Here is a 56,435-nt window from a genome sequence, read left to right as displayed (position 1 = left end):
GTACTACATCCCGAAACTGCAGGCCGGCGACCTGCTGATGGCCTGCAGCGACGGCCTGTGGCACTACTTCAGCCCGGAAGAGATGGCCAGCGTGCTGTATTCGCAGCCGCCGCGCGACGCGGCCGAAATCCTGGTGGGTGAAGCGCGGCGCCGGGCCCGCGGCACCGGCGACAACCTCTCGATTGCCATCCTGAAACTGGACGCGATCCCCGCCCCCGCCTGAACGGCGAAAGCCCACCGCCCTCACCCGTTCGGCGTCACCCGGTCAGCGCGATCAGCGGGCGGGTGCGGATGCCGCCGATGCCGGCGGGGGTGGCGGCAGGGGCGCCCCACGCGGCTTGTCGCGGTTCGCGTTCTGGCGCTCGCGGCTGGCCCTGTGCTCCTCGGCGCGCCGCTGTTTTTCCTCGAAGCGATTGGCGACCGCCGGCGCATCGGCCTGGCGTTGCGCCGCCTTGGCCTGCTCGGTGGCATGGGTCTGCTGCTTGGATTGGAACTGGCGCTCGCGCTCGGCCCCTTCGGCCGCGGTGGCTGCACGGCTGGTGGCATGGTCGGCGGCGCGCTGTTCGCGTTCCTTCTGGTTCTGCGCCGATTGCTCCTGCTTTTCGGGCACGTCGACCGAGCGTTGCGTGCCGGCCTTCTGGTCGAGCTTCTGCAGTTCCGCCGCGCCGCTGCGCTGGCGCTGGATGTCGTTGATCGCGGTTTCCTGCCGCTTGATGTTGTCGGTTTCCTTGCGGCGGCGGCTGCGGCTTTCGCGCAGGCAGTCTTCCACCGCGAACTTCTTGTAGCAGGCGGCCCGCTCTTCGACGAAACGCTTCTCGATGGTCTCGCGCTCGGTGGAGAGCCTGCGCTTCTCCCCCTCGAGATCGGCATTGCCCGTCGCGGCGTTGGACTGCGCCCACAACGGCAGGCTGGCCAGCGTCATGAGCAGGGCAAGAGCGAATTTTTTCATGTGAGTCGGGTGTCGACGATGCGGCGTTCCAGGGCAAGAAACTCGCTCGACTGCATTTCAGTGAGCCGGGAGACCGTGCGCGGAAACTCGTGCGACAGCGGCCCCTCGGTGTACAACGCCTCGGGCGGAACCTCGGCCGACATGATGAGCTTGCAGCGCCGGTCGTACAAGACGTCCACCAGCCAGGTGAAACGGCGTGCTTCGGAGGCCATGCGCACCGGCATGTGCGGCACGTCGGACAGCAGCACCGTGTGGTACTGGCTGGCGATCTCCAGGTAGTCGTTCTGCGAGCGAGGGCCGCCGCACAGCGTCTTGAAGTCGAACCAGACCACGCCGCCGGCCTTGCGCAGCGCGCGGATCTCGCGCTGCTCGATGTGAAGAATGGGGCTTTCGTCGGCCGTCTCGGCCAGCTTGTCGAAGGCCTTGCGCATTTCCTTCTCGGCCGACGCGTCGTTCGGCGTGAGGTACATGCGCAGTTGCTCGAGCGTGCGGCGCCGGTAGTCGGTGCCGTTGTCCACGCTCAGTACCTCGAGCTTCTCGTTCAGAAGCGCGATGGCGGGCAGGATGCGGTCGCGGTGCAGCCCACCCGGGTAAAGATCGTCGGGCTTGAAGTTCGAGGTGGTGACGAAACCCACGCCGTTCTCGAACAGCGACACCAGCAGCCGATGAAGAATCATCGCGTCGGTGATGTCCGCCACGTGGAACTCGTCGAAGCAGATCAGCTTGTAGCGCTTGGAAATGCGCAGGCCGAGCTCGTCGAGCGGATTGACCGTGCCCTGCAGTTCGCGCAGTTCGCGGTGCACCTCGCGCATGAACTCGTGGAAGTGCAGGCGCGTCTTGCGCCGCAGCGGCACGGCGTTGAAGAAGAGGTCCATCAGGAAGCTCTTGCCCCGCCCGACGCCACCGTACATGTAGACGCCGCGCGGAAGCTCCGGCCGGTTGATGAACTTCTTCAGCGCATTCGAACGCTGGGCCTTGTACGCGGCCCATTCGTTGGCGCAGCGATCCAGCGCCTCCACGGCGTGCAGCTGCGCGGGATCGGCATGGAACCCGCGCGCAGCGAGTTCCGCCTCATAGGCCTGTTTGACGCTGGTCAAGAGAAACGGGAGCTCAGAAGTTCAGCGTGCGCTTGTCCACGGCAAGTGCCGCTTCCTTCGTGGCTTCCGACAGCGACGGGTGCGCGTGGCAGATCCGGGCGATGTCCTCGGCGCTGGCCTTGAACTCCATCGCCACCACGGCTTCGGAGATCAGCTCGCTGACCTGCGGGCCCACCATGTGCACGCCCAGGATCTCGTCGGTCGTGGCGTCGGCCAGGAACTTGACCATGCCGGTCGTGTCGCCCAGCGCGCGCGCGCGGCCGTTCGCCAGGAACGGGAAGGTGCCGGCCTTGTAGGCGCGGCCTTCGGCCTTGAGCTGCTGTTCGGTCTGGCCGACCCACGCGATTTCGGGGTGCGTGTAGATCACCCACGGAACCGTGTTGAAGTTGACGTGACCGTGCTGGCCGGCAATGCGCTCGGCCACGGCAACGCCCTCTTCCTCGGCCTTGTGCGCCAGCATCGGGCCGCGCACCACGTCACCGATCGCCCACACGTTGGGCAGGTTGGTCTTGCACTCGCCGTCGACGTTGATCGCACCGCGCTCGTCCAGCGCGAGGCCCACGGCTTCGGGGTTCAGGCCGATGGTGTTGGGCACGCGGCCGATCGACACGATCAGCTTGTCCACGTCCAGCGTCTGCGCTTCGCCCTTGGCGTTGGTCCAGGCGATCGACACGCCCTTCTTGCCCGACTTGATCTCGCCGACCTTCACGCCGAGTTCGATCTTCAGGCCTTGCTTGTCGAAAGCCTTCTTGGCTTCCTTGGCGATCTGCTCGTCCACCGCGCCCAGGAAGGTCGGCAGTGCTTCCAGCACCGTGACTTCCGAGCCGAGGCGGCGCCACACCGAACCCATTTCGAGGCCGATGACGCCCGAGCCGATCAGCGCCAGCTTCTTCGGCACGGCGCCCATGCGCAGCGCGCCGTCGTTGGAGAGGATGTTTTCCTCGTCGAAGGCCGCACCGGGCAGCGCGCGGGCGTTGGAGCCCGTGGCCACGATGATGTGCTTGCCGACGATGGTTTCCTCGGCGGCGCCAGCCACCTTGATCTCGTAGCCGCCTTCAGCGGCCTTCACGAACGAGCCACGGCCGTGGAACGACGAAATCTTGTTCTTCTTGAACAGGTAGGTGATGCCGTCGTTGTTCTGCTTCACGACCTGGTCCTTGCGGGCCAGCATCTTGCCGATGTCGAGCGACAGGCCCGACACGTTGATGCCGTGGTCCGCAAAGCCGTGGCCGGCGTGGTCGAAGTGCTCCGACGATTGCAGCAGTGCCTTCGAGGGGATGCAGCCGACGTTGGTGCAGGTGCCGCCGAGTGCGGGACCGCCCTTGGCGTTCTTCCACTCGTCGATGCAGGCCACGTTGAAGCCGAGTTGAGCGGCGCGGATGGCGGCAATGTAGCCGCCGGGGCCGCCGCCGATGACGATCACGTCGAATTGTTTGGACATGGATTCTTTCTAAGGTTTCGTACAGCCGGACCCTGTCGGTCGAGGGCGTTCGAGGCAAGGCCCGTCGGCGAGCACCCGGGCAACCGGCTTTGCCGGGCCGCCGGGTGCGCCCCCTCAAGACGGCTCAAGTGGTCTCAAAGGGGCAGGCGGCTGTACGAAGTGAGCAAGCAACGGGGGTGGGTCAGATGTCGAACAGCAGGCGCGACGGATCTTCCAGCGCTTCCTTCATGGCGACCAGGCCCAGCACGGCTTCGCGGCCGTCGATGATGCGGTGGTCGTAGCTCATGGCGAGGTAGTTCATCGGGCGGATCACGATCTGGCCGTTTTCCACCACCGCGCGGTCCTTCGTGGCGTGCACGCCAAGAATGGCCGACTGGGGCGGGTTGATGATCGGGGTCGAGAGCATCGAGCCGAAGGTGCCGCCGTTCGAGATGGAGAACGTGCCGCCGGTCATGTCTTCGATGCCCAGCTTGCCGTCTTGCGCCTTCTTGCCGAACTCGGCGATCTTCTTCTCGATGTCGGCAAAGCTCATCTGGTCGGCGTTGCGCAGGATCGGCACCACCAGGCCACGCGGCGAACCGACAGCGATACCGATGTCGAAGTAGCCGTGGTACAGGATGTCGTTGCCGTCGACCGAGGCGTTGATCACCGGGTACTTCTTCAGCGCGTGCACGGCGGCCTTCACGAAGAAGGACATGAAGCCGAGCTTCACGCCGTGTTCCTTGGTGAAGCTGTCCTGGAAGCGCTTGCGCAGGTCCATGACCGGCGCCATGTTGACTTCGTTGAACGTCGTCAGGATGGCGTTGGTCGACTGCGATTGCAGCAGGCGCTCGGCGATGCGCGCGCGCAGGCGGCTCATCGGCACGCGCTGTTCCGGACGCTCGCCCAGGTCGGGCGCGCCGGCCGGTGCGCTCACCTGCGGCAGCGCGGGCTTGGCAGCCGGTGCGGCCACGGTGGCAGCGGCAGCGGGCTTGGCACCCGAGGCCACGGCGCCGAGCACGTCGCCCTTGGTGACGCGGCCGTCCTTGCCGGTACCGGCCACGTCGCCGGTCTTCAGGTTGTTGTCGGCCAGCAGCTTGGCGGCGGCGGGCATGGCCACGTCGGCCTTCGAACCGCCGGTGGCGGCGGCAGCGGCGGCCGGAGCAGGCGCGGCAGCTGCCGGGGCAGCAGCGGCGGTGGCGGGCGCGGCGGCCGAAGCCTTGCCTTCGGTGTCGATCCTGGCGATCAGCTGTTCGGCGATCACGGTGGCGCCGTCGGGCTGCACGATTTCGACCAGCACGCCAGCCGAAGGCGCGGGCACTTCCATCACGACCTTGTCGGTCTCGATCTCGATCAGGATTTCATCGACGGCGACGGCTTCGCCGGCCTTCTTCTTCCACGTGAGCATGGTGGCTTCGGCCACGGATTCGGAAAGCTGGGGGACTTTGACTTCTACGATAGACATTTGGAGTGAGCTCCGATTTGTTCTTGAGGTATTCGTGTGAAAGGGACAGGTTTTACTTGGTCAGCACGAAGCCCTTGAGCTTGCCAAACGCGCCATCGACGAGCGCCTTCTGCTGTTCCTGGTGCAGGTGCGAGTAGCCCACCGCCGGCGATGCCGAAGCGGCGCGGCCGGAGTAGCCGAGCTTCTGGCCGTCCTGCATGTTTTCGTGGATGTAGTGCTGCACGAAGAACCAGGCGCCCTGGTTCTGCGGCTCGTCCTGGCACCACACCACGTCCACGAGGTTCGGGTACTTCTTGATTTCCGCGGCAAACGCCTTGTGCGGGAACGGATAGAGCTGCTCGACGCGGATGATCGCCACGTCGTCGTTACCCTGCTCCTCGCGCTTCTTGGCCAGGTCGTAGTAGACCTTGCCCGAGCAGGCGATCAGGCGCTTGACCTTCTCGGCCTTCAGGCCCTTGCTGTCCGGAATCACCGTCTGGAAGCTGCCCTTGGTGAACTCGGCCAGCGGGGACGTCGCGTCCTTGTTGCGCAGCAGCGACTTGGGCGTGAGGATGATCAGCGGCTTGCGCAGGTTGCGCACCATCTGGCGGCGCAGCACGTGGAAGATCTGGCTGGCCGTGGTGGGCTGGACCACCTGCATGTTGGTGTCCGCGCTCAGCTGCATGAAACGCTCCAGGCGCGCCGAGCTGTGCTCGGGGCCCTGGCCTTCGTAGCCGTGCGGCAGCATCATGGTCAGGCCGTTGACGCGGCCCCACTTCACTTCGCCCGAGGCGATGAACTGGTCGATCACCACTTGCGCGCCGTTCACGAAGTCGCCGAACTGGGCTTCCCAGATCACGAGCGTGTTCGGGTCGTTCGAGGCGTAGCCGTATTCGAACGCGAGCACGGCTTCTTCCGACAGGATCGAGTCGATCACGACGAACGGAGCCTGGTTCTCGGCGACGTTCTGCAGCGGCGTGTAGGTGCCGGTGTCGAACTTCTCGCGGTTCTGGTCGTGCAGCACGGCGTGGCGGTGCGTGAACGTGCCGCGGCCCGAGTCTTCGCCCGACAGGCGGATCGGATAGCCGCTGGCCACCAGCGAGGCGAAGGCCATGTGCTCGCCCATGCCCCAGTCGACGTTGACGTCGCCGCGGCCCATGTTGGCGCGGTCGTCCAGCACCTTCTTCACGAGCGGGTGCACCGTGAAGCCTTGCGGCACGGTGGTTATCTTCTCGGCCAGACGCTTCCACTCGGTGGACGGAATGGCGGTGTCGCCGGCGTCGGTCCACTTCTTGTTGAGGTACGGGCTCCAGTCGACGGCGTACTTGCTCTTGAAGTTGGTGAGCACGGGGTCGACGGTGTTCTTGCCTTCGTCGAAGGCGGCGCGCTGCGCCTTGACCATGTCGTCGCCGAGCGTGTCGCCCAGGCCTTGCGTGGCCAGCTTGTCGGCGTACAGCTTGCGCGTACCGGGGTGCTGGGCAATCTTCTTGTACATCAGCGGCTGGGTGAGCGACGGCGTGTCCTGCTCGTTGTGGCCCAGCTTGCGGAAGCAGATGATGTCCACGACCACGTCCTTCTGGAATTCCATGCGGAAGTCCAGCGCGAGCTGGGTGGCGAGCACCACGGCTTCGGGGTCGTCGCCGTTCACGTGCAGCACCGGTGCCTCGATCATCTTGACGATGTCCGAGCAGTACAGCGTCGAGCGGCTGTCGCGCGGGTCGCTGGTGGTGAAGCCGATCTGGTTGTTGATGACGATGTGCACCGTGCCGCCGGTGGAATAGCCACGGGTCTCGGCCAGTGCCAGCGTTTCCATCACGACGCCCTGGCCTGCGAAGGCGGCGTCGCCGTGAACGATCACGGGCAGCACCTGCTTGCCCAGCGGGTCGCCGCGGCGGTCCATGCGCGCGCGCACCGAGCCTTCGACCACGGGGTTCACGATTTCAAGGTGCGAGGGGTTGAACGCGAGGCTCAGGTGCACCGGGCCGCCGGGGGTGGTCACGTCCGAGCTGAAGCCCTGGTGGTACTTGACGTCGCCGCTGGGCAGGTCTTCGGGTGCGGTGTGGTCGAACTCGGCGAACAGGTCGGCGGGCATCTTGCCCAGCGAGTTCACCAGCACGTTCAGGCGGCCGCGGTGGGCCATGCCGATCACGATTTCCTGCACGCCCTTGGCGCCGGCCTGGTTGATCAGCTCGTCCATCGAGACGATGAAGCTCTCGCCGCCTTCGAGCGAGAAGCGCTTCTGGCCGACGTACTTGGTGTGCAGGAAGCGCTCGAGGCCTTCGGCGGCCGTGAGGCGGTTGAGCACGTGCTTCTTCTGCTCGGCGCTCAGCTTGGGGTTGGTGCGGGCGCTTTCGAGCCGCTGCTGCCACCAGCGCTTGTGGTTCTGGTCGGTGGTGTACATGTACTCGGCACCCATCGTGCCGCAGTACGTTTCACGCAGTGCGTTGAGCAGGTCGCGCAAGGACATGGTGTCCTTGCCGAAGAATGTGTTGCTGGTGTTGAACACCGTCTCGAGGTCGGCGTCGGTGAAGCCGTAGAACGAGGGTTCGAGTTCCGGAATGGAAGGACGCTCGGCGCGCTTGAGCGGGTCGAGGTCGGCCCAGCGGGCACCGACGTTGCGGTAGGCGGCAATCAGCTGCTGGACGGCGGTGCGCTTGCGGCCGAGCTCGGAGTCGGCGCCGCTGGCCACCACGACCTTGGTCGTGCCCTGCTTCGCGCGTTCGGCGAAGGCATTGATGACGGGCAGGTGGGGAACGTCGCGGGTGTTCGTGCCGTCGCCGGCGGGAACGTTCTGCAGGGCGTCGAAATACGAACGCCAGTTGTCAGGCACGCTGCCGGGGTTGGAGAGGTAGTTTTCATACATCTCTTCGACATAGGGCGCATTGCCGCCGAAGAGGTACGTGTTGCCTTGATAGGCGGTATACGCCGAGGGCGTCGATGAATCGCTCATGATCCGCTGACCTTCGCTTCCCTGAAGGAAGCACTAGCTGGTTAAGAAACCTTCCGCGACACGGCTGAACCGGTTGGCGGATGCGACTGTGGCTGGGGAAGGGCCTGAGTACCTTGGCATTGTGCCACGTCAACCATATGACGGTTCGAAGGGCCTGTGCAACCCCCATTGGGGAGATCTCAGCCGTGACTTAGTAACTGTTTGATCTGCTCCAGCGTCGACGGGTCGTCGATGGTGGTCAGGTCGCCCGGGTCGCGCTGCTCGCACACGGCCTGGATGGCGCGGCGCAGCAGCTTGCCGCTGCGGGTCTTGGGCAGGCCACTTACAAAGCGCACGCGGGCCGGCCGCGCCAGCGCGCCGAGTTGGTCGGCCACCAGCTTCATGATCTCGCCTTCGAGCTTGAGCGCCACGTCGGCATCGCCCGCGGCCTTGCCGTCCTTGGGCACGACGAAGGCCATCGCGACCTGACCCTTCAGCGCATCGGCCACGCCGACCACTGCCACCTCGGCCACGTTGGCGTGGCCAGAGATGCTCTCCTCGATCTCGCGCGTGCCCAGCCGGTGGCCCGCCACGTTGATCACGTCGTCGGTGCGCCCGAGGATGTAGAAGTACCCGTCTTCATCGCGAATGCCCCAGTCGAAGGTCGAATAGACCATCTTGCCGGGCACGCTCTTCCAGTAGGTGTTCACGAAGCGCGCGTCGTCCTTCCACACGGTCTGCATGAAGCCCGGCGGGGTCGGCCCCTCGACCACGACCACGCCCTTCTCGTTCGCGCCGGTCAGTTCCTCACCAGTCGATTCGTGCAGGATCTTGATGCGGTAGCCGTACATCGGCACGCCCGGGCTGCCGAACTTGCTGGCCTTGGCCTCCACGCCGTTGGCGATGGTGATCATCGGCCAGCCCGATTCGGTCTGCCAGTAGTTGTCGATGATCGGCACGCCCAGCCCTTCGCTGATCCATCGGGCCGTGGGTTCGTCCAGCGGCTCGCCGGCCAGGAACAGCGCGCGCAGGGTCGACAGGTCGTATTTCTTCAGCAGCGCCGGGTCCTGCTTCTTGAGCACGCGCACCGCCGTGGGCGCGCTGAACATCACCGTCACCTTGTACTTCTCCACCAGCCGCCACCAGATGCCGCCGTCGGGCTGCCGGTCGATGCCCTGGGTGGGCAGGCCCTCGTACATGATCGTCGCCATGCCGGCGATCAACGGGCCGTAGACGATGTAGCTGTGGCCCACCACCCAGCCGATGTCGCTGGTCGAGAAGTAGGTTTCGCCGGGCCGGCCGTCGAAGATGTGCTTCATGCTGGCCGCCAGCGCCACCGCATAGCCGCCCACGTCGCGCTGCACGCCCTTGGGCTTGCCGGTGGTGCCGCTGGTGTAGATGGTGTAGCTGATGTCGGTCGAGGCCAGCCAGGTGCAGGGCACCTCGGCGCCCAGGTGTTTCTGGCGCAACTGGGCCGCCAGATGGTCGCGTCCCGCTACCATATTCATAGCAGCAAGACCTCGGTCGGTCAGCAGCACGGCCGAGGGCTTGTGCGCCGACAGCCTGATCGCCTCGTCCAGCAGCGGCTTGTACGCGATGACCTTGCCCGCGCGCGCGCCCGCGTCGGCGCTCACGATCACCTTCGGCGCGGCGTCCTCGATGCGCGTGGCCAGCGAGCCGCTGGCGAAGCCGCCGAACACCACGCAATGGATCGCGCCGATGCGCGCGCAGGCCAGCATGGCGAACGCGGCCTCGGGAATCATCGGCATGTAGATGAGCACGCAGTCGCCCTTGCCCACGCCCAGTTCCAGCAGGCTGGCCGCGGTGCGCTGCACCTCGGCATGCAGCTCGGCGAAGCTGTAGCTCTTCTCCACGCCGGTCTCGGTGGAAACGAAGATCAGCGCGGGCTGGTCGCCTCGCGCCGCCAGGTGACGGTCGACGGCGTTGTGGCACAGGTTGGTCGTGCCGCCGACGAACCAGCGCGCAAAAGGCGGGTTGCCGGCGTCGAGGATCTGCTGCGCGGGCGTCTGCCAATCGATCAGCTTCGCCTGCTCAGCCCAAAAGGCTTCGGGCGCGTCGACGGACTGGCGATGGAACTCTTCGTAGCGGCTCATCTGGGCTTGTCTCCTGTGATGTATTCGGTTCCGGCGGCATCGCCAAAACTGAATTCATAATTATGGAGATCGATCTTGCAGGAAGCTGACGACCGGGACAACCCGGGCCAGCCCATCCCAGCTTCATCCAGCTTCATCCCGGCGCCACGCAGCGCCGCTGCCGGCTCAGCGAATCAGCGTTTGCAAGTCACGGAAGGCCGGGTGCTCCGCGGTGCGCAGCCACTCGAAACCGACCATCTCGGTCGTCACGAGTTCGGCGCCGGCACCCGCCAGGCGGTCGAAGGCGGCGTCGCGGTTGCGCTCGGTGCGCGAGCTGCAGGCATCGGTGACCACCCAGACGTCGAACTCGTCTTCCAGCAGGTCGAGCGCCGTCTGCATCAGGCAGACATGCGCTTCGCAGCCGGCAATGACGATGGTGTTGCGCTCTTCGGCCGCGGCCTGGGGCTTCTGCAGGTGCTTGGGCAGGCTGCGGGCGTTGCCTTGCGGCGCGGCCTTGGCCGGTGCGCGCAGCCATTCGCCGAGCCCCTCTTCCACGCCGCTGAAATGCATCTTCGCGAGCGTCTTGCGGCACAGCGCACGAATGTCGGGCAGGTTCTCGCCGAGCTTGGACGGGTTCTGTTCGGTGCCCCAGACGGGCACGTCGACCATTGCCGCCATCTTGCCGAGGCGCACCGCGTTCGCTGCCACGGCCTCGTTCTCGAAGATGGCCGGCATCAGGCGGGCCTGGTAGTCGACCAGCACGAGTTGGGATTGCGAGGCGTCGAGCAGCATGAACAGTTTCTTTCTTCTGGAGGTTTGGATTGGGCTAAACCGTACCACCGAAAAGACCGAGTTGGCCCGCATGGGCCGCAACGCGCTGAACGAGTTGCGCCACGTAGGTCTTGAACAGCGCGTCGGCCGACTGCCTGAACATGCGGATGCGCCCGGTGTGCTGCATCAGCAGCAGGCCCACGCCGTGCGCGAACAGCGAGGTGTTCTCCTGCAGAGCGCCGTCGGCGTCGAGCCCCATGGCCTGCAGCGCGTCTTCGCAGGGGCGTAGCGCCTGGCGCAGGTGGTCGTTGAGTTCGTTGTCGAGCTCGCTGGTCAGGCCGCGCGGGCGCATCCCTTGCACCAGGTAGAAGCCCAGGTCGAGCTCGCGCGGGTTCGCGGCATAGAAGTCGAACCATGCCTGCGCCTTGGCGGCGAGCGTGCGCTCGGGGTGGCCGTCGAACACCGGTGCGTCGGTCACCGCGGCCTGCAGCCGCTGGATGGATTCGTCGAGCAAGGCCGCGTAGATCGCCTCCTTGCTCTCGAAGTACGAATAGATGGCGCCCGGCGTGTAGCCGGCCTTGCGGGCGATCTCGCGAATGCTCGCGCCCTCGATGCCGGCCTCCAGGAAGACCGCGCGCGCGGCGTCGAGCACGAGCGCGCGACGGGCGTCGGTGAGCGCCTGGCGGCGCTGGAGATTGGCTTGCATGGGCGGCACTATAGCCCTCGAATTGATCGTCGATGCATTTTTTTGATCATTGATCTAAAAATTGAACAGTGTTTAAATTCCAGCACAAAACACCCACGGAGACAGCCCGATGAATGCCCCACTGCCCGCCGCAGCCCTCATGTCTGGCGCCGATTACCGCGAATCCCTGCGCCGCTACCGCCCCACGGTGTTCGTGGACGGCCGCCGCGTCGACAGCGTGGCCGACGAGCCCGCGTTCCAGCCCGGCATCAATGCCATCGCGCTCACCTACGACCACGCGCTGAAGAAGGAATACGAGCCGCTCATGACCGCGGTGCAGCACACCAGCGGCAAGCGGGTGAACCGGCTGTCGCACCTCAACACCGGCGCGGGCGACCTGCTCAACAAGCTCGAGGCCGTGCGGCTGGTGTGCCAGGAAACCGGCTGCGCCCAGCGCTACCTGACGCACGACGCGCTCAACGCCATCGGCCAGGTGTCGGCGCGCATCGACGACGCGCGCGGCAGCACCGAGCACACCGCGCGCTTCCACGAGTACCTGCACCGCGTGCAGGACCAGGACCTGACGCTCGGCGTGGCCATGACCGACGCCAAGGGCGACCGCAGCCGGCGCCCGCACGAGCAGGCCAACATCGACAGCTACCTGCACGTGGTGGAGCGCAACGCGCGCGGCATCGTCATCTCGGGCACCAAGGCGATCGTGACCGGCGCGCCCTACGTGCACGAGCTGCTGGTCATGCCCTGCCGCAACATGGGCAAGGAAGACGCCGACTTCGCCGTGTGCTGCGCCGTGCCGCTGGACGCGCCGGGCCTCACCATCGTCGCGCGCCCGGCGGGCCGGCCCGGCGAAAAGCTCGAACACGGCGACGCGCTGTTCAGCCGCAAGTACGGCCAGAGCACCGGCGTGTGCATGTTCGACAAGGTGTTCGTGCCGTGGGAGCGCGTGTTCTACGCCGGCGACAACGGCACCTGGGAGCACTCCGGCCACCTGACCTACAGCTACGCCACGCACCACCGCCACAGCTGCATCGGCGCGCGCGCCGGCTTCGGTGATTTGCTGATCGGCGCTGGCGCATTGATGTGCGAGGCCAACGGCTTCGACCCCGGCAAGGAAAGCCACCTGCGCGAGCAGATGGTCGAGCTCATCACCATCACCGAAAGCTTCTTCGCCTGCGGCGTGGCGGCCAGCGTGTACGGCAAGGCCGATGAACACTGCGGCATCTTCATGCCCGACCCCGTGTTCAGCAACATCGGCAAGCTGCTGCTGGCCACCAAGATCTACGACATGCACCGCATCGCGCACTACGTGAGCGGCGGCCTCATCGTCACCCTGCCCGGCCCCGACGAAGACCACAACCCCGAGACCGCCGCGCGCCTGTCGGACGTGCTGCGCGCCAACCCGGCCATTCCGTACGAACAGCGCATCGAGACGGCCCGCTTCATCGAGGACCTGACGGCCGGCTACCAGGGCGGCTGGTACAGCGTGATCAGCCTGCACGGCGGCGGCTCGCCCGCGGCCATGAAGCAGGAAATCTGGCGCAACTACCCGGTCGGCTCGAAGGTGGAGCTGGTCGAGCGCATCCTCGAACGCGGCATTGGGTCTGACGGCTCGCCCGCCGCCGCGCCGCACGACCCGGGCCGCGCCATCACCCGCAACCGCCAGCCCGGCAAGTGCTGCGACACGGGCTGCACCACGCCGGGCCAGCCCGTGATGGTCGACCTGCCGGCGACGCGGCGCACCTAGACTGCGGCACATGAAGCTCTTCTTCTCGAAACGGGTGTGCCTGGCGGCGCTGGGCGTGGGCGCCGCCGCGCTCCTCGTCGCCGCGTGCGGCGGCGTGCGCAAGACCACGGCACCGCTGGCGACCTCGCTCGAGAAAAGCAGATGCACGCGCAATGCCGACACGCTGCTGGTGATGCTGCCCGGCGCGTACTCGGCGCCCGGCGAGTTCGAGCGCGAGGGCTTCGTGCGCGCGGTGCAGGACAACCGCGTCGCGGCCGACGTGATGCTGGTCGACGCGCACCTCGGCTACTACAACGACAAGACCATCCTCGAACGCCTGAGCGCCGACGTGGTCGCCCCGGCGCGCAGCCACGGCTACCGCCACATCTGGCTGGTCGGCATTTCCGTCGGCGGCTTCGGCAGCCTGCTGTATGCGCAAACGCATCCCGGCGAGCTGGCCGGCGTGGTGACGATCGCGCCGTACCTCGGCGAGCGCGTGCTCAGCACCGACATCGCCAATGCGGGCGGGCTCGCCAGATGGACCGGGCCGCTGGAAGACCCGCCCGGCAGCAACCCGCGCACGCCGAACGAAACCCAGCTCTGGCAATGGCTGCGCGGCTACGTGGGCTTCACGCAGACGGCGGCCGCGCGGCCGCCGCTGTACCTGGGCTACGGCGTGGACGACCGCTTCGCGTTCAGCCATCGCCTGCTGGCCGCGGCCTTGCCGGCCGAACGCGTCTTCACGACCGAAGGCGGCCACGACTGGCCCGAGTGGACGCGCCTGTGGCTGCGCATGCTGCCGACGCTGCCGCTGCCCACTTGCCCGGCGACCCCGGGCTGAAACGGGCTGAGACGGGTTGAAGCGGACCCAGATCAGTTCGGCTTCAGGCGCAGCAGCTTGCCATCGCCCTCGTCGGTCAGCACGTAGAGCAGCCCGTCGGGCCCCTGCTTCACGTCGCGGATGCGCGCGCGGCCGTCGGCCAGCAGCTTGTGCTCGGCCACGACCTTGCCGTCTTTCAGCTCGATGCGGTCGAGGTAGCCGAACTTGAGCGAGCCGACGAACAGGTTGCCCTTCCACGCCGCGCCGTAGCGGTCGCTGGTCAGGAAGGCCATGCCCGACGGCGCGATCGACGGCACCCAGTAGTGCAGCGGCTGCTCCATGCCGTCCTTGGTGGTGATGCCGTCGCCGATCTTCCCGCCGCCATAGTTCTCGCCGTAGGTGATGACGGGCCAGCCATGGTTGCGGCCGGCCAGCGGCATGTTGATTTCATCGCCGCCTTGCGGCCCGTGCTCGTGCATCCAGAAGCGGCCATCGGGCGCGAGCGTGGCGCCCTGCGCGTTGCGGTGGCCGTAGCTCCAGATCTCGGGCAGCGCGCCCGCCTTGCCGACGAAGGGGTTGTCCTTGGGCACCGTGCCGTCCTTGGCGATGCGGATCACCTTGCCCAGGTGGTTGTCCAGCTTCTGCGCGTCTTCCTTGCGGCTGAAGCGGTCGCCCAGCGTGAGGAACAAGGTGCCGTCGCGCGCCTCGACGATGCGGCAGCCGAAATGCGCGCTGCTCGCCACCTTGGGCTGCTGGCTGAAGATGATCTTGAGCGCCTCGAGCTTCGTGCCGTCCGCCGACAGGTTGGCCCGCGCCAGCGCCGTGCTGTTGGCCGCGCCGCTGGCGGCTGGCTCGGAAAAGCAGAAGTAGAGCGTGCGGTTTTTTTCGAACCCCGAGTCGGCCAGCACGTCGAGCAGGCCGCCCTGCCCGCTGGCCGCAACGGCCGGCAGGCCCGCGATGGGCGCGCCCACCTTGCCGCTCGCGTCGACCAGGCGCAACCGGCCCGGCTTCTCGGTGACCACGAAGCGCCCATCCGGCAAGAAGCTGACGCCCCACGGGTTCTGAAGACCCGACGCCACCGTCTGCGGCACCAGCTGGGCCAGCGCAACGTTGCCGAAACCGGTTCCCAAGAGCGTAAAAAGTGCGCCGAGACAGTTGAGAAGCGGTTGTTTTCGAAAGTTCATGGCTTTTCCGGAGAGTTGACGCGATCTTGACGAAAGATAACGACCCGGATCCGTTTCGCCACCAATCCACCCGCGCGCCAAAGGCTCACTGACGGTCAACCACTTATGGTCAATAAACGTTCGCCGTTACATTTTTTCTTCGGCCGAATCGAAAATCTCGATGTAAATCAATGACTTACAAAGACATTTGCTAATTCTTTTTAAATTGACATAACCGCGCGTCATCAATATCCTACGCGGCATGCGTTTTTTCGTCCTACCCGCGTCCCTCCTATTTGCCGTCGCTGTCCATGCAGCCCCTCAACAGGAAAAAACCGATGACGAGTTGGCACGCCTGCTGGCCGACAAGGGCCTGATCGGGCAGCTCAAGCAAGTTCGCCAGACCGTGACCGAGCGCACGTCCGACCTCGTGGTCACGGCCATCGGCTTCCTCGGCGTGCCTTACCGCCGCGGCGGCAACACCGCCGAATCGGGTTTCGACTGCAGCGGCTTCGTCCGCGCCATGTACAACCAGACGGTCGGCCACATGCTCCCCCGCCGCGCCGAAGAGCAGGCAGCCGCCACCGAGAAGATCGACGCCAGCCAGCTCAAGCCCGGCGACCTCGTGTTCTTCAACACCATGCGCCGCGCCTTCAGCCATGTCGGCATCTATGTCGGCGAAGGCAAGTTCATCCACTCCCCCCGCACCGGCGCCCAGGTTCGCGTGGAAGACATGAACGGCAGCTACTGGCAACGCCGCTTCGACGGCGCCCGCCGCGTGCTCGGCGGCCCGACGGACGAAGTCAAGGCCGCGGCCGTCGCCAACCTGCCCGTCACCGGCAACTGATCCCTCTTGGGGGCACCGCCCTCCGGAACGAAAAAAATCCCGCCTCGGCGGGATTTTTTCATGGGCGCTCGGCGAGCGCCCTCCTCTGCTTATCAGCTCTTCTTCGCAGGCGGCAGGTCGGTGCAGGTGCCGTGCGCCACTTCCGCCGCCATGCCGATGCTTTCGCCCAGCGTCGGGTGCGGGTGGATGGTCTTGCCGATGTCGATCTCGTCCGCACCCATCTCGATGGCCAGCGCGATCTCGCCGATCATGTCGCCGGCATGCGTGCCGACGATGCCGCCGCCCAGGATGCGGTGCGTCTCGGCGTCGAACAGCAGCTTGGTGAAGCCTTCGTCGCGGCCGTTGGCAATGGCGCGGCCCGAGGCCGTCCAGGGGAAGTGCCCCTTCTTGACCTTGATGCCTTCGGCCTTGGCCTGGTCTTCCGTCAGGCCGACCCACGCCACCTCGGGGTCGGTGTAGGCGACGCTGGGGATCACGCGGGCGTTGAAGGCGGCGGTGGACAGCTCCTTGTCGCCCTTCTGCTCGCCGGCAATGACTTCGGCCGCCACGTGCGCCTCGTGCACCGCCTTGTGCGCCAGCATCGGCTGGCCCACGATGTCGCCGATGGCGAAGATGTGCGGCACGTTGGTGCGCATCTGGATGTCGACGTTGATGAACCCGCGGTCGGTCACGGCAACGCCGGCCTTCTCGGCACCGATCTTCTTGCCGTTCGGGCTGCGGCCCACGGCCTGCAGCACCAGGTCGTACACCTGCGGTTCCTTCGGCGCGTTCTCGCCCTCGAAGGTGACCTTGATGCCTTCCTTGGTCGCCTCGGCGCCCACCGTCTTGGTCTTCAGCATGATGTTGTCGAAGCGCGGCGTGTTCATCTTCTGCCAGACCTTCACCAGGTCGCGGTCGGCGCCCTGCATCAGGCCGTCGAGCATCTCGACCACGTCCAGGCGCGCGCCCAGCGTGGAATACACCGTGCCCATTTCGAGGCCGATGATGCCGCCGCCCAGGATCAGCATGCGCTTGGGGTCGGTGCCCATTTCCAGCGCGCCGGTCGAGTCGACCACGCGCGGATCCTTGGGCATGAAGGGCAGGCTCACGGCCTGCGAGCCGGCCGCGATGATGGCGTTGCGGAACTTCACGGTCTGCTTCTTGCCCGTGGTGTCCCAGCTGGTGCCCGAGGTTTCTTCCACCTCGACGTGGTACGGATCCACGAAGTTGCCGACGCCGCGCAGCACCGTCACCTTGCGCATCTTGGCCATGGCCGTGAGGCCGCCGGTGAGCTTGCCCACCACCTTGTTCTTGTGGCCGAGCAGCTTGGCGCGGTCGACCGTGGGTGCGGCAAAGCTCACGCCGAGGTCGGCGAAATGCTTCACCTCGTCCATCACGGAGGCCACGTGCAGCAGCGCCTTCGACGGGATGCAGCCGACGTTCAGGCACACGCCGCCCAGGGTGGCGTAGCGCTCGATCAGCACGACCTTCAGGCCGAGGTCGGCCGCGCGGAACGCCGCCGAGTAGCCGCCGGGGCCCGCGCCGATCACGATCACGTCGCATTCGACGTCGACCTTGCCGCCGTAGCTCGACACGGCCACGGCCGCCGAAGCGGGGGCCGGTGCAGGCGCGGCCTTCGGCGTGGCCGGTGCCGGGGCTGCCGTGGCGGCAGGCGCCGGTGCAGCCGCTGCGGGCGCGGATGCCGCGGCACCGTCCACCTCGAGCGTCAGGACCACCGAGCCTTGCTTGACGTTGTCGCCCACCTTCACGGCAATGGCCTTCACCACGCCGCCGGCCGACGACGGGATTTCCATCGAGGCCTTGTCCGATTCGACCGTGATCAGCGACTGCTCGGCCTTGACCGTGTCTCCGACGTTGACCAGCACCTCGATCACTGCCACTTCGTCGAAGTCGCCGATGTCGGGCACCTTGATTTGTTGTTCGCTCATTTGGACACTTTCAGTTTGAGTGTGAGAACGTCGACCGGTAGGGCCGAATTGCGATCGAATTCGCAGGCGGCGGCAATGCCGGCCTGCGCCACATCGCGCGCGCTGCGCGACTTGATGTCATAGGCCGCGTGCATGGCGCCGAGTGCAAAGCCGCGCCCCGAGCCGATGGCCCAGAACTGCTTGAACTCGAACACCTCGCGGTAGCTGTAGATGCCGTAGATGCCGCTGCGGTTGGCCATCAGCATCGTGAACTGGCTCGACTCGTAGGGCTCGTGGTCGTCTTCCTTGGTCTGCATGAAGAACGAGTCCTTCAGCACCGGATGCAGCATCGTGAAGGTGCGGAAGATCTGGTGCTTGCTGCCGAACAACAGCTGCTCGCGCGGCTGCACGGCCAGCGCGTGCTGCAGCACCAGGAAGTGCGCGGCGGCACCGGCCATGGCGAACAGGCTGGTGCCCGCCGCGTCCTCGACGGTGAAGATCTTCTGGTTCGCTTCGGCGTTGTGCGACAGGCGCGTGTCGCCGAAGGTCACCAGAGAATCGGCTGCCATCGTGACCTGGCCGCCCTTGCGGACGGCCACCACCGTGGTCATAGCTGCTCCCGCCGGGCCGCCCCAAGGCAGCCGCCCCCCTCAGGGGGGAGCACCGAAGGTGCTCGGGGGGTCATAGAAGAATACGGCGATAGTCCGCGAGCACCTGGCCCAGGTAGGCGTTGAAACGCGCAGCCAGGGCGCCGTCGATCACGCGGTGGTCGTAGGACAGCGACATCGGCAGCGTGAGACGCGGCACGAATTGCTTGCCATCCCACACCGGCTTCATCGCGCTCTTCGACAGGCCGAGGATGGCCACTTCGGGTGCGTTGATGATGGGCGTGAAGTGCGTGCCGCCGATGCCGCCGAGCGAGCTGATCGAGAAGCAGCCGCCCTGCATGTCGGCCGAGCCGAGCTTGCCGTCGCGCGCCTTCTTGGCGAGCTCGCCCATCTCGGCGCTGATCTGCAGGATGCCCTTCTTGTCGGCGTCCTTGAGCACCGGCACCACGAGGCCGTTGGGCGTGTCCGCCGCGAAGCCGACGTTGTAGTACTGCTTGTAGACGAGCTGGTCGCCGTCCAGGCTGGTGTTGAACTCGGGGAATTTCTTCAGCGCCGCGACCACCGCCTTGATCACGAAGGCCAGCATCGTGACCTTCACGCCCGACTTCTCGTTCTCCTTGTTGGTGGAGACGCGGAAGGCCTCGAGCTCGGTGATGTCGGCGTCGTCGTTGTTGGTGACGTGCGGAATCATCACCCAGTTGCGGTGCAGGTTGGCGCCGCTGAGCTTCTTGATGCGCGACAGGTCCTTGCGCTCGACCGCGCCGAACTTCGTGAAGTCGACCTTGGGCCACGGAATGAGGCCCAATGCCGCGCCGTCGCCGCCACCGGCCGGCGCCTTGGCTGCGGACGCCTTGGTGCTGGCCTGGCCGCTCATCACGGCCTTGGTGAAGTTCTGGATGTCGTCCTGCGTGATGCGGCCCTTGGGGCCCGAGCCCTTGACCTCTTCGAGCGGCACGCCGAGTTCGCGGGCGAACTTGCGCACCGAGGGCGAGGCGTGCGGCAGGTTGCCGCTGGGGGCGGCCGTGGGCTGGTGGGCCGCGGCCGGTGCGGCGGCAGCCGCTGCGGGCGCGGGCGCCGGCGCGCTGGCCGATGCCGTCGCGGGCGCTGCGGCCGCTGCCTGTGCAGGCGCGGGGGCCGCAGCCGGTGCGGCTGCAGCAGCCACGGAGCCTTCGAGCACCGCAATCAGGTCGCCGATGTTGACGGTGTCGCCAACCTTGACCTTCAGTTCCTTCAACACGCCGGCGGCCGACGACGGGATTTCCATCGAGGCCTTGTCCGACTCGACCGTGATCAGCGACTGCTCGGCCGCGATCGTGTCGCCCACCTTCACCAGCAGTTCGATGACCGCGACGTCCTTGAAGTCGCCGATGTCCGGCACCTTGACGTCGATCGGGCCCGAGGCGGCAGGTGCTGCAGCGGGTGCAGGCGCTGCAGCGGCCGGGGCCGATGCGGCGGCCGCGGGAGCCGCAGCGGGCGCCGGGGCAGGCGCTGCCGCAGCACCGGCACCTTCGGCCTCGAGCACGAGCACCACCGAGCCCTGCTTCACCTTGGCGCCGATCTCGACCTTCAGTTCCTTGACCACACCGGCGGTCGACGACGGGATTTCCATCGACGCCTTGTCCGATTCGACCGTGATGAGCGACTGCTCGGCCTTGACCGTGTCGCCCACCTTCACGAGCACCTCGATCACCGCGACTTCATCGAAATCGCCGATGTCGGGCACTTTCACTTCCACTGCTGCCATATCGTTTGTCTCCCGCCGTGAGGCGCCGTTTCGTTCGTTGGTTATTGATTGCCTGGCGAGGCTCAGGCGTAGAGCGGGTTGACCTTGTCGACGTTGATGCCGTACTTCTTGATGGCTTCCACCACCTTGGCGACCGGCACCGTGCCATCTTCGCTCAGCGCCTTGAGCGCGGCCACCACGATGTAGTGGCGGTTGATCTCGAAGTGCTCGCGCAGCTTGTTGCGGAAGTCGCTGCGGCCGAAGCCGTCGGTGCCCAGGACCTTGTAGGTGCGGCCCTTCGGGATGAAGGGACGGATCTGCTCGGCGTAGGCCTTCATGTAGTCGGTCGAGGCGACCACCGGGCCGCTCGAGGCGCCGAGCTGCTCGGCCACGAAGGGCACGCGCGGCGTCTGGTCGGGGTGCAGCAGGTTCCAGCGGTCGGCGTCCTGGCCGTCACGGGTGAGTTCGTTGAAGCTCGGGCAGCTCCACACGGAAGCCGACACGCCCCAGTCCTTCTCGAGCAGCTCTTGCGCGGCGAAGCTCTCGCGCAGGATGGTGCCGCTGCCCAGCAGTTGCACCGTGGGGGCCTTGGCCTTGAGCGCCGGGCCCTGCCTGGACAGGTACATGCCCTTGATGATCTGCTCTTCGGTGCCGGGCTGCAGGCCGGGCATCGGGTAGTTCTCGTTGAGCAGCGTCAGGTAGTAGTAGACGTTGTCCTGCTTCTCGACCATGCGCTTCAGGCCGTGGTGCAGGATGACGCCGACTTCGTGCGCGAAGGTCGGGTCGTAGCTCACGCAGTTCGGGATGGTGTTGGCCAGGATGTGGCTGTGACCGTCTTCGTGCTGCAGGCCTTCGCCGTTCAGCGTGGTGCGCCCCGATGTGCCGCCCAGCAGGAAGCCGCGGGCCTGCATGTCGCCGGCCGCCCAGGCCAGGTCGCCGATGCGCTGGAAGCCGAACATCGAGTAGTACACGTAGAACGGCACCATGATGCGGTTGTTCGTGCTGTACGACGTGGCCGCCGCGATCCAGCTCGACATGCCGCCGGCCTCGTTGATGCCTTCCTGCAGGATCTGGCCAGCCTTGTCTTCCTTGTAGTACATGACCTGGTCCTTGTCGACCGGGGTGTACTGCTGACCGTGCGGGTTGTAGATGCCGATCTGGCGGAACAGGCCTTCCATGCCGAAAGTGCGGGCTTCGTCCACCAGGATGGGCACGACGCGCGGACCCAGCGCCTTGTCGCGCAGCAGCTGCGTGAGGAAGCGCACGTAGGCCTGCGTGGTCGAGATCTCGCGGCCTTCGGCCGTGGGCTCCATCACCGACTTGAAGGTGTCCAGCGAGGGCACCGTGAAGCTCTCGTCGGCCTTGGTGCGGCGATGCGGCAAGTAGCCGCCGAGGGCCTTGCGGCGCTCGTGCAGGTACTTCATTTCAGGCGTGTCGTCGGCCGGCTTGTAGAACGGCAGCTCGGCGATCTGGCTGTCGGGAATCGGGATGTTGAAGCGGTCGCGGAAGGTCATGATGTCCTCGTCGCTGAGCTTCTTGGTCTGGTGCACGTTGTTCTTGCCCTCGCCGATCTTGCCCATGCCGAAGCCCTTGACGGTCTTCACGAGCAGCACCGTGGGCTGGCCCTTGTGCTCTTGCGCGGAATGGAAGGCGGCGTACACCTTCTGCGAGTCGTGGCCGCCGCGCTGCAGGCCCCAGACCTCGTCGTCGGTCATGTGCTCGACCATCTTCAGCGTGCGCGGATCGCGGCCGAAGAAGTTCTTGCGCACGTAGGCGCCGTCGTTGGCCTTGAACGACTGGTAGTCGCCGTCGTTGCACTCCATCATGATCTTGCGCAGCGCGCCGTCATGGTCCTTCTCGAGCAGGGCGTCCCAGCCCTTGCCCCAGACCAGCTTGACGACGTTCCAGCCGGCGCCGCGGAACTCGCCCTCGAGCTCCTGGATGATCTTGCCGTTGCCGCGCACCGGGCCGTCCAGGCGCTGCAGGTTGCAGTTGATGACGAAGATCAGGTTGTCGAGGTTCTCGCGCGCCGCCAGGCCGATGGCGCCCAGCGATTCCACTTCGTCCATTTCGCCGTCGCCGCAGAACACCCACACCTTGCGGTTCTCGGTGTTGGCGATGCCGCGTGCGTGCAGGTACTTGAGGAAGCGCGCCTGGTAGATCGCCATCAGCGGGCCAAGGCCCATCGAGACGGTGGGGAACTGCCAGAACTCGGGCATCAGCTTCGGATGCGGGTAGCTCGACAAGCCCTTGCCGTCCACTTCCTGGCGGAAGTTCAGCAGTTGCTCTTCGGAGAGACGGCCTTCGAGGTAGGCGCGGGCATAGATGCCGGGCGAGACGTGGCCCTGGATGTAGAGCAGGTCGCCGCCGTGGCTTTCGCTCTCGGCGCGCCAGAAGTGGTTGAAGCCCGCGCCGAACATGCTGGCCAGCGAGGCGAACGAGCCGATGTGGCCGCCCAGGTCACCGCCTTCGGCGGGGTGATGGCGGTTGGCCTTGACCACCATCGCCATGGCGTTCCAGCGCATGTAGGCGCGCAGGCGCTGTTCGATCTCCAGGTTGCCGGGACTGCGGGCTTCCTGCGAGGGTTCGATGGTGTTGACATAGCCGGTGTTGGCCGAGAACGGCATGTCGACCGTGTTCTGGCGGGCATGCTCGAGCAGCTGCTCGAGAAGGAAGTGCGCCCGCTCGGGCCCTTCGCTCTGGATGACGGAGGACAGTGCATCCATCCATTCACGGGTCTCCTGGGCGTCCGCGTCATTCGCGGCCGAGCCGAACAGGTTCTCGGGATTTGCCGACATGCTTGTCTCTCCTTTTAGGGCTGTGGCGGTAATTTAGTGCGCTATGCGATCAGCGCGGCGGAGTTTCTCATAGAAACATCGCGATTTCAAATAGTGCGCATTCATTTCTTAATGTGATATTTCGATGCTTAAATGTTTCCAGACTGCAACCATGCCAGGGCCGGTGCCACTGCAGCTTTTCGCGTTGTCTGCGTAGGGGCTTCACCTAAACTCGGACCATGCCCCTCTCCTCCCCGCTGGCGGTTGCCCGCAGTGCCGTGAAAGCGTCGCCCCTGTCCTGGTGGCGCAAGTGGTGGCGCCGGCAGACGCCGGTGCTGCAGGACGCCGTCGCCATGCTCGCGCCGATGGCGGCCGTGCTTCTCTTTCTTGCCGCCATCGTCTCGGCCTTCTGGTACCTGCGCACCGAGGAAGTCGAGCGCGAGCAGGAGTCGGTGCGCCGCGACGTCGAATACGCGCAGCAGCGCATGCGCCTGCGCCTGCTGGAACGCCAGGAGCAGCTGATGCGCATCGCGCGCGATGCCTCCAACCGCGAGATCGACCCGGTCGAGTTCACCAGCCGCGCCGAATCGCTGGTCAGCCAGTTCCCCGAGCTGCAGACCATCACCTGGATCGACGACCGCCGCCGTTTCAAGGCCGGCTATGCGGCGCCCAGCGTGCACCCGGCGCAGCAGCACCTCATCGGCGACGTGCTGCGCCCCGGCGACATCGAAAGCAACTACGCACTGGCGCGCGAACTGCGCCAGCCGGTGTATTCGCAACCCGTGGCCGGCGGCGACCCGGCGGCGATGCTGCAGCTGCACATTCCTCTGTTCGACCAGGGCCTGTTCGCGGGCGTGGTGCTCGGCGAGTTCTCGGTCGACGGGCTGCTGCGCTACGGCATGCCTTCCGAGGTGCAGGCGCGCTACGCGGTGTCGCTGCTCGACGCCAAGGGCCACGTGATTGCCGGCAACACCACCAACCTGAAGGACAGCGGCACGCGCCTGCTGCCCTGGACCGAGCGGACCAACGAATACGAAGTGCCGGTGTCGCCGGTGGGCAATGCGCTGGTGCTGCGCGCCCAGGCCTACCGCACCTCGCAAGGCGTGGTCGGCAACGGCCTCTTCTGGCTGGTGTGCGCGCTCAGCGTGCTCACGAGCTGGATGCTGATCGGCACCTGGCGCCACACCCGCCGCCGCCTGCAGGCCCAGCAGCGGCTGGTGGCCGAGACCAACTTCCGCCGCGCGATGGAAAACTCCATGCTGACCGGCATGCGCGTGCTCGACCTGCAAGGGCGCATCACTTACGTAAACGCGGCCTTCTGCGCAATGACCGGCTGGAGCGAGGAAGAACTGGTCGGCCAGTCGCCGCCCTTCCCCTACTGGCTCGAGTCCGACCGCGAGGTGATGAACGAGCGGCTCGAAGAAGAACTGCACGGCCGCGCCCTGCCCGGCGGTTTCCAGGTGCGCGTGAAGCGCAAGAACGGCAGCGTGTTCAATGCACGCCTGTACGTGTCGCCGCTGATCGACGCGCGCGGCCACCAGACCGGGTGGATGACCTCGATGACCGACATCACCGAGCCCACGCGCATCCGCGAACAGCTGTCGGCCTCGTACGAACGCTTCACCACCGTGCTGGAAGCGCTCGACGCGGCCGTGTCGGTGGCGCCCATCGGCAGCGAGGAACTGCTGTTCGCCAACAAGCTGTACCGCCTGTGGTTCGGCTCGGACACCGTGGGCCACCTGGGCATGGTGGCACAGGCCGGCGTGCCGGCCTCGAACGCGCACGACGAGGGCCTGGACGACGTCGACCCCTACGCCGGCCTGCCGATCGACACGCTCACCGCCGCACAGACCGCCAACAACGAGATCTTCGTGCCGCACCTGGGCAAGTGGCTCGAAGTACGCTCGCGCTACCTGACCTGGGTCGACGGCCGCCTCGCGCAGCTGGTGATCGCCACCGACATCACGCCGCGCCGCGACGCCGAGGAACAAGCCGCCGCGCAGGCCGACAAGGCGCAGGCCGCGAGCCGCCTCATCACCATGGGCGAGATGGCCTCCAGCGTGGCGCACGAACTCAACCAGCCGCTGACCGCCATCACCAACTACTGCAACGGGATGATGTCGCGCATCAAGGGCCAGTCGATCGACAACGACGCCCTGCTCGCGGCGCTCGAGAAAACCTCGAAGCAGGCGCAGCGCGCGGGCCAGATCATCCAGCGCATCCGCTCCTTCGTGAAGCGCAGCGAGCCCAACCGCACGCCGGCCGACGTGGCCACCATGGTGAGCGAGGCGGTCGAGCTGGCGGGCATCGAGCTGCGCCGGCGCAACGTGCGCCTGAACCACTACGTGGCCGCGCGGCTGCCGGTGGTGCGGGTCGACCCGATCCTGATCGAGCAGGTGATGGTCAACCTGCTGAAGAACGCGGCCGAATCCATCGACATCGCCGACCGGCCGCTGGCGCGCCGCAGCGTCGAGCTGCGCGTGCTGCCCAAGGTCATCGAGGGGCACAACGCCATCGAGTTCTCGGTGCAGGACACGGGCAAGGGCCTGGCGCCGGAGGTGATGGACCGGCTCTACGAAGCTTTCTTCTCGACCAAGCCCGAAGGCATGGGCATCGGGCTGAATCTGTGCCGCACCATCGTCGAGTCGCACCGCGGCCGGATGCAGGCGGAGAACATCTACAATGGTCCGGATGTGATCGGATGCCGTTTTTCCTTCTGGATTCCGGTGTTGGACGCTATCAGTTCCGTAGCTAGCGACGAGGCAAAGGTACCTGCATGAGTTTGATTCCGAAGAAGGGCACGGTCTACGTCGTCGACGATGACGAAGCCGTACGCGATTCGCTGCAATGGCTGCTCGAAGGCAAGGACTACCGAGTCCGCTGTTTCGATTCCGCCGAATCCTTTCTCTCCCGATACGACCCGCGCGAAGTCGCCTGTTTGATCGTCGACATCCGCATGGCCGGCATGACCGGCCTCGAATTGCAGGATCGGCTGATCGAACGGCGCTCCCCGCTGCCGATCGTGGTCATCACCGGCCACGGCGACGTGCCGATGGCGGTGGACAGCATGAAGAAGGGCGCGATGGACTTCATCCAGAAGCCCTTCAACGACGAAGAGCTCGTCACGCTGGTCGAGCGCATGCTCGAACATGCGCGCGGCGCCTTCACGCAGCACCAGCAATCGGCCAGCCGCGACGCACTGCTGTCCAAGCTCACGGGCCGCGAGGCGCAGGTGCTCGAACGCATCGTCGCCGGCCGCCTGAACAAGCAGATTGCCGACGACCTGGGCATCAGCATCAAGACGGTCGAGGCGCACCGCGCCAACATCATGGAAAAGCTCAACGCCAACACCGTGGCCGATCTGCTGAAAATCGCCCTCGGGCAGGCGGCGCCAGCGGCCAAAGCCTAGAAGCTGTCCGACCGATAGCAACGAATGATCCCTACGCCTGCGCAAGCGGGCGTTTCTACTTGGAAAATCGAAACCGATGACCGCCCAACTGATCGACGGCAACGCCCTCGCCAAAACCATTCGCGCCGAAGTCGCCGGCCGCACCGCGGCGCTGAAGGCCCGCGGCGTGAACCCGGCCCTTTCCATCATCCTCGTGGGCGAAGACCCGGCCAGCCAGGTCTATACCAAGCACAAGGTCAACGACAGCACCGAGACCGGCCTGCAGGCCACCCTCGAGACCTACCCCGCCAGCATGAGCGAGGCCGACCTGCTGGCCCGCATCCGCACCCTCAACGACGACCCGAAGGTGCACGGCATCCTGGTGCAGCTGCCGCTGCCCAGGCACATGGACAGCCAGAAGGTCATCGAGACCATCTCGCCCGCCAAGGACGTCGACGGTTTCCACGTCGCCAGCGCCGGCGCGCTGATGACCGGCGCCCCCGGCTTCTGGCCCTGCACGCCCTACGGCTGCATGAAGATGCTCGAATCGATCGGCTACGACCTGCGCGGCAAGCACGCGGTGGTCATCGGCCGCAGCAACATCGTCGGCAAGCCGATGGCCATGATGCTGCTCGCCAAGAGCGCCACCGTGACCATCTGCCACAGCGCTACGCAGGACCTGGGCGCCATCACGCGCCAGGCCGACGTGATCGTCGCGGCCGTGGGCAAGCGCAACCTCCTGACGGCCGACATGGTGAAGCCGGGTGCCGTCGTCATCGATGTGGGCATGAACCGCAAGGAAGACGGCAAGCTGGCCGGCGACGTCGATTTCGACGGCGTGAAGGAAGTTGCCGGCTGGATCACGCCCGTGCCCGGCGGCGTGGGCCCCATGACGCGCGCCATGCTGCTCGCCAACACCCTTGAAGCCGCCGAACGCGCCGCCAAGTAACTTTCATGGCCATGACGAACAACCCCCTCCTCGACTTCACCGATCTCCCGCTGTTCGACCGCATCAAGCCCGAACACGTGTCCCCCGCGGTCGACACGCTGCTGGCCGATGCCGAGACCGCGCTGCAGGCCGTGACGGCGCCTGAATTTCCCGCCGACTGGAATGCCATCTCGAAGGTGCTCGACGTGGCCTCCGAACGCTTCAGCCGCGCCTGGGGCGCCATCGGCCACCTCAACGCCGTGGCCGACACGCCCGAGCTGCGCGCCGCCTACAACGAGGCGATGCCACGCGTCACCGCCTTCTGGACCCGCCTGGGCTCCGACGAGCGGCTGTATGCCAAGTACAAGGCCATCGACGTGGCCACGCTGAATGCCGAGCAACGCCAGGCGCATCGCAATGCCGTGCGCAACTTCGTGCTGGGCGGCGCTGAGTTGCAGGGCGACGCCAAGAAGCGCTTTGCCGACATCCAGGAACGCCAGGCCGAACTGAGCCAGAAATTCAGCGAGAACGCCCTCGACGCCACCGACGCCTTCGCGTACTACGCGCTGCTCGGTGAGCTCGACGGCGTGCCCGAGGACGTGGTGAGCGCCGCGCGCACCGCCGCCGAAGCCGATGGCAAGGAAGGCTACAAGCTCACGCTGAAGATGCCGTGCTACCTGCCGGTGATGCAGTTCGCCAAGAGCAGCGTGCTGCGCGAGAAGCTCTACCGCGCCTACGTGACGCGTGCCAGCGAGTTCGGCGACGCCGCCTTCGACAACACAGCGCTGATCACCGAGATCCTCGCGCTGCGTGAAGAAGAAGCCAAGCTGCTGGGCTACAACAATTTCGGTGAGCTCTCGGTCGTGCCGAAGATGGCCGAGTCGCCCGAGCAGGTCGTGAAGTTCCTGCGCGACCTCGCCACCAAGGCCAAGCCCTACGGTGAACGCGACCTGGCCGACCTGCGCGTCTTCGCGTCGGAGCAGCTCAGCATCACCGACCCGCAAGCCTGGGACTGGAGCTACATCGGCGAGAAGCTCAAGGAAGCGCGCTACGCCTTCAGCGAGCTGGAGGTGAAGCAGTACTTCCCGGCGCCGAAGGTCATGGCCGGCCTGTTCAAGATCGTCGAGACGCTGTTCGAAGTGTCGATCCGCCGCGACTCGGCGCCCACGTGGCATCCGAGCGTCGAGTTCTACCGCATCGAGCGCGCCGGCCAGAAGGTCGGCCAGTTCTACCTCGACCCGTCCGCCCGCGCCGCCAAGCGCGGCGGCGCCTGGATGGACGACGTGCGCGCCCGCTGGCTGCGCCCCGACAACGGCGTGCTGCAGACGCCCATCGCGCAACTGGTGTGCAACTTTGCGAGCGGCGTGGACGGCAAGCCGCCGCTGCTCACGCACGACGACGTGACCACCCTCTTCCACGAGTTCGGCCACGGCCTGCACCACATGCTCACGCAGGTGAACGAGCGCGACGTCTCGGGCATCAGCGGCGTCGAGTGGGATGCGGTCGAGCTGCCGAGCCAGTTCATGGAAAACTTCTGCTGGGAGTGGGACGTGCTCAAGCACATGACCGCCCATGTCGACACCGGCGAGCCGCTGCCGCGCGCGCTGTTCGACAAGATGACGGCCGCAAAGAACTTCCAGAGCGGCCTGCAGACGCTGCGCCAGATCGAGTTCTCGCTGTTCGACATGCTGCTGCACACCGAGTACCACGCCGCCACAGCCAAGACCGGCGACGTGATGGCGCTGCTCGGCAAGGTGCGTGCCGAAGTCGCGGTGATGCCCTCGCCGCCGTTCAGCCGCACGCCGAATACTTTCAGCCACATTTTCTCGGGCGGCTACGCCGCCGGCTACTACAGCTACAAGTGGGCCGAGGTGCTGAGCGCCGACGCCTACGCGGCATTCGAGGAAACCGTGGGCGCCGACGGCGAGCCGAACATCGAAACCGGCCGCAAGTACCGCCAGGCCATCCTGGAGGCCGGTGGCAGCCGCAGCGCCATGGATTCGTTCAAGGCCTTCCGCGGCCGCGAGCCCCAGCTTGATGCGCTGCTGCGACATCAGGGCATGGCGCAAGCGCAGCCCGCTTGATGCGGCGCTGAAGCTTGCGATACTCGGGCGATGCATCCGATTTACAAATTCTCACTGCATCGCCTGAGCTGCGTTGCCCTGTTGCTCGTTGCCTCGGGCGCCATGGCGCAGTCGGTCTACCGCCAGGTCGACAAGAATGGCAAGGTCACGTTCTCGGACCGGGCGCCTACGACCGGCAGCGATTCGGCACCGCAGGGCGGCCCCGGCACCACGGCCAATGCCGGCCTTTCGTACGAACTGCGGCAAGTGGTTCAGCGCTATCCCGTGGTGTTGTACGCCAGCGAGGAATGCGGCCCGTGCAGCGACGCTCGCACGATGCTCATCACGCGCGGCATCCCGTTCGACGAGCGCATCGTGAAGAGCAACGACGAAATTGAGGCGCTGCAGCGCCTGAGCAACCAGACGTCGCTGCCCCTGCTCACGATCGGCTCACAGCAGCTCAAGGGCTACGCGGATGCCGAGTGGTCGCAGTATCTCGATGCTGCCGGCTACCCCAAGAGCAACAACCTGCCCACGGGTTATCGCAATGGGCTTTCCCGGCCACTGATCACTCAGCCGGCAGCGCCCGCGTCGCGTACGCCAGCACCGGCAGTGCAACCCGCGCCGCTCCCGCCTCCACCCGCCTCGAGCGCCCCCAGTCCGAGCAACCCGACCGGCATCAAGTTCTGAACTGGCTGGCGGCTGGCGCTTGACCGCATTCGCGGCCAAAGCGCTCTCCTCTCGCCGCTCAGTCGAACTGCAGCGTCTTCACGCCCGTCGGTGTGCCCAGCAAGCACACGTCGGCCTTCTGATGGGCGAAGACGCCCACCGTCACCACGCCCGGCCACTGGCTCACTTCGGACTCGAAAGCACGCGGATCGCTGATCCGCAGGCCCGTGACGTCGACGATGTGCTGGCCGTTGTCGGTGACCAGCGGCAGGCCGTCCTTCTCGCGCACCTGGGCGATGCCGCCCATGGCGGCGAACTGCCGCATCACGCGGCGCGCCGCCATCGGGATCACTTCCACCGGCAGCGGAAAGGCGCCCAGCGTTTCCACCAGCTTCGATGCATCCGCGATGCAGATGAACTTGCGCGACTGCGCCGCCACGATCTTCTCGCGCGTGAGCGCCGCGCCGCCGCCCTTGACCATGAAGCCGCGGCCATCGATTTCATCGGCGCCGTCGATGTACACGGCCAGCTCCTCCACCTCGTTGCTGTCGAACACCGGAATGCCCAGCGCACGCAGCCGCTCGGTCGAGGCGACCGAGCTGGAGACGGCGCCCTTGATCTCGTCCTTGATGGTGGCCAGCGCGTCGATGAACTTGTTCACCGTGGAGCCGGTGCCGACGCCGACGATCTCGCCCTTGACCACGTAGGCCAGCGCGGCAAGGCCGACCTGGGCCTTGAGTTCGTCCTGGGAGAGCGGGTTGGAGGGGTTTGGGGAGGCGGGTGCGGTCATCGCGGAGAATCCTTGGCTCATTGAAGTCCGGAATTATCCGATGCCCCTGCTGTCGCCCTCCTCGCTCTACGGTCTCGCCCGCCCCTTCCTGTTCGGTTTCGATCCCGAGCACGCCCACGAAATCACGCTCGACGGCCTTGCCCGCACGCAGAACACGCCGCTGGCCTGCGCCTATTCCTCGGCGCGCACCGACGACCCGGTGCAGCTTGCCGGCCTGACTTTTCCGAACCGCGTCGGCCTGGCCGCCGGGCTCGACAAGAACGCCCGCTGCATCGACGCCTTCGCCGCCATGGGCTTCGGCTTCGTCGAGGTCGGCACGGTGACGCCGAAGGCGCAGCCGGGCAACCCCAAGCCGCGCATGTTCCGCCTGCCGCAGCGCGATGCGCTGATCAACCGGCTCGGCTTCAACAACGAAGGGCTCGACGCCTTCCTGGCCAACGTGCAGAAGGCACGCTTTCGCAAGGGTGGCCCCAGCGCAGGCAGCACCCGCTCGCCGATGCTGCTGGGCCTGAACATCGGCAAGAACGCCGCGACGCCGATCGAGCGCGCGGTGGACGACTACCTCGCCTGCCTCGACGGCGTGTACGCGCATGCCGACTACGTGACCATCAACATCTCGAGCCCGAACACGGCCAATCTGCGCACGCTGCAAAGCGACGAGGCGCTCGATGCGCTGCTAGGCGCGGTGGCCGAACGGCGCGAGACGCTGGCCGCGCGCCACGCCAAGCGCGCACCGCTGTTCGTGAAGATCGCACCCGACCTCGACGAAGCGCAGGTCGCCGTCATCGCCGCAACGCTGAAGCGCCACGGCATGGACGGCGTGATCGCGACCAACACCACGCTCGCGCGCGACGCCGTGAAGGGATTGCCGCACGCAGAGGAGGCAGGCGGGCTTTCGGGCGCGCCGGTGCGCGAAGCAAGCAACCGCGTGGTGTCGCAGCTGCGCGCGGCGCTGGGCGCGGGCTTTCCGATCGTCGGGGTGGGCGGCATCCTGAGCGGTGCCGACGCCAAGGCCAAGATCGCCGCGGGCGCGGACGTGGTGCAGATCTACACCGGCCTGATCTACCGCGGACCGGGGCTGGTCCGCGAAGCCGCCCAGGCACTGCTGCGCGATCGCAGCAAGGCCTGAGCCGACTGAGCCGACTGGATCGTCGGCTCCCTTCTTTTCTCTCAGCGCATGCGCCAGAGCACTGGCGCGATGAACGCAGCCCAGCGCAGCAGGCGCTTCGGCCGGATCACCACCACGGCAGCAGCGGCAACCACGCCCGTTGCCACCGGGTGGGCGCGCGCGATGCGCAGCGCCGCGGAGGCAGCCGACTCGTTGGGCGGCGGCGTTTCGCCTTCGTACGGGTCGCCTGCACTCGCCGGCGGCGCCTCGCGTCCGCCCTGCAAGGTGGCAATGCGCTGACGCTGGCGATCCATGCGCGCGAGCAGTTCCTCGCGCGTGGCCGGCCTTGGGGGACGCGGCGCTTCCTCGTCCTGCTCCGGGTCCTTGCCCAGACCGAAGCGGTCCTGCATCCAGGCCCAGTCGCGTTCGAATTCCTGTCGCGCCGGCTCGAAGCTGTTGGATGCATTGCGCAGGGTCGCCAGCAAGCCGACGACGGCGGCCACCCAGAGCACGATCCATACACCCGCCACCGACCATGCGGCCGTGATGCGGTACGGCGTTTCCCAGAAATGAACCACCACTGCCACCGACAGCAAGGCCACCGTGACCGTGGTCAGCCCCAGCACGGCCACCACGAGGATCAGCATCAGCTTGAGGCGCTGTTTCTCGTCCTCCCAGGCCATGCGCAGCAGTTGCACCCGGTCTTCGGCCGCGAGGGCGCCTTCGGCGGCGGCAATGCGCAAACGCCGGATCCGGGCGTTCAGCCCGAACAGGGACAGCAGCCTCATCGGCTGGCTCCAGCCATGTCCGGTCGAACGGTGCTGCGGTGCGTGCTCAGGTCAGCGGCGGCCAAGCAGCAGGCCCACCAGCACACCGACGGCCAGTGCGGCACCGGCGATCTGCCACGGTTCGTCGTGGGCGTAGGCGTTGGCGGAGGTTGCCGCTTCGCGGGCCTTCTTGGCGGCGAGCTTGCTCTTCTCGGCCGCGAGTTCGCGTGCGATGGCCAGCTTGGTGTCGATGCGCTGGCGCAGCGCCTTGATGTGGGGAACCGAATCCAGGTCCTTGCTTGCCAGCACGCCGCGCACGTCGCTTGCAATGTCTTCGGCTGCTGCTTCAAGATTTTGGGATGCACTCATTGGAATCTTTCCTCCGTGATGACACCGGCACCGCGCCGGCGGCTTCACGCCAGCAAATGGCGTGCTGTCATGTTACAGGCTCAAAAGACCCTCATGCGCGACAGATGCGCAGTCTTTGACACACGATGGCACTTCATCGCGCGCCAGGTGCGCCAAGCGCGCTTCAAGCCTCCGCCAGCAACTCCGCCACGTAGCGGCCGATGGCCAGGCTGCTCGTGAGCCCGGGCGATTCGATGCCGAAGAGATTCACCAGCCCCGCCACACCATGCGAGGCGGGCCCGTCGATCATGAAGTCGGCGGCCGGCTCGCCCGGACCGGAGATCTTCGGGCGCATGCCCGCATAGCCCGCGATCAACGCGCCGTCGGGCAGCGCTGGCCAGTACTTGCGAACCTCGGCGTAGAAGCCGTCGCCGCGCGAAGGGTCCACGACCAGGTCGTCGGCCGAAGCGACCCATTGCACGTCGGGGCCGAACTTGGCCTGGTCGCCCAGGTCGATGGTCAGGTGCACGCCCAGGCCGCCCGGCTCGGGCACCGGATAGACGAGGCGCCCGAACGGCGCGCGCCCCGACAAGGTGAAGTAGTTTCCCTTGGCGAAGTATTCCGTGGGCACCGACGAAGCAGGCAGGCCCTCGAAGCGCCGCGCCAACGCCGGCGCACCCAGGCCCGCGGCGTTGACGACGCTGCGGCAGCGCAACGCGGTGCCGTCTTCCGCTATCAGGACAATAGCGCCGTCCCCACATTCAGCGCGCGTGATGGGCGATTTGAGCGCCAGCATGCCGCCCGCGTTCTCGAGGTCGCCGAGCAGGCTCAGCATGAGCGCGTGGCTGTCGACGATGCCGGTGCTCGGCGAGTTGAGCGCCGCCACGCAATGCAGTTGCGGCTCCAGCGCGATGGCCTGCTGTGCGGTCAGCAACTCCAGGTCGTCGACGCCATTCGCCGCCGCCTTGGCCCGAATGACTTCCAGCTGCCCGGCCTGTTCGGGCGACGTGGCCACGATGAACTTGCCGCAGCGCCGGTGCGGCACGCCGCGCTCCGCCGCGTAGGCATAGAGCAACTGTTTGCCCTCGACGCACAGCTTCGCCTTGAGCGAACCCTGCGGGTAGTAGATGCCTGCATGAATGACTTCGCTGTTGCGCGAACTCGTCCCGGTGCCGATGGCACCTTCGGATTCAAGCACCAGCACTTCCCGGCCGGCGAGCGCCAACGCGCGCCCCACAGCCAGCCCCACCACGCCACCGCCGATGACGGCGCAATCAATTTCGTCCATCGCGCGAGCTTAGCGCGGCTCGCGTCACGGATTCATCGCTGCGCGCGAGTCAGGTCGCGGTGGGCGGCGGCTCGGGATCGGTGGGCTCGTCGGGTGCGTGGCTGGGGCCTTCGTCGGGCTCGACGGGCAGGTCGGGTGTGACCGGTGTCGGCAGATCGGGATGGGTGGCCATGGTCGTGCTCCTTTGCCTTGGTTGCCTTGGTTGCCTTGGTTGCCTTGGTTGCCTTGGTTGCCTTGAGTTCTAGGCCGACGCAACGCGAGGTGCGCCAGCCTCGGGCTGCACTTGCCGTCGGCGCGCGCCGACAGCGCAGCCAGAACCCAGCGACACAGCAAGGCAGATCGCGTGTGACGCCCATGTGAAAGCCGCTGCATCACCCGCGCTGTTAAATCGCGTTACCACTGCGGCTTGGGAATCCGCGGGTGATGTGCTGTACTTTGCAACGCTGGCGCCACCGGCGAGCGCCGCGCTTTCCAGAGGGAGGAGAAAGAACAATGCCCACCATCGACGCCAACGGGATGCTTGTCGATCCCAAGGTGATCCCCAGACGGTCATCGGGAATCGAGCACGGCGCGCTTCCCAGCGTGCTGGCCATCGTCGTTCACCAGACCGACTCGCCCACCGCGGAGTCAAGCCTCAACGGCTACCAGGCGGGCGGCAACGGCGCCCACTTCCTGGTCGACAAGAACGGCCAGATCTACCAGACGGCCAGCCTGTTCGCGCGCTGTTATCACGTCGGCAAACTGATCAGGTCGAAATGCCTGACCGTGAACAAGAGCAGCTGCGACACGGCCGCCATGGCCAGGATGCTGGCCATGTCGTGGACCAGCCAGATCAACGCGATCGATGCACATGAGCGCGCGAAGCCGTACCCCGACCGCTATCCGGTCAACAGCGATTCGATCGGCATCGAGCTCGTCGGCATGCACATCGACGACAACAGCTACGAGGCCGTGACGGCCGCGCAGAACGCTTCGCTTCAATGGTTGATCGACGCGCTGTACGCGCAGTTCGACTTGAAGTCGAGCGACGTCTACCAGCACCCGAGCGTCTCTTACAAGAACCCCGGCGAAGCGAGCTCGGCTGTATGGAAGTGAGAGCCCGGGTCGTTGCGCTGCTGGCCGGCGCGGTGCTCGTCGCTTCGTGCGCAACAACGCGCGATGCGGCGTTCAGCAACATCTACGTCGCCGATTTCCATTCCGACGCGCCAGCCTCCTGCCGTGCGTCGGACGTGCCGCGCAGCCACGGCAAGGCGCAGGAATTCTTCTCGCGCGCGAAAGAGGTCGACTACAAGACGCTGCACGACCACTACGAGCAAGCGCCTTGCTATGCCGAGGGCACGCTGACCCGGCAAGGCCGATCATGCGATTGGCGGATTCGCGCGGGGGGTACGGGGTCGGTCCAGTGCGGGGAGCAGAAGCTGTACTTCGCATGCGACACCTGCGACGGCCTGTTCGGCGCGAAGTAGGTCGAGAGAAGCCGGAAGATCAAGCGCAAATCGAAAGCAAACGCGCAAGAAAAAAGCGACTTGGAAATCCAAGTCGCTTTTTCTGTTTGGTGGGCGGTGGAGGTTTCGAACCTCCGACCCCAGCAGTGTGAATGCTGTGCTCTACCCCTGAGCTAACCGCCCTGAGACACTGCTTTTCAGTTCAGTGTCTTGAACACGTATCGCGTTGTGCGCAGCCTCAGATTATGCCACAGCTTTTTAGGCGTTCTGACGAAACAACGTGCGACCACCACTAGATTTATCGAGCTGCGTCAAAACAGCGTCGTGCGCGGCCAGCTCCTGCTCGCCCGCCAGGATCACCGGCAACTCGAACTGGCTCAGGTCGATGGCCACCACGGCGGCGCCCTGCACGGGCTCGTTCGAGGCCACGTCGATGAGCAGCGCATCCTGTCCGCGCGTGAGGTTGATGTAGACGTCGGCCAGCAGTTGCGCGTCGAGCTTGGCGCCGTGGAAGGTGCGGTTCGAACGGTCGACGCCGAAGCGATCGCACAGCGCGTCGAGAGAATTGCGCTTGCCCGGGTACACCTGCTTGGCCATGGCCAGCGTGTCGGTCACTTCCGCCACGAAGGTGCGCAGCGGGGGCAAGCCGGCGCGCTCGAATTCCTTGTTGAGGAACCCGACGTCGAAAGCCGCGTTGTGAATGATCAGCTCGGCACCGCGCAGGTACTCGATGATGTCGTTGCCCAGCGTCGCGAACTTCGGCTTGTCGCGCAGGAAGTCGGTCGTCAGGCCGTGGACCTTCAACGCGTCTTCATGGCTCTCGCGCTCCGGGTTGAAGTAGATGTGCAGGTCGTTGCCGGTGAGCTTGCGGTTGAACAGCTCCACGCAACCTAGCTCGATGACGCGGTCGCCGTTCTCCGCGGAGAGGCCGGTGGTTTCGGTATCGAGAACGATCAGGCGGCTCATGCGCGCCCCCTGGCTCGGCACGTCGTGTCCTCGCCGCCCACCAACGGGGTGCGAGCTTGCTTGAAACGGCCCGGCGCTGCGCTCATCAGTGGTTTTCCTTGGCGTGGTTGATCGAGTACTTGGGAATCTCGACCGTCACATTCTCCTGCGCCAGGATCGCCTGGCAACTCAGGCGCGATTGGGGCTCCAGGCCCCAGGCGCGGTCGAGCAGGTCTTCTTCGCCCTCTTCCGCCTCGTTGAGCGAGTTGAAGCCCTCGCGCACGATGACGTGGCAGGTGGTGCAGGCACAGCTCATCTCGCACGCGTGCTCGATGTTGATGTTGTGTTCGAGCAGCGCCTCGCAGATCGAGGTGCCAGCGGGCGCGGTGATTTCAGCGCCCTGCGGGCAGTACTCGGGATGCGGATAGATCTTGATCGTGGGCATATTGTTCTTCTAGAGGGATTCGACCTTGCGGCCAGCCAGCGCGCGTGCAATGCCCGCGTTCATGCGCTGTGCGGCAAAGGCTTCGGTGTCGTCGGCCAACTGCTTGGTGGCCGCCTCGATCGCGGCCGCCTCGTCGCTGCCCTTGGCGGCTTCGCGCAACTGCGCCATCGAGGCGCCGATGACGGCGCGCTCTTCGTCGCTCAGCAGGTCGCCGTCGGCGTCGAGCGCGCTCTGCGTGGCCAGCAGCATGCGGTCCGCATCGACGCGGGCCTCGACGAGCGCGCGGGCCTTCATGTCCTGCTGCGCGGTGGAGAAGCTCTCCTGCAGCATCGTCGCGATCTGGTCGTCCGACAGGCCATACGACGGCTTCACGGCCACGCTGGCCTCGACGCCGCTGCCCTGCTCCTTCGCGCTCACGCTCAGCAGTCCATCTGCATCGACGGTGAAAGTCACGCGGATGCGCGCCGCGCCGGCCGCCATCGGCGGAATGCCGCGCAGCGTGAAGCGCGCGAGGCTGCGGCAGTCGGACACGAGGTCGCGCTCGCCCTGCACCACGTGCAGCGCCAGTGCAGTCTGGCCGTCCTTGTAGGTCGTGAAATCCTGCGCCATCGCGGTCGGAATGGTCTGGTTGCGCGGCACGATGCGCTCGACCAGCCCGCCCATGGTCTCGATGCCGAGCGACAGCGGAATCACGTCGAGCAGCAGCAGTTCGCCCGCGCCGTTGTTGCCGGCCAGCTGGTTGGCCTGAATGGCTGCGCCCAGCGCCACGACTTCGTCGGGGTTCAGGTTGACCAGCGGCTCGCGGCCGAAGAAATCGGCGACGGCGCGGCGAACCTGCGGCATGCGCGTGGAGCCGCCGACGAGCACGATGCCTTGCAGGTCGTCGGGCTTGAGCTTCGCGTCGCGCAACGCCTTGCGCACGGCCGCGATGGTGCGGTCGGTGAGCGCCTGGGTCGCCGTATAGAACTGCTCACGGGTCAGCTCGAAGCTGATCGCCTCGCCGGCAACGCTGGCGCCGAATGCGGTCGATGCCGATTCGGTCAGCGCTTCCTTGGCGGCACGCGCCGCCACCAGCAACGCGGCCTTGTCGGCATCGCTGCCGGCCTGCAAGCCCGTTTGCGCGCGCACGAAGTCGGCCAGCGCGTGGTCGTAGTCGTCGCCGCCAAGGGCCGAGTCGCCGCCCGTGGCAATCACTTCGAACACGCCCTGCGTCAGGCGCAGGATCGAGATGTCGAAGGTGCCGCCGCCCAGGTCGTAGACCGCGTAGACGCCTTCGCTCGCGTTGTCGAGCCCATAGGCAATGGCCGCCGCGGTGGGCTCGCTGATCAATCGCAGCACGTTGAGGCCGGCCAGTTGCGCGGCGTCCTTGGTGGCCTGGCGCTGGCCTTCGTCGAAGTAGGCGGGCACGGTGATGACCGCGCCATAGAGCTCGTCGTCGTCGAAGGTGTCCTGGGCGCGATAGCGCAGCGTGGCAAGGATCTCGGCGCTGATCTCGACCGGCGACTTTTCGCCGGCCAGGGTCTGCACCATCACCATGCCGCCGTCGCTGCTGCCGATGCGGTAAGACATGGCATCGCGGTTGGCGATGTCGGCCAGGCCGCGGCCCATGAGCCGCTTCACCGAGGTGATGGTGTTGGCCGGGTCCTGCGCGCGCGCGGCCACGGCGTCGAAGCCGATCTGGCGGCGATCGCCTGCGAGGTAGCGCACGGCCGAAGGCAGCAGCACGCGGCCCTGGTCGTCGGGCAGGCACTCGGCCACGCCGTTGCGCACCGAGGCGACCAGCGAATGCGTGGTGCCCAGGTCGATGCCCACGGCAATGCGGCGCTGATGCGGGTCGGGCGCCTGGCCGGGTTCGGAAATCTGAAGAAGAGCCATAAGGCTTATTGTCCCAACTGATCGAATTTGGCTTCGACGTCCTGTCCGAAGCGCTCAATGAACATGAGGGCTCTCACCTGCTGCGCGGCGGCCGGGTAGTCGCCCTTCTCGTCGATGAGCCAGTCGAGCGACGACAGCGCGCGTGCGCGGCCGGCCTCGACTTCGGCCTGCAGCTTCTCGAGGGCCGCAAGGTCCTCGACCTCGTCGAGCGCCTCGCGCCATTCCATCTGCTGCATCAGGAACTCCGGCGGCATTGCCGTGTTGTTCTCGGCGTTCAATGGCGCGTCGTTCAGCTCGCAGATGTAGCTGGCGCGGCGAATCGGATCCTTGAGCCGCTGGTAAGCCTCGTTGATGCGCACCGACCACTGCATGGCCACGCGCTGCGCCGCCGCGCCCTGCGCGGCAAAGCGGTCCGGGTGGGCTTCGCGTTGCAGCTCTTTCCAGCGCGCGTCGAGCGCGGCGCGGTCCTGCGCGAAGGTCGCCGGCACGGCGAACAGTTGAAAGTCGGTGTCGTTCAGGTTCATGGCAAGAAAAAACCGCCAGCACATGACATGGTGGCGGCTGTGGTCGCGGTCAGCGACGGCGCATCAGATGCGAAAACTCTCGCCGCATCCGCAACGGTCGCGTTCGTTCGGGTTGATGAACTTGAAGCCTTCGTTCAGGCCTTCGCGCACGAAGTCGAGCTGCGTGCCGTCGATGTAGGCCAGGCTCTTCGGATCGACCAGCACCTTCACGCCGTGGTCTTCGAACACCACGTCTTCAGGCGTGAACTCGTCCACGTACTCGAGCTTGTAGGCCAGGCCCGAGCAGCCCGTGGTCTTCACGCCCAGCCGCACGCCCACGCCCTTGCCTCGTTTGCCGAGGTAGCGGGTGACGTGTCGCGCAGCGGCTTCGGTCAGCGTGACGGCCATGTCAGTGGACGGCTTCGGCAGCAGCGGATTCGGTCTTGACGCCGTGCTTGGCCTTGTAGTCGCTCACGGCGGCCTTGATCGCGTCTTCGGCCAGGATGGAGCAGTGGATCTTCACCGGCGGCAGCGCCAGTTCTTCGGCGATCTGCGCGTTCTTCAGCGCAGCCGCTTCGTCCAGCGTCTTGCCCTTGACCCATTCGGTCACGAGCGACGACGAGGCAATGGCCGAGCCGCAACCGTAGGTCTTGAAGCGTGCGTCTTCGATCACGCCGGTTTCGGGGTTGACCTTGATCTGCAGCTTCATCACGTCGCCACAAGCCGGTGCGCCGACCATGCCGGTGCCGACCGAGTCGTCGCCCTTTTCGAAGGAGCCGACGTTGCGGGGATTTTCGTAGTGGTCGATGACCTTGGAAGAATATGCCATGGTGTACCTCTCAAACTTTGTTCAATCGTGGAGCCTTGGGCTGGCCGCTTGTGCTGGTGTCAGTGGGCCGACCACTGGATCGTGCTGATGTCGACGCCGTCCTGGAACATCTCCCACAGGGGGCTCAGCTCGCGCAGCTTGGCAACGTTGTGCTTGATGGTCGAAATGGCGTAGTCGATTTCTTCTTCGGTCGTGAAACGGCCGATGGTCATGCGAAGGCTGCTGTGGGCCAGCTCGTCGCTGCGGCCCAGGGCGCGCAGCACATAGCTGGGCTCCAGGCTGGCCGAGGTGCAGGCCGAACCCGACGACACCGCCAGGCCCTTGATGCCCATGATCAGCGACTCGCCTTCGACGTAGTTGAAGCTCATGTTCAGGTTGTGCGGCACGCGGTGCTCGAGATCGCCGTTGATGAACACCTGCTCGACGTCCTTCAGGCCGTCCAGCAGACGCTGCTGCAGGCGGCGTGCATGGGCGATGTCGTCCTTCATCTCGAGCTTGGCGATGCGGTAGGCCTCGCCCATGCCGACGATCTGGTGCGTGGGCAAGGTGCCCGAACGCATGCCGCGCTCGTGTCCGCCGCCGTGCATCTGGGCCTCGAGCCGCACGCGCGGCTTGCGGCGCACGTACAGCGCGCCGATGCCCTTGGGGCCGTAGGTCTTGTGCGAGGCGAGGCTCATCAGGTCGATGGGCAGCGCCGTGATGTCGATGTCGACCTTGCCGGTGGCCTGGGCCGAATCGACGTGGAAGATCACACCCTTCTCGCGGCAGACATTCCCCAGCGCGACCACGTCCTGGATCACGCCGATTTCGTTGTTCACGAACAGCACGCTGGCCAGGATGGTGTCGGGGCGAATCGCGGCCTTGAACTTTTCCAGGTCGACGAGGCCGTTTTCCTCGACGTCGAGGTAGGTGACTTCGAAGCCCTGGCGCTCGAGTTCGCGCATGGTGTCGAGCACGGCCTTGTGCTCGGTCTTCAGCGTGATCAGGTGCTTGCCCTTGCCCTTGTAGAACTGGGCCGCGCCCTTCAGCGCGAGGTTGATCGACTCGGTGGCACCCGACGTCCAGACGATCTCGCGCGGATCCGCATTGATCAGCTCGGCCACCTGGCCGCGCGCCTTCTCGACCGCCTCTTCAGCCTCCCAGCCCCAGGCGTGGCTGCGCGACGCCGGGTTGCCGAAGTGTTCGCGCAACCAGGGAATCATGGCGTCGACCACACGCGGGTCGACCGGCGTGGTCGCGCCGTAGTCGAGATAGATCGGGAAATGAGGAGTTACGTCCATGGCTGGCTCGTGCTGGCGTGGGGGGTTGTTCTTGATCTGGGCTGCTCATGGCAGGCGCCCGCGGGCGCCGCCGGGAAATCAGGGCTCAGGACTTGGCGAAGGCGTTGCCGAGGGCGAACACCGAATTCGGGGCGTTCACGCGGATCGGCTTGACGACCGGCTGGGCCGAGATCGCGCGCTTGACGACCGGCTTGTTCTCGATCTGCACGCCCTTGGCGATCTGGTCGTCGACGAGCTTCTGCAGCGTGACGGAGTCGAGGAACTCGACCATGCGCTGGTTCAGCGAGGCCCACAGCTCGTGCGTCATGCAACGGCCGGCTTCGCCCAGGCAGTTTTCCTTGCCGCCGCACTGGGTGGCATCGATGGGTTCATCGACGGAAACAATGATGTCGGCCACGGTGATGTCCGCGGCCTTGCGGCCGAGGCTGTAGCCGCCGCCGGGGCCGCGGGTCGACTCGACCAGCTCGTGACGGCGCAACTTGCCGAACAGCTGTTCGAGGTACGACAGAGAAATCTGCTGCCGTTGGCTGATTGCCGCCAGCGTGACCGGACCGGTGTTCTGACGCAACGCCAGATCGATCATTGCCGTGACCGCAAAACGGCCTTTGGTAGTGAGACGCATCGCAAGCTCCTTCAAGTGCTTACCGTTGAAATGACACCGTGGTCCTGGACCGCGGTGACTTCGTCTCCGCCCTGCCCGACCCCTGACGCTGGTGAACCAGTCAGTAGGAGTCGGTCCTTCATCGCGAAGTTCTTGTCTTGTTGTTGACTGTTTCGCTCAAGTATAACAGAAGGCCCCGAACTCTGCTGGGGTAAACCCCAGCGGCTCGGCCCCACGTTCGGCTTGAAAAAAGCGAACCTCTGTTTTACTGCGGTGGTATGGCGATGTTGTCGCCGCCCGACGCTCCGAAGGCCTGCTCGCGCAGCAGCGCCAGCTGGTCGCGCACCCGGGCCGCCTTCTCGAATTCGAGGTTGCGGGCGTGCTCGAGCATCTGCTTCTCGAGCCGCTTGATTTCCCGGGCGATGTCCTTCTCGCTCATGTCCTCGACCTTGGCGCGTTCCAGGTCGAGCTTGGCCATTTCCTTGCCCGTCTTCTCGCTGTAGACGCCGTCGATCAGGTCGCGCACCTGCTTCACGATGCTGCGCGGCGTGATGCCGTTGGCCTCGTTGTGGGCAATCTGCCGGGTGCGCCGGCGCTCGGTTTCGCCGATGGCCTTCTTCATCGACTCGGTCATCCGGTCGGCGTACAGGATGGCCTTGCCGTTCAGGTTGCGCGCCGCCCGGCCGATGGTCTGGATCAGCGAGCGCTCGGCGCGCAGGAAACCTTCCTTGTCGGCATCGAGAATCGCCACCAGCGACACCTCGGGAATGTCCAGCCCCTCGCGCAGCAGGTTGATGCCCACCAGCACGTCGAAGGTGCCCAGGCGCAGGTCGCGCAGGATTTCCACCCGCTCGACCGTGTCGACGTCGCTGTGCAGGTAGCGCACCTTCACGCCGTTGTCGCCCAGGTAGTCGGTCAGCTGCTCGGCCATGCGCTTGGTCAGCGTGGTGATGAGCACGCGCTCGTTCTTGTCGACGCGCACCCGGATCTCGCCCAGCACATCGTCCACCTGGTGGGTGGCGGGCCGGACCTCGACCTCGGGGTCGATCAGCCCGGTCGGCCGCACCAGCTGCTCCACCACGTTGCCCGCATGGTCCTTCTCGTACTGCGCCGGGGTGGCCGAAACGAATATGCATTGGCGCATACGAGTCTCGAACTCCTCCAGCTTGAGCGGCCGGTTGTCCAGCGCGCTCGGCAGGCGAAAGCCGTACTCGACCAGCGTGGTCTTGCGCGCCCGGTCGCCGTTGTACATGCCGCCGAGCTGGCCGATCATCTGGTGGCTCTCGTCGAGGAACATCAGCGCGTCCTTCGGCATGTAGTCGGTCAGCGTGGCCGGCGGCTCGCCGGGAGCCGCGCCCGAGAGGTGGCGCGTGTAGTTCTCGATGCCCTTGCAGTGGCCGATCTCGGCCAGCATTTCCAGGTCGAAACGCGTGCGTTGCTCCAGCCGCTGAGCTTCCACCAGCTTGCCCGCGCCCACCAGCTCCTTGAGCCGGCCGCTCAGCTCGATCTTGATGGTCTCCACCGCCGCCAGCACCTTGTCGCGCGGCGTCACGTAGTGGCTCGACGGGTACACGGTGAAGCGCGGCACCTTCTGGCGAACGCGCCCGGTCAGCGGGTCGAAGAGCTGCAGCGACTCGATCTCGTCGTCGAACAGCTCGAAGCGGATGGCCAGCTCGCTGTGCTCGGCCGGAAACACGTCGATGGTGTCGCCGCGCACCCGGAACGTGCCGCGCGCAAAGTCCTGCTCGTTGCGCGTGTACTGCATGCGGATGAGCCGCGAGATCAGGTCGCGCTGGCCGACCTTGTCGCCGACGCGGGCAATCAGCCGCATCTCCATGTAGTCCTCGGGCGTGCCGATGCCGTAGATGGCGCTCACCGTGGCCACGATGACCGTGTCGCGCCGCTCCAGCACGCTCTTGGTGGCCGACAGGCGCATCTGCTCGATGTGCTCGTTGATCGACGAGTCCTTCTCGATGAACAGGTCGCGCTGCGGCACGTAGGCCTCGGGCTGGTAGTAGTCGTAGTAGCTGACGAAGTACTCGACGGCGTTCTTCGGGAAGAACTCGCGGAATTCGCTGTACAGCTGCGCCGCCAGCGTCTTGTTGGGCGCGAACACGATCGCCGGGCGGCCCAGCCGCGCGATCACGTTGGCCATGGTGAAGGTCTTGCCCGAGCCGGTAACACCCAGCAAGGTCTGGAACACTTCGCCGTCGATCACGCCCTCGACCAGGCCCTCGATGGCCTTGGGCTGGTCCCCGGCCGGCGGATAGGGCTGGAACAGCTCGAAAGGCGAGCCCGGGTACGTGATGAATTCGCCCTGTTTCGCGGGACCGATCGGGTCCAGCTTCTTCAGGTCTGCTATGGCTTCGTTGTTCTCTGGCATGGCTGTTCCCGACAGGTGGCGTGTCGCCGGTAAAATTCAAGGCAACCGGAAAGCGTAGCGCAAGTCCGGTTGCCAGCGAAGCTTTCATCCCAAAGGACCTTTCCATGTCTATGTTCACCGCGGTCGAAATGGCACCGCGCGACCCGATCCTCGGCCTCAACGAGCAATTTGCCGCCGACACCAACCCCCACAAGGTCAACCTCGGCGTCGGCGTCTACTACGACGACAACGGCAAGCTGCCCCTGCTCCAGTGCGTGCAAGCGGCCGAGCAGAACATGATGAAAGCGCCCACGGCGCGCGGTTATCTCCCCATCGACGGCATTGCCGCGTACGACAACGCCGTGAAGGCGCTGGTCTTCGGCGTCGACAGCGAACCCGTCACCTCGGGCCGCGTCGCCACCATCCAGGCCATCGGCGGCACCGGCGGCCTGAAGGTCGGCGCCGACTTCCTGAAGAAGCTCAACCCCAGCGCCAAGGTGCTGATCAGCGACCCGAGCTGGGAAAACCACCGCGCGCTGTTCACCAACGCCGGCTTCGAAGTCGAAAGCTACCCCTACTACGACGCTGAAAAGCGCGGCGTCAACTTCGACGGCATGCTGGCCGCGCTCAACGCAGCCCCCGCCGGCACCGTGGTCGTGCTGCACGCCTGCTGCCACAACCCCACCGGCTACGACATCACGTCCGAGCAGTGGGACCAGGTGGTCGCCGCCGTCAAGGCGAAGAACCTCGTGCCCTTCCTCGACATGGCCTACCAGGGCTTCGGCTACGGCCTGAAGGAAGACGGCGCCGCCGTTGCCAAGTTCGTCGAAGCAGGCCTCACCTTCTTCGTCTCCACGTCCTTCTCCAAGAGCTTCAGCCTGTACGGCGAGCGCGTCGGCGCCCTGTCGGTGCTGTGCGAGAGCAAGGAAGAAGCCGCCCGCGTGCTGTCGCAGCTCAAGATCGCCATTCGCACCAACTACAGCAACCCGCCCACGCACGGCGGCGCCGTGGTGGCCGCGGTGCTCGGCAACGCCGAACTGCGCGCGCTGTGGGAAAAGGAACTCGGCGAGATGCGCGTGCGCATCAAGGCCATGCGCCAGAAGCTGGTCGACGGCCTGAAGGCCGCCGGCGTAAAGCAGGACATGGGCTTCATCACCACGCAGATCGGCATGTTCAGCTACTCGGGCCTGACCAAGGACCAGATGGTGCGCCTGCGCAATGAATTCGGCGTGTACGGCACCGACACCGGCCGCATGTGCGTCGCCGCGCTGAACAGCAAGAACATCGAGTACGTCTGCGCCTCGATCGCCAAGGTCATCTGAATCGGCCCTCCGCAGTCATCCAGGTGACAGCAAAGTGTGAGGGAATCGCGTTCTCGACGATTCCTTCACACTCCGAGCGACAAGCACCCACGCTGTGGGGTGTGGGTAGGGTTTAGGCCCCCTGCAATGCAGCGGATGCGCTGATATATTGCACTGCAACATTCCACTCCAACACCAGCGATGCTTTACCAACTCTACGAAGCCCAGCGTTCCTTGATGGAGCCGTTCTCGGACTTCGCCCAGGCAGCCTCCAAGCTCTATGGTCCCGGCGCCGTGTGGGGCCAGATGCCCATGGCCCAGCGCATGGCCGCAGGCTACGACCTGCTCTACCGCCTCGGCAAGGACTACGAGAAGCCCGAATTCAACATCAAGTCGGTGAAGGTCGAAGGCAAGGATGTGGTCATCCAGGAAGCCATCGAGCTCGACAAGCCCTTCTGCGAGCTGCGCCGCTTCAAGCGCTTCACCGACGAGCCGCACATCCTCAAGACGCTGAAGAGCCAGCCCGTGGTGCTGATCGTGGCGCCGCTGTCGGGCCACTACGCCACGCTGCTGCGCGACACCGTGCGCACCATGCTGCAGGACCACAAGGTCTACATCACCGACTGGAAGAACGCCCGCCTGGTGCCCCTGGCGGACGGCGAGTTCCACCTCGACGACTACATCAACTACGTGCAGGAGTTCATTCGCCTGCTGCAGGCCGAATACGGCAACTGCCACGTGGTGAGCGTGTGCCAGCCGACCGTGCCCGTGCTGGCCGCCGTGTCGCTCATGGCCAGCCGCGGCGAGGCGCTGCCGCTCACCATGACCATGATGGGCGGCCCCATCGACGCGCGCAAGTCGCCCACCGCGGTCAACAACCTCGCGATGAACAAGAGCTTCGAGTGGTTCGAGAACAACGTGATCTACCGCGTGCCGCAGGGCTTCCCCGGTGAAGGCCGCCGCGTGTACCCCGGCTTCCTGCAGCACACCGGCTTCGTGGCCATGAACCCCGACCGCCACGCCAGCAGCCACTACGACTACTTCAAGGACCTCATCAAGGGCGACGACGCCAGCGCCGAGGCCCACCGCAAGTTCTACGACGAGTACAACGCCGTGCTCGACATGGACGCCGATTACTACCTCGAGACCATCCGCACCGTGTTCCAGGAGTTCGACCTGGTCAACGGCACGTGGGACGTGAAGAACCCCGAAGGCCAGGTGGAGCGCGTGCGCCCGCAGGACATCCGCGGCACCGCCCTGCTCACCGTCGAAGGCGAGCTCGACGACATCTCGGGCTCCGGCCAGACCGAGGCCGCGCACAGCCTGTGCACCGGCATTGCCGACAGCCAGCGCGAGCACTACGAAGTCAAGGGCGCGGGTCACTACGGCATCTTCAGCGGCCGCCGCTGGCGCGAGCTGGTGTACCCAAAGGTGCTGAAGTTCATCGCCGCCAACGACGAGCCGCAACGCCGCGCCGCCGACAGCGCGCCGCTGGCCTCCGAAGACGCGGTCAAGCCTGTCCGCAAGACGGCCGCCGTCGCGGCGAAGAAGGCACCGGCGACCAAGGCCAAGGCCGTGGCTGTCGCCGCGCCCGTGAAGAAACCCGCCGCGCGCAAGAAGGCCGGCACCAGCGCCGCGCGCTGAAGCGCGCACGCCAACCTCCAGTGAACGGACTCGCCGCACGCATCAACGACGCACTGCCCCAGACGCAGTGCACCCGGTGCGGCTATCCCGATTGCGCCGGCTACGCGCAAGCCGTGGCCGACGAGGAAGCCGGCATCAACCAGTGCCCGCCGGGCGGCGCCGAAGGCATCGAACGGCTGGCGCTCATCACCGGGCGCCCCCTGCTGCCGCTCGACGCGCAGTTCGGCACCGAAGGCCCGCGCGCCATGGCCGTCATCGACGAGGCCTGGTGCATCGGCTGCACGCTGTGCCTGGACGCCTGCCCCACCGACGCCATCGTCGGCATCAACAAGCGCATGCACACCGTGATCGAGGCGCACTGCACCGGCTGCGAGCTGTGCATTCCGGTCTGCCCCGTCGACTGCATCTCGCTCGAAGTGGAAACACCGGGCCGCAGCGGCTGGCAGGCCTGGTCGGCCGAACAGGCCGGCCACGCGCGGCGCCGCTACGCGCTGCACGGCACCCACCGCAACACCGAGGCGCGCCTGGCCGACAAGCCGGCCGCGGCCGAAGCCCCGCAGGACGCCGGTGCACGCAAGCGCACCATCGTCGAAGCCGCCCTGGCGCGCGCCCGCGCCGCATCGCAACAACGCCCACCGCCCGCCAAGCCATGACGCTCGACACCTTGTTGATCTACGCCGCCGCCTCGCTGGCGTTGGCCCTGATCCCCGGGCCGACCATGTTGCTGGCGCTGTCCAACGGCATCGAGGGCGGCATGCGCCGCGCGAGCTGGGGCATCGCGGGCGCGTCGCTCGGCAGCATCACGCTGATCGCCGTGGTTGCGCTGGGCCTGGGCTCGCTGCTCGCGGCTTCGGAATGGCTCTTCAACGCCATCCGCATCGCCGGCGTGGTGTACCTCGTGTGGCTGGGCGTGAAGCTCTGGCGCAGCGAAGCCACCGATCTGCGCACCGCGCTGGCCGCAACGGCAGGGTCGCCCGAAGCGCGACCGCACGGCCGCATCGCCCTCGCGCGCAGCCTGGCCGTGGCGCTGTCGAACCCGAAGACGGTGCTGTTCTTCGCGGCCTTCCTGCCGCAGTTCGTCGACATCACGCAGCCGCAAGGCCCGCAGTACCTGCTGCTGGGCGGTGTGTTCGTCGCGCTCGACACCTGCGTGATGCTGGCCTACGCCGGCGCCGGCACGCAGGCCGTGCGCTTCCTCTCGCAGCGCGGCCTCAAGGCGATGAACCGCGGGTGCGCGGCCGGCATGTGGCTGCTGGCCGCTACCCTTGCCGTGTGGCGCCGCCCCGGCGCTTGAACAGCAACAGCAGCACGCCCGCCAGCACCACGCACACGGCGTACCACTCGAAGCGCGTGACCGTCTCGTGGGCGATCCACACGCCCAGCAGCATCGCGATCACCGGGTTCACGAACGTGTAACTCGCCGCCAGCGCGGCCGGCGCCTTCGCCAGCAGCACCATGTACGCGTTGAAGGCAATCAGCGAGCCGAACACCACCAGGTAGACCCACGCCGCAACGGCTTCGGCCTGCGGCGGCCAGCTCATCGTTTCGCCGGATACCGCGGCCAGCCCCATCAGCACCACGCCGCCGCACAGCATCTCGCTCGCAAAGCCCATCGCACCCGGCGCCAACGGCAGGCTGCGCTGGCTCAGCACGCTGCCCAGCGACCAGCACACGCACGCGATGCAGATGGCCACCAGCCCCTCGGGCGACGACCTGAAGCCGCTGCCCTGCGTGAGCATCAGCACCCCGACGAGCCCCAGCGCAATGCCCGCCGCCTCCAGCCGCGAGGGCTTCACGCCCCAGATCAGGTTGAGCAGTGCAATCAGCAGCGGAATCACCGCGATGAACGCCACCACCAGCCCCGAGCCGATCGACACCTCGGCATTGGCCGTGCCGCCCATGCCACCGCCCAGCATCAGCGCGCCGACGACCAAGGCGTTGCGCCACTGCGCGAGCGAAGGCCACGGCGCGCCGCGCCAGCGCATCCACACCGCCAGCAGCACGCCCGCGAACAGAAAGCGCGAGCCCATCTGCAGGAACGGCGGAAAGCTGATCAGCGCGTACTTGATCGCAAGGTAGGTCGAGCCCCACACCACCCAGGTGGCGGCAAGGCAGAGCCACAGCAGCGGAGGCAACCCGGGGTGGCCCGCTGCTGGCGCGGCGCGGGCGGGAGAGGTGAGCGTGGACATGGCGAGGGTGTCTCTTGTTGGCATTCGATGGCACTCATGGTATGAAAGCTATCCTTCGGAAGCCATGCAGATTTCATGCTTCCACGCCCACCAAACAGTCGATTTAAAGGAGTTGCATGGACTTTTCCTTGAACCCCTCGCTGGACGCCCACGACACCCGCATCCTCGCCGAACTGCAGGCCGACGCGCGCCTCACCATGGCCGAGCTCGGCCGCCGCGTGCACCTGAGCCAGCCGGCCGTGACCGAGCGCGTGAAGAAGCTGGAAGCCGCGGGCGTCATCAGCGGCTACCGCGCCACCGTGAACCTCGGCAAGCTGGGCTACGGCATCCGCGCGATCATTCGCGTGGGCCGTGCCGACTACGCGCGCGTGGTCGAGCTGGTGCAGCAGACGCCCGAATGCGTCAATGCCTACAACGTGACCGGAGAAGACAGCTGGGTGCTGGAGATCGCGGTGATCGACGTGAGCCACCTCGACGCGGTGGTCACCAAGTTCTGCATCCTCACCGAGACGGCGACCTCGATCATCCTGAACCCGGCGCGCGAGCACCAGGCGATGCTGCCGCCTCGGCGAGCGGACGTGAAGCCGCCGATCAAGAAAGTCATCAACGCGTAGCGGCCAGCGCGCTGAAAGCCGCGACCACCTCCGCTGGCGCCTGCACCATCTCGATCAGCACGCCCTCGCCCGCAATCGGGAACTCCTCGTTCGCCTTCGGGTGCAGGAAGCAGATGTCGAAGCCGGCCGCGCCCTTGCGGATGCCGCCCGGCGCAAAGCGCACGCCCTGCGCCGTGAGCCACTCCACGGCCTTGGGCAGGTCGTCGATCCACAGCCCCACGTGGTTCAGCGGCGTGGTGTGAACAGCCGGCTTTTTCTCGGGGTCCAGCGGCTGCATCAGGTCGACCTCGACCTTGAACGGCCCCACGCCCATCGAACAGATATCCTCGTCGACGTTCTCGCGCTCGCTCTTGAACGTGCCGGTCACTTCGAGCCCCAGCATCTCGACCCACAGCTTCTGCAGGCGCAGCTTGTCGGGGCCGCCGATGGCGATCTGCTGGATGCCCAGCACCTTGAACGGACGCGCCGCCGGGGTCGTCGGGGTCGTGGGCGTCGTCGTCGTGGTGGCAGTGGTCATGCGGCGCATCCTTCTTCGCTTGTTTCCTGAACCTGCCGCGCGTTGAGCCCGAGCTTGCGCAGCAGCACCGTGTCGGCCTCGACGTCGGGGTTGCCCGTCACCAGCAGCTTGTCGCCGTAGAAGATCGAATTCGCACCCGCCATGAAGCACAGCGCCTGCACGGCATCGCCCATCTGCTGGCGCCCGGCCGACAGCCGCACGCGCGCGGTCGGCATGGTGATGCGCGCGACCGCGATCATGCGCACGAAGTCGAAGGGGTCCACCGGCTCCGAGTCGGCCAGCGGCGTGCCGGGCACGCGCACCAGGCTGTTGATGGGCACCGACTCCGGGTACGGGTTCAGGTTGGCCAGCTGCGCGATCAGCCCCGCGCGATGAACCGGCGCCTCGCCCATGCCGACGATGCCGCCGCAGCACACGCTGATGCCGGCGCTGCGCACGTGGGCCAGCGTGTTCAGCCGGTCCTGGTAGGTGCGCGTGCCGACCACGTCGGTGTAGTACTCGGGCGCGGTGTCCAGGTTGTGGTTGTAGTAGTCCAGGCCCGCGGCCTTGAGCTGGTGCGCGTGGTGCGGCTCCAGCATGCCCAGCGTGGCGCAGGTCTGCAGCCCCAAGCCCTTCACGGCCTCGACCAGCACGGCCACCTTCTCCACGTCGCGGTCCTTCGGCGCGCGCCAGGCGGCGCCCATGCAGAAGCGCGTGGCGCCGGCGTCCTTGGCGGCCTGCGCGGCGCGCACCACCTCGTCGACCTCCATGAGCTTCTGCGCCTTCACGCCGGTGTCGAACTCGGCCGACTGCGGGCAGTAGCCGCAGTTCTCGGGGCAGCCGCCGGTCTTCACCGACAGCAGCGTGGCCAGCTCGATGTCGCCCGCCGGAAAATGCTGGCGATGCACCGTCTGCGCCTCGAACAGCAGTTCCATGAAGGGCTTGTCGAGCAGCGCCTGGATGGCCTCGAGCGACCAGCGGTCCGTGGCCTTGGGGCCGGCCGGCGCTGCCGGGTTTACCGGGGTTCCCGGGCCTGATGGCCGGTGCAACGTGATCGCCTGTTGCAGGTCGTTGGCACCCATCAGTTGAACTCCATGATGATCTGGTCCACCGCGAGCGACTCGCCCTTGTTCGCGGAAATCTTGCCCACCACGCCGTCCTGCGTGGCGAACAGCACGTTCTCCATCTTCATCGCCTCGATCACGGCGAGCTTCTCGCCGGCCTGCACCTGCTGCCCCGGCTGCACCGACACCTCGACCAGCAGGCCCGGCATCGGCGACATCAGGAACTTGCTCAGGTCCGGCGGCGCCTTGTAGGGCATCAGCTCGAGCAGGCGCGCGCCCAGCGGCGACAGCACCATGGCCTCGATCTGCGTGCCGTCGTGCGACACGCGCAGCGCCAGCGGGTTCTTGCCCGCGCCGCGCTCCACCTGCGCTGTGAAGGGCTTGTCGTTGACCGTGCCCTGCACGCGGATCGCACCCAGCGCAAGGCTGCTGTCGATTTTGTAGCTCTTGCCGCCCACGGCCACCGCGCTCGCGCCGGTCTTGCCGTGGAAGTCGGTGACCGACACCGGGTGGTGCACATGCTTGCCCTCCGGGCCCAGCGCCACCACCACGAACTGCTCGCCCACCTTCACGCCGTGCCCTGCGAGTTGCCCGCTGATGCCCGACGCCCGCGCGCGGTAGCGGCGGTGCACGTAGGCGGCCAGCGCCACCAGGAACGACGGATCGGCGTGCGGCACGTCTTCCGCGTGGAAGCCCTTGCCGTAATGCTCGGCGATGAAGCCGGTGTTGAAGTCGCCCGCCACGAACTTCGGATGCGCCAGCAGCGCCGCCTGGAACGGAATGTTGCTGCTGATGCCGCGGATCACGAAGCCGTTGAGCGCCTCGCGCATGCGGGCAATCGCCTGCTGGCGGTCCTTGCCGTGCACGATGAGCTTGGCAATCATCGAGTCGTAGTACATCGGGATCTCGCCGCCGTCGTACACGCCGGTGTCCACGCGCACGCCGTTCAGGTGCTCGGTGTCGCTCGCGAACATGGTCTCCGCGGGCGGCTGGAACTTCACCAGCCGGCCGGTCGAGGGCAGGAAACTACGGAACGGGTCTTCGGCATTGATGCGGCACTCGATGGCCCAGCCGTTGCGCTTCACCTCGGCCTGCGTCAGCGGCAGCGCTTCGCCGGCCGCCACGCGGATCATCAGCTCGACCAGGTCGAGCCCGGTGATGCACTCCGTCACCGGGTGCTCCACCTGCAGGCGCGTGTTCATCTCGAGAAAGTAGAAGCTCTGGTCCTTGCCGACCACGAACTCCACCGTGCCCGCGCTCTGGTACTTCACGGCCTTGGCCAGCTGCACCGCCTGCTCGCCCATCGCCTTGCGCGTGGCGTCGGAGATAAAGGGCGACGGCGCCTCCTCGATCACCTTCTGGTGGCGCCGCTGGATGGAGCATTCGCGCTCGTTCAGGTAGATCACGTTGCCGTGCGAGTCGCCCAGCACCTGGATCTCGATGTGGCGCGGCTCCTCGACGAACTTCTCGATGAACACGCGGTCGTCGCCGAAGCTGTTGCGCGCCTCGTTGCGGCACGAGGTGAAGCCCTCGAAGGCCTCCTTGTCGTTGAAGGCCACGCGCAGGCCCTTGCCGCCGCCGCCGGCCGAGGCCTTGATCATCACGGGGTAGCCGATTTCCTTGGCGATCTCTACCGCGCGCTCGGCCGTTTCGATGGCGTCGTTCCAGCCCGGAATGGTGTTGACCTTGGCTTCGTTCGCGAGCTTCTTCGAGGCGATCTTGTCACCCATCGCCGCAATCGAATAGTGCTTCGGCCCGATGAAGGCAATGCCCTCTTCCTCGACCTTGCGCGCGAAGGCTTCGTTCTCCGACAGGAAGCCGTAGCCCGGGTGCACCGCCTCGGCGCCGGTCTGCTTGCAGGCCGCGATGATGCGGTCGGCCTGCAGGTAGCTTTCGCGGCTGGGCGCGGCGCCGATGTGCACGGCCTCGTCGGCCAGCTCGACGTGGCGGGCTTCCTTGTCGGCGTCGGAATAGACGGCCACCGTGAGGATGCCCATCTTCTTGGCCGTCTGGATGACGCGGCAGGCGATTTCCCCGCGGTTTGCGATCAGGATCTTCTTAAACATTTCGGGTCTCCGCGTGGAAATCGCCTGCGCGCGCCAAGCAATTTGGCTTCGCCGAAGCGGCCTTGCGGCCGCTTTCACCACGATTGGCGATCAGGATTTTCTTGAACATGTTCTTCTTCTCCGTTCGGCTCAAAGCGGAATGTTGCCGTGCTTGCGCCACGGGTTCTCGAGCTTCTTCTCGCGCAGCATGACCAGCGAGCGGCAGATGCGCTTGCGCGTCTCGTGCGGCAGGATCACGTCGTCGATGTAGCCGCGTGCGCTCGCCACATACGGGTTGGCGAAACGGGCCTTGTATTCGGCCTCGCGGGCGGCCAGCTTCTCGGGGTCGTTCTTGTCTTCGCGGAAGATGATTTCCACCGCGCCCTTCGCGCCCATCACCGCGATCTCTGCGCGCGGCCAGGCCAGGTTGACGTCGCCACGCAAATGCTTGGAAGCCATCACGTCGTACGCGCCGCCGTAGGCCTTGCGCGTGATGACGGTGATCTTGGGCACCGTGCACTCCGCGTACGCGTAGAGCAGCTTGGCGCCGTGCTTGATGATGCCGCCGTACTCCTGCCCCGTGCCGGGCATGAAGCCGGGCACGTCGACAAAGGTGACGACCGGGATGTTGAAGGCATCGCAGAAGCGCACGAAGCGCGCCGCCTTGATGCTGCTCTTGATGTCCAGGCAACCCGCCAGCACCAGCGGCTGGTTGGCCACGATGCCGATGGTCTGGCCTTCCATGCGCGCGAAGCCGATCACGATGTTCTTCGCGTAGTCGGGCTGCAGCTCGAAGAAGTCGCCGTCGTCCACCACCTTCAGGATCAGTTCCTTGATGTCGTAGGGCTTGTTCGGGTTGTCGGGCACCAGCGTGTCCAGCGAATAGTCGGGCCGGTCGGCCGGGTCGCCCTGGCCGTTGTTGCCCAGGCGCACCGGCGGCTTCTCGCGGTTGTTCAGCGGCAGGTAGTTGTACAGGCGGCGCAGCATCATGAGCGCCTCCACGTCGTTCTCGAACGCCATGTCGGCCACGCCGCTGCGCGTGGTGTGGGTGATGGCGCCGCCCAGTTCCTCGGCCGTCACGGTTTCGTGCGTCACCGTCTTCACCACGTCGGGGCCGGTGACGAACATGTAGCTGGAGTCCTTCACCATGAAGATGAAGTCGGTCATGGCGGGCGAATACACCGCGCCGCCCGCGCAGGGGCCCATCACCATGCTGATCTGCGGCACCACGCCGGAGGCCATCACATTGCGCTGGAACACGTCGGCATAGCCGCCGAGCGAGGCCACGCCCTCTTGAATGCGTGCGCCGCCAGAGTCGTTCAGGCCGATGACCGGTGCGCCGACCTTCATGGCCTGGTCCATCACCTTGCAGATCTTCTCGGCGTGCGCCTCGGAAAGCGCGCCGCCGAAGACGGTGAAGTCCTGGCTGAACACGAACACCAGGCGGCCGTTGATCATGCCGTAGCCCGTGACCACGCCGTCGCCGGGGATCTTCTGCTCGGCCATGCCGAAGTCGACCGAGCGGTGCTCGACGAACATGTCCCACTCTTCGAAGGTGTTGTCGTCCAGCAGCAACTCGATGCGCTCGCGCGCCGTGAGCTTGCCCTTGGCATGCTGCGCGTCGATGCGCTTCTGCCCGCCGCCCAGGCGCGCCTTGGCGCGGCGCTGTTCGAGTTGTTCAATCAGTTCTTGCATGAATTGCTCGCAATCGTTCTTGAAGTGAAATTTGTTCTGACGTCTCAGAGACGCTGGAAATTGAACCGCCGCACGAAAGGCTCGAGGTCCGCCGCCTTCAGCATGCTGGCGAAGACCGTGCCGTCGTCGGCGGAGGGGCCGCTCGCGTCGCCGAAGTACCAGACCAGGCGCGGGCCGTCGGCATGAATGACCAGAGCGTTGTGGTCCACCACGCGTTGCCAACCCGAGCCCGTGCCCAGCGCATCGAAAAGCGCTCGCGTGGCGGGCGCCTCGTCGGGGTCCGAGGTGTCGAGACTGGCCGCATGCGCGTAACCTCCCTGCGCCAGCTGGTAGTAGAGAAGCAGCAGCACGAAGGACGGCAGGTCGAGCGACTCGGCATGCCAGGCGTTGGTCTTGCCGTCGGTCTGTTGCCAGACCACCTGCGCTGCGTCGTCGGGCCGAACGCCCCAGCAGCAGACGCCCTGGTTCTCTTCGGCGAACACCAGGCGGGAATCTTCGATGCGCAGTTCGTCCAACTTGGCAAAGCGCTGGAAAGAAGTCATGAACGCCGGCACATTGCCCACGCATTCATGGAGCACGCGCAGCGCCTCGGGCAGCGGCACCTGCAGCCGTGCCTGAGCGGCCTGGCATTCCGCGGGGTCGATGCCGTCCGACGGCGTCAACCGGCGGTCGAGCAACGACTCCGCGATGGCTCGCAGCCGGGTCTCGAAGTCGGGAGATGGGGTCACACCGAAGTCCGGAAAGCCGCCAGCAACTGTCTTGCCGCCACCGAGGCGGGC

The 56,435-nt window shown here is 66.3% G+C and carries 51 protein-coding genes and 1 tRNA gene (2 of these 52 cut by a window edge); 17 read left to right on the top strand and 35 right to left on the bottom strand.

Features of this window, described 5'->3' with window-relative positions:
- Positions 1-223 carry the 3' end of a PP2C family protein-serine/threonine phosphatase gene (locus BM004_RS21920; protein ID WP_093123098.1) on the top strand. The gene continues 548 nt to the left of window position 1, outside the view, so 223 of the gene's 771 nt are visible here — the last part of the coding sequence; its start codon lies beyond the left edge, outside the window; it ends in the stop codon at positions 221-223.
- Positions 224-274: 51 nt separating this feature from the next.
- On the opposite strand, the gene BM004_RS21915 is transcribed toward BM004_RS21920, so the two are convergent.
- The 8 genes from BM004_RS21915 to BM004_RS21880 all read right to left on the bottom strand — a co-directional run bounded on the left by BM004_RS21915 (position 275) and on the right by BM004_RS21880 (position 11,409).
- Positions 275-949 (bottom strand): hypothetical protein, encoded by a 675-nt coding sequence (locus BM004_RS21915; RefSeq protein ID WP_093123100.1) that lies wholly within the window; start codon positions 947-949, stop codon positions 275-277.
- Positions 946-2,046, bottom strand: coding sequence for a cell division protein ZapE (gene zapE, locus BM004_RS21910; RefSeq protein ID WP_093123103.1), 1,101 nt, complete (start codon positions 2,044-2,046; stop codon positions 946-948). Before zapE ends, BM004_RS21915 begins: the two co-directional genes overlap by 4 nt.
- 13 nt (positions 2,047-2,059) lie before the next feature.
- Positions 2,060-3,487, bottom strand: coding sequence for a dihydrolipoyl dehydrogenase (gene lpdA, locus BM004_RS21905; protein WP_093216683.1), 1,428 nt, complete (start codon positions 3,485-3,487; stop codon positions 2,060-2,062).
- Between the two features lie 181 nt (positions 3,488-3,668).
- Positions 3,669-4,931 carry a 2-oxoglutarate dehydrogenase complex dihydrolipoyllysine-residue succinyltransferase gene (odhB, locus tag BM004_RS21900; protein WP_093216681.1) on the bottom strand — a complete coding sequence of 421 codons (1,263 nt, stop codon included), beginning with the start codon at positions 4,929-4,931 and terminating at the stop codon, positions 3,669-3,671.
- Positions 4,932-4,983: 52 nt separating this feature from the next.
- On the bottom strand, positions 4,984-7,860 hold the full coding sequence (locus BM004_RS21895; RefSeq protein WP_093216678.1) for a 2-oxoglutarate dehydrogenase E1 component: 2,877 nt from the start codon (positions 7,858-7,860) through the stop codon (positions 4,984-4,986).
- Between the two features lie 179 nt (positions 7,861-8,039).
- Positions 8,040-9,977 (bottom strand): propionate--CoA ligase, encoded by a 1,938-nt coding sequence (locus BM004_RS21890; RefSeq protein ID WP_256219990.1) that lies wholly within the window; start codon positions 9,975-9,977, stop codon positions 8,040-8,042.
- Positions 9,978-10,118: 141 nt separating this feature from the next.
- A complete protein-coding gene (locus BM004_RS21885) occupies positions 10,119-10,724 on the bottom strand; it encodes an isochorismatase family protein (RefSeq protein ID WP_093216673.1) in 606 nt (201 codons plus the stop codon).
- A 34-nt stretch (positions 10,725-10,758) separates the two neighbouring features.
- Entirely contained in the window at positions 10,759-11,409 is a 651-nt protein-coding gene (locus BM004_RS21880) for a TetR/AcrR family transcriptional regulator (protein WP_093123117.1), read from the bottom strand.
- Between the two features lie 109 nt (positions 11,410-11,518).
- Here BM004_RS21880 and BM004_RS21875 point away from each other — a divergent pair, with 109 nt between their 5' ends.
- Entirely contained in the window at positions 11,519-13,150 is a 1,632-nt protein-coding gene (locus tag BM004_RS21875; RefSeq protein WP_093216669.1) for a 4-hydroxyphenylacetate 3-hydroxylase family protein, read from the top strand.
- Positions 13,151-13,160: 10 nt separating this feature from the next.
- Positions 13,161-13,970, top strand: a complete 810-nt coding sequence (locus tag BM004_RS21870; protein ID WP_093216667.1) for an alpha/beta fold hydrolase — start codon at positions 13,161-13,163, stop codon at positions 13,968-13,970.
- Between the two features lie 32 nt (positions 13,971-14,002).
- Here BM004_RS21870 and BM004_RS21865 read toward each other — a convergent pair whose 3' ends face one another.
- Entirely contained in the window at positions 14,003-15,133 is a 1,131-nt protein-coding gene (locus BM004_RS21865; RefSeq protein ID WP_093216665.1) for a PQQ-dependent sugar dehydrogenase, read from the bottom strand.
- 241 nt (positions 15,134-15,374) lie between these two features.
- Here BM004_RS21865 and BM004_RS21860 point away from each other — a divergent pair, with 241 nt between their 5' ends.
- Positions 15,375-15,959 (top strand): C40 family peptidase, encoded by a 585-nt coding sequence (locus tag BM004_RS21860; protein ID WP_093123127.1) that lies wholly within the window; start codon positions 15,375-15,377, stop codon positions 15,957-15,959.
- A gap of 92 nt (positions 15,960-16,051) precedes the next feature.
- Here the strand turns inward: BM004_RS21860 and lpdA (BM004_RS21855) are convergent, their stop codons facing one another.
- The 4 genes from lpdA (BM004_RS21855) to aceE all read right to left on the bottom strand — a co-directional run bounded on the left by lpdA (BM004_RS21855) (position 16,052) and on the right by aceE (position 22,995).
- On the bottom strand, positions 16,052-17,887 hold the full coding sequence (gene lpdA / locus BM004_RS21855) for a dihydrolipoyl dehydrogenase (protein WP_093216663.1): 1,836 nt from the start codon (positions 17,885-17,887) through the stop codon (positions 16,052-16,054).
- Positions 17,884-18,477, bottom strand: coding sequence for an MFS transporter (locus tag BM004_RS21850; RefSeq protein WP_093216661.1), 594 nt, complete (start codon positions 18,475-18,477; stop codon positions 17,884-17,886). Before BM004_RS21850 ends, lpdA (BM004_RS21855) begins: the two co-directional genes overlap by 4 nt.
- A 70-nt stretch (positions 18,478-18,547) precedes the next feature.
- Positions 18,548-20,218: a dihydrolipoyllysine-residue acetyltransferase gene (gene aceF, locus BM004_RS21845; RefSeq protein ID WP_093216659.1), complete on the bottom strand. Its 1,671-nt coding sequence runs from the start codon at positions 20,216-20,218 to the stop codon at positions 18,548-18,550.
- A gap of 62 nt (positions 20,219-20,280) precedes the next feature.
- On the bottom strand, positions 20,281-22,995 hold the full coding sequence (gene aceE, locus BM004_RS21840) for a pyruvate dehydrogenase (acetyl-transferring), homodimeric type (protein WP_093123137.1): 2,715 nt from the start codon (positions 22,993-22,995) through the stop codon (positions 20,281-20,283).
- 218 nt (positions 22,996-23,213) lie between these two features.
- Between aceE and BM004_RS21835 the strand changes: the two genes are divergently transcribed.
- The 5 genes from BM004_RS21835 to BM004_RS21815 all read left to right on the top strand — a co-directional run bounded on the left by BM004_RS21835 (position 23,214) and on the right by BM004_RS21815 (position 30,043).
- A complete protein-coding gene (locus BM004_RS21835) occupies positions 23,214-25,754 on the top strand; it encodes a PAS domain-containing sensor histidine kinase (RefSeq protein ID WP_093123139.1) in 2,541 nt (846 codons plus the stop codon).
- Positions 25,751-26,383, top strand: coding sequence for a response regulator transcription factor (locus BM004_RS21830; RefSeq protein WP_012747279.1), 633 nt, complete (start codon positions 25,751-25,753; stop codon positions 26,381-26,383). Before BM004_RS21835 ends, BM004_RS21830 begins: the two co-directional genes overlap by 4 nt.
- Before the next feature lie 76 nt (positions 26,384-26,459).
- Entirely contained in the window at positions 26,460-27,311 is an 852-nt protein-coding gene (gene folD, locus BM004_RS21825) for a bifunctional methylenetetrahydrofolate dehydrogenase/methenyltetrahydrofolate cyclohydrolase FolD (RefSeq protein WP_093123142.1), read from the top strand.
- Positions 27,312-27,316: 5 nt separating this feature from the next.
- Positions 27,317-29,374, top strand: a complete 2,058-nt coding sequence (locus BM004_RS21820) for a M3 family metallopeptidase (protein WP_093216656.1) — start codon at positions 27,317-27,319, stop codon at positions 29,372-29,374.
- Positions 29,375-29,404: 30 nt separating this feature from the next.
- Complete coding sequence (locus BM004_RS21815; protein WP_093216653.1) at positions 29,405-30,043, top strand: glutaredoxin family protein; 639 nt, start codon at positions 29,405-29,407, stop codon at positions 30,041-30,043.
- A gap of 58 nt (positions 30,044-30,101) precedes the next feature.
- On the opposite strand, the gene rpiA is transcribed toward BM004_RS21815, so the two are convergent.
- Positions 30,102-30,812: a ribose-5-phosphate isomerase RpiA gene (rpiA, locus tag BM004_RS21810; protein WP_093216651.1), complete on the bottom strand. Its 711-nt coding sequence runs from the start codon at positions 30,810-30,812 to the stop codon at positions 30,102-30,104.
- 40 nt (positions 30,813-30,852) lie between these two features.
- Here rpiA and BM004_RS21805 point away from each other — a divergent pair, with 40 nt between their 5' ends.
- A complete protein-coding gene (locus BM004_RS21805) occupies positions 30,853-31,941 on the top strand; it encodes a quinone-dependent dihydroorotate dehydrogenase (RefSeq protein ID WP_093216648.1) in 1,089 nt (362 codons plus the stop codon).
- A gap of 41 nt (positions 31,942-31,982) precedes the next feature.
- Here the strand turns inward: BM004_RS21805 and BM004_RS21800 are convergent, their stop codons facing one another.
- From BM004_RS21800 to BM004_RS21785, 4 genes are all read right to left on the bottom strand, one after another.
- On the bottom strand, positions 31,983-32,708 hold the full coding sequence (locus BM004_RS21800) for a phage holin family protein (RefSeq protein WP_093216645.1): 726 nt from the start codon (positions 32,706-32,708) through the stop codon (positions 31,983-31,985).
- A 51-nt stretch (positions 32,709-32,759) separates the two neighbouring features.
- Positions 32,760-33,056, bottom strand: a complete 297-nt coding sequence (locus tag BM004_RS21795) for a glycine zipper domain-containing protein (RefSeq protein WP_093052316.1) — start codon at positions 33,054-33,056, stop codon at positions 32,760-32,762.
- Positions 33,057-33,219: 163 nt separating this feature from the next.
- Positions 33,220-34,323, bottom strand: coding sequence for an NAD(P)/FAD-dependent oxidoreductase (locus tag BM004_RS21790; RefSeq protein WP_093216643.1), 1,104 nt, complete (start codon positions 34,321-34,323; stop codon positions 33,220-33,222).
- Positions 34,324-34,372: 49 nt separating this feature from the next.
- Entirely contained in the window at positions 34,373-34,495 is a 123-nt protein-coding gene (locus tag BM004_RS21785) for a stereocilin (RefSeq protein ID WP_093123159.1), read from the bottom strand.
- Between the two features lie 320 nt (positions 34,496-34,815).
- Here BM004_RS21785 and BM004_RS21780 point away from each other — a divergent pair, with 320 nt between their 5' ends.
- A complete protein-coding gene (locus tag BM004_RS21780; protein ID WP_093216639.1) occupies positions 34,816-35,418 on the top strand; it encodes a peptidoglycan recognition protein family protein in 603 nt (200 codons plus the stop codon).
- Positions 35,409-35,789, top strand: coding sequence for a hypothetical protein (locus BM004_RS21775; RefSeq protein WP_093123163.1), 381 nt, complete (start codon positions 35,409-35,411; stop codon positions 35,787-35,789). The genes BM004_RS21780 and BM004_RS21775 overlap by 10 nt, the downstream gene beginning before the upstream one ends.
- Positions 35,790-35,876: 87 nt before the next feature.
- On the opposite strand, the gene BM004_RS21770 is transcribed toward BM004_RS21775, so the two are convergent.
- From BM004_RS21770 to uvrB, 10 genes are all read right to left on the bottom strand, one after another.
- Positions 35,877-35,951: transfer RNA gene (locus BM004_RS21770), tRNA-Val, on the bottom strand.
- A 75-nt stretch (positions 35,952-36,026) separates the two neighbouring features.
- Positions 36,027-36,734 carry a DNA polymerase III subunit epsilon gene (dnaQ, locus tag BM004_RS21765; RefSeq protein WP_093123165.1) on the bottom strand — a complete coding sequence of 236 codons (708 nt, stop codon included), beginning with the start codon at positions 36,732-36,734 and terminating at the stop codon, positions 36,027-36,029.
- Positions 36,735-36,819: 85 nt separating this feature from the next.
- Positions 36,820-37,158 (bottom strand): ISC system 2Fe-2S type ferredoxin, encoded by a 339-nt coding sequence (fdx, locus tag BM004_RS21760; RefSeq protein WP_093123167.1) that lies wholly within the window; start codon positions 37,156-37,158, stop codon positions 36,820-36,822.
- Between the two features lie 9 nt (positions 37,159-37,167).
- A complete protein-coding gene (gene hscA, locus BM004_RS21755; protein WP_093216636.1) occupies positions 37,168-39,033 on the bottom strand; it encodes a Fe-S protein assembly chaperone HscA in 1,866 nt (621 codons plus the stop codon).
- 5 nt (positions 39,034-39,038) lie between these two features.
- Positions 39,039-39,557 carry a Fe-S protein assembly co-chaperone HscB gene (gene hscB, locus BM004_RS21750; protein ID WP_093123171.1) on the bottom strand — a complete coding sequence of 173 codons (519 nt, stop codon included), beginning with the start codon at positions 39,555-39,557 and terminating at the stop codon, positions 39,039-39,041.
- Positions 39,558-39,620: 63 nt separating this feature from the next.
- Positions 39,621-39,944, bottom strand: coding sequence for an iron-sulfur cluster assembly protein IscA (gene iscA, locus BM004_RS21745; protein ID WP_007828190.1), 324 nt, complete (start codon positions 39,942-39,944; stop codon positions 39,621-39,623).
- Between the two features lies 1 nt (position 39,945).
- Positions 39,946-40,365 carry a Fe-S cluster assembly scaffold IscU gene (iscU, locus tag BM004_RS21740; protein WP_081268994.1) on the bottom strand — a complete coding sequence of 140 codons (420 nt, stop codon included), beginning with the start codon at positions 40,363-40,365 and terminating at the stop codon, positions 39,946-39,948.
- A gap of 59 nt (positions 40,366-40,424) precedes the next feature.
- A complete protein-coding gene (locus BM004_RS21735; RefSeq protein WP_093123173.1) occupies positions 40,425-41,645 on the bottom strand; it encodes an IscS subfamily cysteine desulfurase in 1,221 nt (406 codons plus the stop codon).
- Between the two features lie 85 nt (positions 41,646-41,730).
- The gene (iscR, locus tag BM004_RS21730) at positions 41,731-42,267 is read right to left on the bottom strand and encodes a Fe-S cluster assembly transcriptional regulator IscR (protein WP_007828186.1); all 537 of its coding nucleotides are present in this window, start codon (positions 42,265-42,267) and stop codon (positions 41,731-41,733) included.
- 244 nt (positions 42,268-42,511) lie between these two features.
- Positions 42,512-44,629, bottom strand: coding sequence for an excinuclease ABC subunit UvrB (gene uvrB, locus BM004_RS21725; protein ID WP_093123175.1), 2,118 nt, complete (start codon positions 44,627-44,629; stop codon positions 42,512-42,514).
- A 104-nt stretch (positions 44,630-44,733) separates the two neighbouring features.
- Between uvrB and BM004_RS21720 the strand changes: the two genes are divergently transcribed.
- The 4 genes from BM004_RS21720 (at position 44,734) to BM004_RS21705 (ending at position 48,847) form a co-directional block, all read left to right on the top strand.
- Positions 44,734-45,930, top strand: coding sequence for an amino acid aminotransferase (locus BM004_RS21720; RefSeq protein WP_093123177.1), 1,197 nt, complete (start codon positions 44,734-44,736; stop codon positions 45,928-45,930).
- Between the two features lie 180 nt (positions 45,931-46,110).
- Positions 46,111-47,553, top strand: coding sequence for a polyhydroxyalkanoate depolymerase (locus BM004_RS21715; protein ID WP_093216633.1), 1,443 nt, complete (start codon positions 46,111-46,113; stop codon positions 47,551-47,553).
- A 20-nt stretch (positions 47,554-47,573) separates the two neighbouring features.
- Positions 47,574-48,206: an RnfABCDGE type electron transport complex subunit B gene (locus BM004_RS21710; protein WP_093123182.1), complete on the top strand. Its 633-nt coding sequence runs from the start codon at positions 47,574-47,576 to the stop codon at positions 48,204-48,206.
- On the top strand, positions 48,203-48,847 hold the full coding sequence (locus BM004_RS21705) for a LysE family translocator (RefSeq protein ID WP_093123185.1): 645 nt from the start codon (positions 48,203-48,205) through the stop codon (positions 48,845-48,847). The genes BM004_RS21710 and BM004_RS21705 overlap by 4 nt, the downstream gene beginning before the upstream one ends.
- Here BM004_RS21705 and yedA read toward each other — a convergent pair.
- Positions 48,813-49,742 (bottom strand): drug/metabolite exporter YedA, encoded by a 930-nt coding sequence (gene yedA, locus BM004_RS21700; protein WP_093216630.1) that lies wholly within the window; start codon positions 49,740-49,742, stop codon positions 48,813-48,815. The genes BM004_RS21705 and yedA overlap by 35 nt on opposite strands.
- 116 nt (positions 49,743-49,858) lie before the next feature.
- Between yedA and BM004_RS21695 the strand changes: the two genes are divergently transcribed.
- Positions 49,859-50,356, top strand: coding sequence for an Lrp/AsnC family transcriptional regulator (locus tag BM004_RS21695; RefSeq protein ID WP_093216627.1), 498 nt, complete (start codon positions 49,859-49,861; stop codon positions 50,354-50,356).
- Here the strand turns inward: BM004_RS21695 and BM004_RS21690 are convergent.
- The 6 genes from BM004_RS21690 to meaB form a co-directional block, all read right to left on the bottom strand.
- Complete coding sequence (locus BM004_RS21690) at positions 50,346-50,873, bottom strand: VOC family protein (protein WP_093216852.1); 528 nt, start codon at positions 50,871-50,873, stop codon at positions 50,346-50,348. The genes BM004_RS21695 and BM004_RS21690 overlap by 11 nt on opposite strands.
- Positions 50,870-51,934 carry a biotin synthase BioB gene (gene bioB / locus BM004_RS21685; protein ID WP_093216624.1) on the bottom strand — a complete coding sequence of 355 codons (1,065 nt, stop codon included), beginning with the start codon at positions 51,932-51,934 and terminating at the stop codon, positions 50,870-50,872. Before bioB ends, BM004_RS21690 begins: the two co-directional genes overlap by 4 nt.
- Positions 51,934-53,982: an acetyl-CoA carboxylase biotin carboxylase subunit gene (gene accC / locus BM004_RS21680; protein ID WP_093216621.1), complete on the bottom strand. Its 2,049-nt coding sequence runs from the start codon at positions 53,980-53,982 to the stop codon at positions 51,934-51,936. The genes bioB and accC overlap by 1 nt, the downstream gene beginning before the upstream one ends.
- Before the next feature lie 129 nt (positions 53,983-54,111).
- Positions 54,112-55,656 carry an acyl-CoA carboxylase subunit beta gene (locus tag BM004_RS21675; protein WP_093123199.1) on the bottom strand — a complete coding sequence of 515 codons (1,545 nt, stop codon included), beginning with the start codon at positions 55,654-55,656 and terminating at the stop codon, positions 54,112-54,114.
- Positions 55,657-55,700: 44 nt separating this feature from the next.
- A complete protein-coding gene (locus tag BM004_RS21670; RefSeq protein ID WP_143072470.1) occupies positions 55,701-56,384 on the bottom strand; it encodes a hypothetical protein in 684 nt (227 codons plus the stop codon).
- Positions 56,381-56,435: the end of a methylmalonyl Co-A mutase-associated GTPase MeaB gene (gene meaB, locus BM004_RS21665; protein ID WP_093216849.1), read on the bottom strand. The gene runs 938 nt beyond the window's last position; the window shows 55 of its 993 coding nt (coding positions 939-993); its start codon lies beyond the right edge, outside the window; its stop codon occupies positions 56,381-56,383. The genes BM004_RS21670 and meaB overlap by 4 nt, the downstream gene beginning before the upstream one ends.

It is taken from the genome of Variovorax sp. OK212, assembly GCF_900112425.1.
GTDB lineage: Bacteria > Pseudomonadota > Gammaproteobacteria > Burkholderiales > Burkholderiaceae_C > Variovorax.
The sequence above is the reverse complement of the archived record's forward strand: the minus strand, read 5'-3'. Positions and strand labels throughout refer to the sequence as shown.

Bases quoted from the DNA above. Each gene is read 5' to 3' on its own strand.
- BM004_RS21915 (WP_093123100.1), bottom strand. From the start codon at position 949: ATGAAAAAATTCGCTCTTGCCCTGCTCATGACGCTGGCCAGCCTGCCG.
- lpdA (WP_093216683.1), bottom strand. From the start codon at position 3,487: ATGTCCAAACAATTCGACGTGATCGTCATCGGCGGCGGCCCCGGCGGC.
- odhB (WP_093216681.1), bottom strand. From the start codon at position 4,931: ATGTCTATCGTAGAAGTCAAAGTCCCCCAGCTTTCCGAATCCGTGGCC.
- BM004_RS21895 (WP_093216678.1), bottom strand. From the start codon at position 7,860: ATGAGCGATTCATCGACGCCCTCGGCGTATACCGCCTATCAAGGCAAC.
- BM004_RS21885 (WP_093216673.1), bottom strand. From the start codon at position 10,724: ATGCTGCTCGACGCCTCGCAATCCCAACTCGTGCTGGTCGACTACCAG.
- BM004_RS21880 (WP_093123117.1), bottom strand. From the start codon at position 11,409: ATGCAAGCCAATCTCCAGCGCCGCCAGGCGCTCACCGACGCCCGTCGC.
- BM004_RS21875 (WP_093216669.1), top strand. From the start codon at position 11,519: ATGAATGCCCCACTGCCCGCCGCAGCCCTCATGTCTGGCGCCGATTAC.
- BM004_RS21870 (WP_093216667.1), top strand. From the start codon at position 13,161: ATGAAGCTCTTCTTCTCGAAACGGGTGTGCCTGGCGGCGCTGGGCGTG.
- BM004_RS21865 (WP_093216665.1), bottom strand. From the start codon at position 15,133: ATGAACTTTCGAAAACAACCGCTTCTCAACTGTCTCGGCGCACTTTTT.
- BM004_RS21860 (WP_093123127.1), top strand. From the start codon at position 15,375: ATGCGTTTTTTCGTCCTACCCGCGTCCCTCCTATTTGCCGTCGCTGTC.
- lpdA (WP_093216663.1), bottom strand. From the start codon at position 17,887: ATGAGCGAACAACAAATCAAGGTGCCCGACATCGGCGACTTCGACGAA.
- BM004_RS21850 (WP_093216661.1), bottom strand. From the start codon at position 18,477: ATGACCACGGTGGTGGCCGTCCGCAAGGGCGGCCAGGTCACGATGGCA.
- aceF (WP_093216659.1), bottom strand. From the start codon at position 20,218: ATGGCAGCAGTGGAAGTGAAAGTGCCCGACATCGGCGATTTCGATGAA.
- aceE (WP_093123137.1), bottom strand. From the start codon at position 22,995: ATGTCGGCAAATCCCGAGAACCTGTTCGGCTCGGCCGCGAATGACGCG.
- BM004_RS21835 (WP_093123139.1), top strand. From the start codon at position 23,214: ATGCCCCTCTCCTCCCCGCTGGCGGTTGCCCGCAGTGCCGTGAAAGCG.
- BM004_RS21830 (WP_012747279.1), top strand. From the start codon at position 25,751: ATGAGTTTGATTCCGAAGAAGGGCACGGTCTACGTCGTCGACGATGAC.
- folD (WP_093123142.1), top strand. From the start codon at position 26,460: ATGACCGCCCAACTGATCGACGGCAACGCCCTCGCCAAAACCATTCGC.
- BM004_RS21820 (WP_093216656.1), top strand. From the start codon at position 27,317: ATGGCCATGACGAACAACCCCCTCCTCGACTTCACCGATCTCCCGCTG.
- BM004_RS21815 (WP_093216653.1), top strand. From the start codon at position 29,405: ATGCATCCGATTTACAAATTCTCACTGCATCGCCTGAGCTGCGTTGCC.
- rpiA (WP_093216651.1), bottom strand. From the start codon at position 30,812: ATGACCGCACCCGCCTCCCCAAACCCCTCCAACCCGCTCTCCCAGGAC.
- BM004_RS21805 (WP_093216648.1), top strand. From the start codon at position 30,853: ATGCCCCTGCTGTCGCCCTCCTCGCTCTACGGTCTCGCCCGCCCCTTC.
- BM004_RS21800 (WP_093216645.1), bottom strand. From the start codon at position 32,708: ATGAGGCTGCTGTCCCTGTTCGGGCTGAACGCCCGGATCCGGCGTTTG.
- BM004_RS21795 (WP_093052316.1), bottom strand. From the start codon at position 33,056: ATGAGTGCATCCCAAAATCTTGAAGCAGCAGCCGAAGACATTGCAAGC.
- BM004_RS21790 (WP_093216643.1), bottom strand. From the start codon at position 34,323: ATGGACGAAATTGATTGCGCCGTCATCGGCGGTGGCGTGGTGGGGCTG.
- BM004_RS21785 (WP_093123159.1), bottom strand. From the start codon at position 34,495: ATGGCCACCCATCCCGATCTGCCGACACCGGTCACACCCGACCTGCCC.
- BM004_RS21780 (WP_093216639.1), top strand. From the start codon at position 34,816: ATGCCCACCATCGACGCCAACGGGATGCTTGTCGATCCCAAGGTGATC.
- BM004_RS21775 (WP_093123163.1), top strand. From the start codon at position 35,409: ATGGAAGTGAGAGCCCGGGTCGTTGCGCTGCTGGCCGGCGCGGTGCTC.
- dnaQ (WP_093123165.1), bottom strand. From the start codon at position 36,734: ATGAGCCGCCTGATCGTTCTCGATACCGAAACCACCGGCCTCTCCGCG.
- fdx (WP_093123167.1), bottom strand. From the start codon at position 37,158: ATGCCCACGATCAAGATCTATCCGCATCCCGAGTACTGCCCGCAGGGC.
- hscA (WP_093216636.1), bottom strand. From the start codon at position 39,033: ATGGCTCTTCTTCAGATTTCCGAACCCGGCCAGGCGCCCGACCCGCAT.
- hscB (WP_093123171.1), bottom strand. From the start codon at position 39,557: ATGAACCTGAACGACACCGACTTTCAACTGTTCGCCGTGCCGGCGACC.
- iscA (WP_007828190.1), bottom strand. From the start codon at position 39,944: ATGGCCGTCACGCTGACCGAAGCCGCTGCGCGACACGTCACCCGCTAC.
- iscU (WP_081268994.1), bottom strand. From the start codon at position 40,365: ATGGCATATTCTTCCAAGGTCATCGACCACTACGAAAATCCCCGCAAC.
- BM004_RS21735 (WP_093123173.1), bottom strand. From the start codon at position 41,645: ATGGACGTAACTCCTCATTTCCCGATCTATCTCGACTACGGCGCGACC.
- iscR (WP_007828186.1), bottom strand. From the start codon at position 42,267: ATGCGTCTCACTACCAAAGGCCGTTTTGCGGTCACGGCAATGATCGAT.
- uvrB (WP_093123175.1), bottom strand. From the start codon at position 44,629: ATGCCAGAGAACAACGAAGCCATAGCAGACCTGAAGAAGCTGGACCCG.
- BM004_RS21720 (WP_093123177.1), top strand. From the start codon at position 44,734: ATGTCTATGTTCACCGCGGTCGAAATGGCACCGCGCGACCCGATCCTC.
- BM004_RS21715 (WP_093216633.1), top strand. From the start codon at position 46,111: ATGCTTTACCAACTCTACGAAGCCCAGCGTTCCTTGATGGAGCCGTTC.
- BM004_RS21705 (WP_093123185.1), top strand. From the start codon at position 48,203: ATGACGCTCGACACCTTGTTGATCTACGCCGCCGCCTCGCTGGCGTTG.
- yedA (WP_093216630.1), bottom strand. From the start codon at position 49,742: ATGTCCACGCTCACCTCTCCCGCCCGCGCCGCGCCAGCAGCGGGCCAC.
- BM004_RS21695 (WP_093216627.1), top strand. From the start codon at position 49,859: ATGGACTTTTCCTTGAACCCCTCGCTGGACGCCCACGACACCCGCATC.
- BM004_RS21690 (WP_093216852.1), bottom strand. From the start codon at position 50,873: ATGACCACTGCCACCACGACGACGACGCCCACGACCCCGACGACCCCG.
- bioB (WP_093216624.1), bottom strand. From the start codon at position 51,934: ATGGGTGCCAACGACCTGCAACAGGCGATCACGTTGCACCGGCCATCA.
- accC (WP_093216621.1), bottom strand. From the start codon at position 53,982: ATGTTTAAGAAGATCCTGATCGCAAACCGCGGGGAAATCGCCTGCCGC.
- BM004_RS21675 (WP_093123199.1), bottom strand. From the start codon at position 55,656: ATGCAAGAACTGATTGAACAACTCGAACAGCGCCGCGCCAAGGCGCGC.